This window comes from Cytobacillus sp. NCCP-133 (assembly GCF_026011715.1).
Classification (GTDB): domain Bacteria; phylum Bacillota; class Bacilli; order Bacillales; family Cytobacillaceae; genus Cytobacillus.
In genome coordinates, this window is record NZ_BRVM01000003.1 from 118,639 (window position 1) to 176,309 (window position 57,671).

Sequence of the window (57,671 nt, forward strand, 5' to 3'; positions counted from 1 at the left end):
TTATTGTTGTTGTTTTTAGCCATATTCTTTCATCTCCCTTTTATTTATGTTTTGTTGTTACACTACTATAAATATCCGCTTTTGATAGATTCAAACGCATGAAAAGAAGATGTAAAATGCTTGTTTTAATTGTAATTTAATTTCCACATTCTATAATGATTCTAAGAAAAGCGCAGGGCAGCTGCCTATCGGCGACAAGCATAAGTCGAGCCGGCTGAAAGGTTGCTTTTTACCCTTTGGACAGATTGGCTTAGACCGAAGGGCCATGGCGCCTTGCGCTAGACAGTTATCTAAGTTCAAAGTGATACTCTCTTACTCTTTAAAAAAGAAAAGCCTTGCGTCACAGCAAGGCTTTATCCGAAAATCTTCTCCCATATTTCCACCAAAAAGAATTTTACCTCTACCGGCTCTTCATCCTCAGCCGTATAAACAGGCGTTTTCACTTCTTGAGATTCTTTTTGGCCAGCTTTTTCCTCTGCCTTTACTTCCCCTTTTTTGTCACCCTCTTCAAATCCTTCACTTACAGCCACACCGTTTGAAAAATCAAGGAAACATAAAGGAGGGAATAGTACACACCACCAATTTGCTCCTTTCCCTTCACCCAATGTGATCAAAATTGCTTCATACTCACCGGCAGGGTATAAAAACTGTCCGTATAATTTCGTCGGGAAACTTACTTTGCCAAAGTCCGTGTTTACTTTCTGGTCAGATCCTTCTTCCGCTGCAACACGTTCTGCGATTTCTTGAATTTCAGGCAATCTCGATTTAATCAATTTACGGGCATCCTCAATGGAAGTTAGCTCCGCCACCCACTCTGTGATCTCCTCGTTTACCGCATCTCGTACGTTTCTTTTAATCGCCTGATCTTCCTCATTATCACTATTCGCAAGGATTCGCAGCCTGATGGCCTCATTCGGTATCACCATCGGCTCATCCGCCGTCACTTCTGTTTGCGGTATATATAAACTTAAAATTGTTCCCAAGGATAAAATCAGTACATATAATTTCACAATCGTTTTTGTTTTCATCTCTCCGGCACCATCCCTTCACTATCCTCAGTGTGGACAGGATGCCAGATTCTTAAACTATTAAAATCAAAAAAAATTTTCTGCTTTTTATCCGATTTCTGCAAAGACCATGCGATCCTTGCCATTAATATCATAAACGATGTCTATGTTAGCTTCCGGAAAAGCTTGCTGCAAAAGGATGGAGACAGCTTCACTTTGGCCTGTCCCTACTTCAAAGCCGATTAATGCCTGCGGATTTAGAACCGCTGGCAGCTCCTCCATAAAGCGCCTGTAAAGATCCAGTCCGTCTTCGCCAGCAAACAGGGCACGGTGGGGTTCATGCTCGGTAACGACTTCAGACATCCACTCCACGTCCCTTTCCGGTATATAAGGCGGATTTGATAGGATGATATCAAATTTCTTTCCTTTGGAAATCAGCGGCTGAAGAAGGTCCCCTTGTACAAATTCGATTTTCGCCCCATTTTGCTCTGCATTTTCCTTTGCCAGTTCCAGGGTTGGCCCGTATATGTCTGTTGCGGTTACGTTCAGTTCCGGCATTTCAAGCTTCATCGTAACCGCAATGGCTCCACTTCCGGTGCCGATATCCGCCATTTCAAGGCTTCCGGCATTCCCAAACAGCTGCGGCATTCTCTGCAGAGCATGATACACAAGCTCTTCCGTTTCAGGCCGAGGAATAAGCACATCCTCGTTCACTCGGAACGTTCGCCCGTAAAATTCTTCAGAGCCAATAATATATTGGACAGGCTGGCCGGCTGCGTGCGCCCGAACGGCTTCCTGAAACCTCTCCCAAATCCCGGGCTGCAATTCTTCACGTAAATTCGCTAAGAGGCTAGCCCTGCCCATCTGCATAAAGTGCCGCAATAATAACTCCCCGCCATTTTCGTCGCGATTTGCCTTTTTTAAAAAAGAAGAAGCCCAATTGAGGGCTTCATATACTTTCATGGATGGATTACTCATTGGAAGCACTGTCCAGCTTTGCAGATTGCTCTTCAACGATCAGTGCATCAATGACTTCATCAAGTTTGCCTTGAAGGATCTGGTCAAGCTTTTGGATCGTTAAGCCGATACGATGGTCGGTCACTCGGTTTTGTGGGAAATTGTACGTACGGATGCGTTCAGAACGGTCTCCTGTACCTACCGCAGATTTGCGCTGCTGATCATATTCCGCCTGCGCTTCCTGCTGGAACTTATCGTATATACGGGCACGAAGTACCTTCATCGCTTTTTCCTTATTCTTGATCTGTGATTTTTCGTCCTGGCAGGATACGACCGTACCTGTCGGCAAGTGCGTTAAACGCACGGCTGACATGGTGGTGTTCACACTCTGTCCGCCTGGTCCGCTTGATGCGAATGTATCTACACGGATATCTTTTTCATGTATATCGACTTCGACTTCTTCCGCTTCAGGCATAACGGCAACGGTTGCAGTAGATGTGTGGATACGCCCGCCTGATTCAGTTTCCGGAACACGCTGAACACGGTGTGCGCCATTTTCAAATTTAAGTTTTGAATAAGCGCCATTTCCGTTGATCATAAAGATCATTTCCTTATAACCGCCAACACCGGTGGAGCTTGCTTCAATTACGTCAATCTTCCAGCCTTGAGCCTCAGCGTAACGGCTGTACATGCGGTATAAGTCGCCAGCAAACAAAGCAGCTTCGTCGCCGCCCGCAGCTCCTCGAATTTCCATAATAACGTTCTTATCGTCATTCGGGTCTTTCGGAATAAGAAGGACTTTCAAGCGAGCTTCCAGGTCCTCTTTTCTTTCCTCAAGCTCTTCCAATTCTTCTTTTACCATTTCGCGCATTTCCGCATCAAGCTTTTCTTCCAGCATGGCACGCGCATCCTGATATTGCTCTTTCATTTCTTTATACTCACGGTATGTGTCAACCGTTTCCTGAATATCAGATTGTTCCTTTGAATATTCACGCAGCTTTTTTGGATCATTGACAATTTCCGGATCGCTTAAAAGTTCATTTAATCTTTCATAACGGTCCTCTACAGATTGAAGACGATCAAACATAGCCATTCACCTCAATTTTTTATCCATTAACCGCAGCTTCCGTCCAGCGGGAAATATTTAAAATTCCTTACCTCTTTAACTCCATAACATTCTAATTATAGTATAGGTGATAGTCGCAGTCAAAACCATTCGTGACAGGTGAGAAGAGACCGGGGCTTAAAATTTTCAGAAAAATCATTGCCCTCTATGACAATATCCGATATATTGGCTTTATGAAAAATAAAAACATTACACCCATTAAACGTTTGTCCCTTAGAGAAGAAGTTTACGAAACACTTAAGAAAAGCATTATTCAGCTGGATTTTGAACCCGGAGCGCGCTTGCATGACAAAGAACTTGCTGAAGGCTTCGGCACCAGCCGGACCCCTGTCAGGGAAGCTTTAAAACGGCTGGAAGATGAAGGGCTTGTAGAGTCTACTCCGGGATCCTCGACCCGCGTCACGCCATTAAATGAAAAGGAGGCATACCATGCGTTTACTGTGGCAGCTGCCTTGCATGCCTTAAGTGCCAGGCTCGCAGTGCCCCAATTAACAGAGAGGGATTTTACCCTGCTGGAATCAGCCAACAAAAAACTGGAAAATGCAATGAAACAGCAAGATATTATTGGCGCCATCCATGCCGACGAAGAATTCCATCAGGTCTATCTTCAGGCCGCAAAAAATCCGGAGATCTTTTTGGCTTTGAAAAGGATCATGCCAAAAATCCAGCGTCTGGAAATTGCTCAATTTGGCTCTATTAATGGGCTAAAGTCTGTTGAACATCATAAGAAAATCATTGAAATCAGCAGGGATAGACATGAGAATATGACATCAAGACTGGTTGAGGAAAACTGGCTGAGTCTCGGAGAGCTTTTATCAACGAAAGGAAAATGAGGTGATTTCGCTTGAGGGCAATTTTATTAGGGGTGTGCTCTGCATTCTTTTTTGCGTTTACTTTTGTCTTAAACCGCGCCATGGAGATGGATGGCGGAAGCTGGCTTTGGAGCGCTTCCCTCCGCTATTTTTTCATGGTGCCCCTTCTCGTGGCCATTGTGGCTTTTAGAGGAAATCTGCGTTCTCTCTTTGCAGAAATGAAAAGAGCTTCATTCCAATGGCTTTTATGGAGCTTTGTCGGGTTTGGTTTATTCTATGCTCCTTTATGTTTTGCTGCTGCCTATGGGCCTGGATGGCTGATTGCCGGGACCTGGCAGATTACGATTATTTCCGGCTCCCTGCTTGCTCCGCTATTCTTTGTTTCTTATCAATCCGGAAACAGCAAAGTGAGAGTCAGGGGAAAAGTTCCTTTTCGGGGCCTGATGATGAGCATAATCATTTTGCTCGGCGTTGCGGTCATGCAATGGGAACACGCCTCCTCCATCTCCTGGCGCGATACTCTGCTGGTTGTGATCCCTTTGATCATAGCGTCCTTCGCCTATCCCTTGGGCAACCGCAAAATGATGGATGTCTGTGAAAATCGGCTGGATGCCTACCAGCGGGTGTTGGGCATGACAATTGCCAGCCTTCCCTTTTGGCTGATTATTTCCTTAGTAGGTCTGTCCTCAAGCGGTATTCCAAGCTCAGGCCAGGTGATTCAATCCGGACTGGTTGCCCTCTTTTCAGGCGTTTTTGCCACTGTGCTTTTCTTTGCTGCCACTGACCTCGTCCGGGGCAATATGCAAAAATTAGGGGCAGTCGAAGCTACTCAATCTCTCGAAGTTCTTTTTGCAGTCGCCGGTGAGGTCATACTTCTTTCCAGCCCTCTCCCTTCAGGAATCTCCCTGACAGGAATGGCCCTTGTAATTGCCGGAATGGTACTGCACAGTTATGTAACATCCTCTAACGCCATTTTAAAACGAAAAGCTGCGTAAGAAAATCTTAAGGCGCCTTGCCCGCCCCCGACAACGATGAGCCTTGCGGAAAGACATTCTTTGCCTTTTTAGCTTCGAGGGGACGGGGCTGCTTGGGCTAGACAGTTATCTAAGTTCAAAAAAGGATATAAATGCTGATATTAGAAAAAAATGCCCTGTTAAAGCAGGGCATTTTACGTACGGTCTTCCTGAACTTTTACTTCGATATGGTAGCGAGGAAGAGCTTTTATAAGCAATTTATGCAATTGAGCTTCAGCATCAATTTTTTCCTGATTGGTCATCATGCCTTTTCGATAAGCTGTTACCCACATATCTTCGCCATTTACCCAGACCGCTCCAGGCCGATAGCCTTCATTAGCAGCAATCACTTTGCGGGCTTGGTTGATATCATCCTGATTGTCCAGGCGTTTGCCATCGAAATTAATAAAATTAGGGTTCTGGTCACCACTGAATGTCCGATCCAATGTATCATTGTCCTCTGTACGGTCCAGGTCATTGTTTATAAATGAAGTGCCATCCCTTGTCTCCTGGCTGTAGAGATTTTCATTTCCTTGATTTTGGGCACAGCCAGCCATAAATGTAAGTATTAGAAGGAAAACACTAAATTTTTTCATTGCTAACACCTCCTCTTTATAGCATGTCCGCTATAAAGAGGAATGTGCACACCAAATTAAGGGAAATGGGGCTGTACATTTTTGATATAGGCTTCACTTTATTTTTTCGGAACCAATTGGACTGATTTATGCTTCACTCTTATTTTTTAAGCATTACGTTCCTGCATTTATGCGCCACTTTCTGATTTTATGCATAACTTTCCCAGTCTGATGTGACTTTAGCCATTTTCTCCATCATAAAAAAACTGCCCGGAACATTGCCAGGGCAGAGAGAACGTTAAGTATATTAAATTATGATAAAGACTCAGTTGTCTCGGGATTTTTTATACCATTAGGCGATTTGGGAACTTCATGATGATGGCGGCAGCGCGGTTCGTACGCTTCCGAGGCACCAACCAAAATTACCGGATCATCGTATGAAGCAGGCTTTCCATTGATCAAACGCTGTGTTCGGCTTGCAGGCGATCCGCAGACAGCACAAACCGCTTGCAGCTTTGTTATCAATTCAGCTATAGCCATGATCGCAGGCATTTGGCCGAATGGCTCCCCGCGGAAATCCTGATCAAGTCCAGCAGCAATGACACGGTGTCCGCTGTCTGCCAGATGCTGGATCACCTTGACGATTTCGTCATCAAAAAACTGCACTTCATCAATAGCAATCAAATCGATTTCTGGATTAATATGCTTAAAAATATCGGTAGACTGTTTTATGGGTCTGGCTATGATGGAAGTTCCATTGTGTGAAACGACAGCCTCATCACTGTACCGGTTATCAATTTGCGGCTTAAAAACAGCTATTTGCTGCTTGGCAAACTGCGCTCTTCGCACTCGGCGAATCAGCTCTTCTGATTTGCCCGAAAACATGCTTCCGCAAATGACTTCCACCCATCCGTGATGATTCATAACGTACATGAACGGCCTCTCCTTCCTCGTTCTAACTAATAGAATGGCTTGTGTTAATTATTTTATGAAGAAAGAGTCGAGCTGTTAAATTTTTCTTGCACTCGCGCAATTTTTGGGATCCTAGGTAAAAAGGCCCCGAAAAACGGTTCTTCATATCGGAATGATGCCGGTGTTTGGCCTTCATTCGCAATAAAAAACAGGCAAGAAAGTGAACTTGCCTGTTTTTGTTGTTTATTATTTTTGTTCTGACTTAATGCCGTATTTCTTGTTGAAGCGGTCAACACGTCCGCCAGCTTCAGCGAATTTTTGGCGTCCAGTATAGAATGGGTGGCATTCAGAGCAAGTCTCAACGCGGATCTCTTCTTGAACAGAACCGGTTTCGAACTCATTGCCGCAAGCACATTTCACCATTGCTTTTTTATAGTTAGGATGAATTCCTGATTTCATTCTTTTCATCTCCTTCCGCCCTGAATCATTCGAAACAGAGTTATATATTACGGGCAATCTTGAATTGCCGTAAACTTCAAAAACACACTGTCATCATTATAACAAGTCCTATTGTTTTTTGCAATACGGGAATTATTCTGCCTATATTCCCCAAATAGATCTTTCCTCATTAAAGCATTTGCTTTTTAATGCAGCCCGTTGATTTCCGCTGCGGGCACTCAGAGAACCCGCGGGGAGAAACGAGAGCTCTTGCAGGATATTGAATTTACTTCCTCGAATTAACACCGCACGAAGGAAATACGCATGCATTTTCGAGGATCAAGTGCCTTCCGCTCCAATCAACTCAGTAGAGTAAATTTAGTTTGCTGCAGAAACTAAATTCAACATAAACAGCATCCAAAAGCTGCTATAAAGAATTCAAATGTTATTAAGACCGCTTAGCCTTCATTTCCTCAGCCAATCTAGCAAAGAATTCTTCGTTTGATTTTGTCTGTTTTAGCCTGCGAAGCAGTTTTTCTGCAAAGTCAGGTGCGTCAGACATGGACTTGCGGATTGCCCATAGTTTATCCAGGTGGTCTTTCTGAATAAGCAATTCTTCTTTACGAGTACCAGAACGGAGAATATCGATGGCTGGAAAGATTCTTCTTTCAGCCAATGAACGGTCAAGGTGAAGTTCCATATTACCCGTGCCCTTGAATTCCTCGTAGATTACGTCATCCATACGTGACCCTGTTTCAACTAGCGCAGTCGCCAGGATGGTTAAGCTTCCGCCTTCCTCGATATTGCGGGCTGCACCGAAGAAACGCTTTGGACGGTGGAACGCTGCAGGGTCAATACCGCCGGAAAGTGTTCTTCCGCTTGGAGGAATAACCAGGTTATAAGCTCTTGCCAGCCTTGTAATACTGTCCATAAGAATCACAACATCGCGCTTATGCTCGACTAAACGCATCGCACGTTCAAGAACAAGCTCTGCCACTTTAATATGATTCTCCGGCACTTCATCAAATGTCGAACTGACAACATCGCCAGCAACAGAACGCTCTATGTCTGTTACTTCTTCCGGGCGCTCGTCGATCAATAGGACGATGAGTTCCACTTCTGGCTGGTTGGTTGTAATGCTATTGGCAATTTCCTTTAGAAGCATCGTTTTACCTGCCTTAGGAGGCGCAACGATCAGACCGCGCTGCCCAAACCCTACAGGTGCAAGCAAGTCCATAATTCTTGTGGAAAGCTGTCTTGTACCAGTTTCAAGCTTCATTTGGCGGTCTGGATATAAAGGTGTCAAACCTGGGAAGTGAACACGCTCTTTCGCGGATTCAGGGTCATCTCCATTCACAGCTTCTACTTGAAGCAAACCAAAATAACGTTCATTTTCCTTTGGAGGGCGAACCTTTCCCGAAACCTTGTCACCATTCCTCAGATCGAAACGGCGGATCTGTGAAGCGGAAATATAAATATCTTCAGAGCTTGGCGAATAGTTAATCGGACGCAAGAAGCCAAATCCCTCTGATTGAATGATTTCCAGAACACCTTCCATGAAGAAGTAACCTTCCTGTTCAGCCCTTGCTTTCAGGATGGCAAAAATTAATTCTTTTTTCGATAATTTGCTGTAATAAGAAACTTTATATTCACGGGCAAGTTCATAAAGCTCTTTTAGCTTCATAATTTCTAAACTTGATATATTTAAACCCATTTTTACACCACACTTTTGAAATTTTCAATCATTTCCTTCATATACAGCTGTACAATTATTGAACTTAATAAGAAAGGAAAGAGAAAGATGATTCGAGGTTCCTGAAATAGTTGAAGAATTTTCATTTGTGCTCTTAATTAAAGATTTCGAGGAATGGACCAGTTTGTTGTCCGTTTTCAGTTGAAATATGGAGGTTTCCTCTTCTTCGAAAAGAGCAGGTCGACTTGCCCAGGGACGACAGGCATAAGTCAAGCTCTGTAAGAAGGTGTTCCTTCCTTCTGTAAGGGATTGGCTTATCGGTAAAAAACAATCTCTATTTTACCCCTTAATATGAAATTTAATCAATAATTAAATTTGAAATGGAAAATATGGCAGGAAGGAAATGAAAATGAGCAGGCTGGCACCCAGGCCAGCTCTCATTTTCAATCGATCTGTTTGTCTCTTATTTAATTACAAGATTAGGCTTTTTCTTAAAGCTGTGTCGGCCTTCGATAAAGCGGACAGTTCCGGACTTAGCCCGCATGACTACCGAATGGGTCGATCCATAGGCCCCTTTAAACTGGACGCCTTTTAAAAGTTCTCCATCTGTTACGCCTGTTGCAGCAAAAATGGCGTCATCCCCTTTTACTAGGTCTTCCATAAGCAGGACTTTATTAATATCAAGGCCCATCTTTATGCAGCGTTCTGCCTCTGCGTCATTTTGCGGAAGCAGCTTGCCCTGGATTTCCCCGCCTAAGCTTTTTAGGGCAACTGCCGCCAAGACTCCTTCCGGAGCACCTCCTGAACCAAATAAAATATCAACACCGGTTTCATCGAAAGCAGTATTGATCGCGCCAGCGACATCTCCATCATTAATCAATTTGATTCTGGCACCCGCCTCGCGAAGCTGGCTGACGATATGCTCGTGCCGTTCACGGTTGAGAACTGTCGCCACAACATCTTGTATATCTTTATTTTTTGCTCTTGCGACCGCTTTCAAATTATCTAAAACAGAAGCATTGATATCAATTTGTCCAACCGCTTCCGGACCGACCGCAATTTTATCCATGTACATATCCGGTGCATGAAGCAGGTTTCCATGGTCAGCAACAGCAAGAACAGCAAGAGCATTCCAGCCGCCTGATGCCACAATGCTTGTGCCTTCCAATGGATCGACCGCAACATCGACACGAGGGCCAAAGCCTGTTCCAAGTTTTTCCCCAATGTAAAGCATTGGCGCTTCGTCCATTTCACCTTCTCCGATTACGACTGTTCCCTTCATTGGCACAGTATCGAAGACGTCCCTCATTGCAGAAGTAGCTGCATCATCTGCTTCCTCCTTTAATCCACGTCCCATCCAGCGTGCAGATGCTAAAGCGGCACCTTCTGTTACACGGACTAGCTCCATTGACAAACTTCTTTCCATCGATCTTTCCTCCCCAGGTTGTAAGGCAGATTACATGGCGATTGCAGACAGACTTTATCACCTGTAGCCGCATCGCCTGCCCTTGATTTAATGGTCATGTTTTCTCTATGCTATAAAATCAGAACACTGATCTGACACATGCAGGACCAAACCCGCTTCAGATGATCCGGAGGCAAAGCTCCTGTTATGTTCCGGCATCATTTAAGCGTTTTTCATTTGTTCCAATTCTTCTTTTGTCATTTCTTCACGCCAGATTGTAGCACCAAGTCCATTCAGCTTTTCAACAAGATGGCTGTAGCCTCTGTCAATATGCTCAAGTCCTGTTACCTCTGTGACTCCTTCTGCCATTAGTCCTGCAACAACTAATGCAGCGCCTGCCCGCAAATCACTTGCTTTTACCTTGGCGCCTTGAAGCTGGACAGAGCCATTAATGATTGCAGAACGCCCTTCTACCTTAATGTTGGCATTCATTCTGCGAAGCTCATCAATATGCTTAAAACGGGCACTATAGATCGTATCGGTAACCATGCTGGTCCCTTCTGCCCCTGTCAGCAGCGAAGTCAGCGGCTGCTGAAGATCGGTAGGGAATCCAGGGTAAACAAGCGTTTTGATATCAACGGCTTTCATTTTTTCAGCCGGCCCTACAAAAACTTGATCGTCATTCGTTTCAACTTGGACACCCATTTCTCGAAGCTTTGCAATCAAGGATTCAAGGTGATGGGGAATGACGTTATCAATAAGTACTCCTTCTCCCGCTGCAGCGCCTACAATCATATAGGTTCCGGCTTCAATCCGGTCTGGAATGATCGTATGCTCGCAGCCATGAAGATGATTCACTCCATCGATGCGGATGACATCTGTACCGGCACCTTTAATTTTTGCCCCCATATTGGTCAGCAATGTGGCAACATCAATAATCTCAGGTTCCTTAGCGGCATTCTCGATAATCGTTCTGCCTTCTGCCCGCACTGCTGCAAGCATAATATTAATAGTTGCCCCAACGCTGACAACATCCAGGTAAATACGGGCCCCGCGAAGCTCAGCAGCACGCAGGTAAATGGCTCCCTGCTCATTCGTTACTCGTGCACCAAGCGCTTCAAACCCTTTAATATGCTGGTCAATAGGCCTTGGACCAAGGTGGCATCCGCCTGGCAAACCGATGACCGCTTTTTTAAATCGGCCAAGCATCGCTCCCATCAAGTAATAAGATGCTCTCAATTTTTTAACTTTTCCGTTCGGCAAAGGCATGGAAATCATGGAAGATGGATCAACAGTCATATTATTCTCTCTAAAATCAACTGTTCCCCCTATTTCTTCAAGGAGATCTTTTAAAATTTGAACATCCGAAATATCCGGCAAACCTTCAATTGTTACAGGAGACTCCGCTAAAATAGTTGCCGGAATCAGAGCCACCGCACTATTCTTGGCACCGCTGATCCGGACTGTACCTTTTAAAGGATATCCGCCTGCAATCATAAGCTTTTCCATTTGTAACTCCCTTCTAAGCCGTTGTTAATCGCGCATGCAGTAATCAGCTCCCGTTAGAAAACTTCCAGCCCCAGCGCCTCCGAACAAAGCACTTTCGCTAATCTTAAGAGAGCCCTTACAGCAAAAGCCATACACTACTTTTCTAACCAATTATGAAAGAAAATAGCCATAGCTACTATAAGAAACCAAATAGGCTTGTCCTATTATGAAATATCGGAAAGAATCTTTGGGAAAATATGCACTTTCATATTATCACGTATCTGCCGTTTGCAACATCGTTAGTTCACAAGGAACAATTTTCCACCTGTTTTTTACAGATTCCGACATTATCTATATCATATAGTTTACACGAAAAATCAAATCTCATGTATCGATAGCCAAAAAAGTTAAAATTAAGAAAGAAGCACTAAAAGCCGAGGTTTAAGTTATGGGGCTGGCTTTGTTCCGAAATCAAGAAACAAAGCCAGATACCTAGAGTTATTTTGCCGGAGAAACCGTTATCCTCTTGAATGCCAGTCAGCCAGGAAGGCTTCGATTCCTTTATCTGTCAGCGGGTGGTTGAATAATTGGTTGATTACTTTAAATGGAACAGTCGCAATATGGGCGCCCCTTAACGCTGCATCGGTTACATGCTGAGGATGTCTGATGGAAGCTGCAATGATTTCTGTCTCAATGTCATGAATCGTAAAAATATCAGCGATCGTGGAAATTAAATCAAGTCCATTGTGGCCGATATCATCCAAACGTCCAAGGAAAGGCGACACATAGGTTGCACCAGCCCTAGCTGCGAGCAGCGCCTGGTTTGCACTGAAAATCAAGGTAACATTCGTTTTAATGCCTTCTTTTGAAAAAGCGCTAACCGCCTTTAAACCATCCGGAGTCATTGGAACTTTGATTGTTATGTTTGGCGCAATCGCTGCAAGCTCTTTTCCTTCCTTAATCATCCCTTCGGCATCAAGAGCAATTACTTCTGCACTGACTGAGCCTGGGACCAATTCCGTAATTTCGCGAAGGCGGTCAGGAAAGGATACATTTTTTTCTTTCGCCACCAATGATGGATTTGTTGTTACTCCTGCTACTATGCCAAGGGAATAAGCATCTTTGATTTCTTCCATATTTGCCGTATCGATAAAAAATTTCATAATAATCCCACCTTGTTTAATATTTTGATAATTATCTATGTATTATTAAATAAAGTCTCTATTCTGTAAAGCCTTAAATAACCTTTACTAAACTTTTTATATAGGGAAACCGCCTCTATATCTAGAAGGCGGTTTCTCTAATCACTTGTTTTAATTATGCTTTGTTTGAAGAACCAAACTCACGCATTTTGCCGATTACTGTTTCTTTAATCGCTTCACGTGCAGGTCCTAAGTATTTGCGAGGGTCATACACTTCTGTATCTGCTGCTAATACTTCGCGAACGCGCTTTGCAGAAGCAATTTGGTTCTCTGTGTTAACATTAATTTTAGCTGTTCCTAAAGAAACGGCTTTTTGGATATCTTTTGTTGGGATTCCTGTTCCGCCATGAAGAACTAAAGGAACACCAGTAAGGCTTCCGATTTCTTCCATTTCAACAAAACCAAGGTTAGGCTCGCCCTTGTATGGGCCATGAACAGATCCTAGAGCTGGAGCAAGGCAGTCGATGCCTGTGCGCTTCACTAGCTCTTCACATTCTTTCGCATCAGCATAAATAACGCCATCAGCAACAACGTCGTCTTCCTGTCCGCCGACAGTTCCTAATTCCGCTTCTACTGAAACGCCTTTTGAATGTGCATACTCAACTACTTTGCTGGTAGTTGCAACGTTTTCTTCGAATGGATCGTGAGAAGCATCAATCATAACAGAAGTAAATCCTGCATCGATTGCTTCTTTACATTTATCAAAACTTGAACCGTGGTCTAAGTGGATAGCCACTGGAACTGTGATTTTGTAATCTTCCAGAAGTCCTTCAACCATTTTTACAACCGTTTTAAAGCCGCCCATATAGCGGCCTGCACCTTCGGAAACACCTAGGATGACAGGTGATTTTTCTTCTTCTGCTGCTTGCAGGATAGCTTGAGTGAACTCAAGATTGTTCAAATTAAATTGACCTACTGCATAGCCTTCTGATTTTGCTTTATTCAGCATTTCAGTCATAGAAACTAAAGGCATTATTCTTCCTCCTTTTTGATGATCGTTTTAAGTTTCACAGGGCATGGACTATTAAAGTTTTCCCTTTAACATTACCGAATATGTACCCTATAAAATCCCTGATAAACGAAAGCGATCCTATGGAATTCATTTGTTATGATACCAAAAAGGATGTAGAAATGCCATTAATCCAGAGGGTTTTTTTAAATTGTCATAAAGCAAACGCTATCATTTTATTAACGATGGAATTTCAGGGTAAAAATGGTTTCTTAAATTTTTAATTCGAATTGGGAACCGGCAAATATTTCTTCGCCGCAGCCCGAATGTCATCGATATCAAATGGTTTTGCAAAGTGGGTGAGAGCACCAAGGTCCTTAGCTTCCTGAATCATGTCCAGCTCACCATACGCAGTCATGATGATGACCCGGATATCCTGATCCACCACTCTCATCCTTTTTAAAATTTCAATGCCATCCATTCCCGGAATTTTCATATCGAGAAGGACGAGGTCAGGCGAATGCTTGGAAACAATGTCGAGAGCCTGGACTCCATTGGCAGCCTGGTATGTGTCGTACCCTTCTTTCTGTAACACTTCATTAAGTAAGATACGGATTCCGAACTGATCATCTACGATTAAAATTTTCCCTTTCATCAAGCCACCTCTTCCTGTCGTATTAAAAGCACTTAGGTTACAAAATAATGACTGCAGGTCACTTAACTATACATTCTCCTACAGAATTATTTCTCTCCCAGGCAACCTAATTCCTGCCGGGAATTGCAATTTAACCATGAATATTTTACCTTTCCCGTTTGTTTCACTATAATAGAATCGGGATATCAGTGTCCGAAGGAGTGAAATAATTTTGCTAAAGATGTTTTCTACCCAGCTGACAGGCTTGTTTAAAAGACTTCAGGAAAAAGAAGAGTTTTCCATCGAGGACAGCGCGCGCCTTCTGGCTCAAGCGGCTGCAGGAGAAGGAAAAATATATATATTTGGCACAAAGGAAATGTCAGGGATTGGCTATGAAGCGACCCAAAGCCAGGAACCGCTAAGAGATGCAGCCGTTTTAAAAAATGGCGATGAAGTCACTGAGACGGATCGTGTGATTATTTTTTCAAGAAATTCCAATGATGAAGATGCGATAGAACTGGCAGATATACTCACAGATAAAGGAATTCCATTTGTAGCGGTAAGCACCGGAATAATGAACGAAAACGGCGAAAGCCTTGCTGACTTGGCAGATGTCCATATCGATTTAACACTTACGAAAGGCCTTCTGCCCGATGAAGAAGGCAATCGCTTCGGCTACCCTGCGTCAATGGCTGCTTTGTTTGTTTATTATGGAATTAAATTTACGATTGAAGAGATTATGGCGGAGCATGAATAAAAATGTCTATTAATAGGCTATTTTCGACTAAGTAATATGAGATAACCACGAAGATATCATGTTTATTGGCCTAGACCCGAGAGCCGATGGCGCCTGGGGCTAGACAGTTATCTAAGTTCCAAAGGATATAAATTCTGATATTACGCTTTCAACGACAAAAAAACCCTCCGCACCGGAGGGTTTTTTCATATCTTATAACTTTTCGCTAAACTTCAATGATGCCCCGATAAATGCACGGAATAATGGCTGCGGGCGTGTTGGCCTTGAGATGAATTCCGGATGAAACTGGGACGCGACAAACCAGGGATGGTCCTTCACCTCAATGATTTCCACTAAGCGGCCATCTGGACTTGTACCAGAAAAGACGAATCCGGCTTTCTCCATATTCTGGCGGTAGTGGTTGTTGAACTCGTAGCGATGGCGATGGCGTTCATAGACCACTTCATCCTGGTAAGCTTCAATTGCTTTCGTATCTTCACCCAACTTACAAGCTTGTATTCCCAGTCTTAACGTTCCGCCCAAATCTTCAATATCCTTTTGCTCAGGCAGCAGGTCAATGATGGGATGCTTCGTTGCAGGGTCAATTTCTGCAGAATGTGCATCTTTAAGACCTAATACATTTCTTGCGAATTCAATAGAAGCCAGTTGCATGCCAAGGCAAATACCCAAGAATGGCTTTTTATTTTCACGTGCAAATTGGATCGCAAGGATTTTCCCTTCAATGCCTCGGTCGCCAAATCCGCCTGGCACCAGAATTCCATCAGCATCTTCAAGCAGTTCTGTTACGTTACCTTTATTTACTTCTTCGGAGTTGATCCATTTGATTTCAATATCAGCGTCATAAGCATATCCAGCATGCTTCAATGCTTCAACGACAGAAATATAAGCATCCTGCAATTCTACATATTTACCCACAAGGGCAATCTTCGTTTTCTTGGAAAGGTTAAGAACCTTATCAACAAGCTGCTTCCATTCCGTCATATCTGCTTTTCCGGAATTAAGCTTCAAGTGCTTGCAGACGATTTCGTCAAGATGCTGCTCTTGAAGAGATAAAGGAACAGAATATAAAGTTTCTGCATCTGTCGCTTCAATAACAGCCTCTTTATCGATATCGCAAAATAGAGCAATTTTATCCTTCATGTCCTGTGATATCGGCATTTCCGTTCGAAGGACAATTACATTCGGCTGAATGCCAAGGCTCCTTAGCTCTTTAACACTGTGCTGAGTCGGCTTCGTTTTCATTTCACCAGCTGCTTTGATATAAGGAACTAATGTACAGTGAATATACATAACATTGTCACGTCCGATATCGCTCTTAATCTGGCGGATCGCTTCAAGAAATGGAAGGGATTCAATGTCTCCTACTGTTCCGCCGATTTCTGTAATAACAACATCCGAGTTGGTCTCATGTCCCGCACGGAAAACCTTATCTTTAATTTCGTTCGTAATATGCGGAATTACCTGTACAGTTCCTCCGTTATAATCGCCGCGGCGCTCTTTTCTAAGCACCGTGGAGTAGATTTTCCCGGTAGTGACACTGCTGTATTTGGTCAGATTGATATCAACAAAGCGCTCATAGTGACCCAAGTCAAGGTCTGTCTCTGCACCGTCGCCCGTTACGAATACCTCACCATGCTGATACGGGCTCATCGTTCCCGGATCGACATTTATGTAAGGATCAAATTTTTGAATTGTTACCTTTAAACCTCTGTTTTTCAAAAGGCGGCCAAGGGATGCAGCTGTAATCCCTTTTCCTAATGACGAAACAACTCCGCCTGTTACAAAAATATACTTTGTCATGAAAAATTCCCCCTTAATATCAGTTTGTGCATATTCGTCTTGGTTTAAAGACTTCATTATAAAAATTCTATCTTCCAAGTACCGTGTTGCTCCGGTACTAACCACGGCTAGGGGAGGAAACGCATTTTATCCTAACACCCCGGAAAAGAACCATAAGGCTTTTCCATATAAAAAATAAAAAGCGCTCCGCTTACTTATAAAGTAAGGGAGCGCTATTAGCGTCTAAACGAATCGTTCCTTTTTTAAGGAGCCCAAAAAGTATTCTACAAGCCCTGAAACGAAAAGTCAAGATTATAAATCTTCTTCGTCCTCATCCACGTCGAGGTCATCTTCCTCAAGCTCTTCATCATCATCACCAAGGTCGTACTCTTCCTCTTTATCGATAACGTCATCATCATCCTCAAAATCATCATCGTCATCAAGAAGATCGTCATCCTCACCATCTTCTGTCAGATCGTCATCCTCGAATCCATCGATATCGTCATAATCGATATCCTCTTCATCCAGCTCATCATAATCTTCAAGATCGAGATCATCATCGTCCGCTTTCTTCTTGCCTTTTTTCTTCTTAGGTTTGATAACGGTAACGATTTCTTCTTCATACTGATCTACAGGATACCATGAACGAAGGCCCCAGCGATTGTCGCCCAATCCGATAAAATGTCCATCTATATTTAAGTCAGTGTAGAACTGTGCAATTTTAGATTTGACTTGCTTTTCTGAAAGGTTCAGAATTTTAGCCACTTCACTCATAATATGATTAAAAGCCATTGGTTCTTTTTTACCTTTTAAAAGTTCGTAAGCCACTTCGATTAATGACATTTCTTGCAATTCTTCTTTTGAGAACTGTTCCAAACTCAATATCAGCACTTCCTTTCCCTATGTAACGCTATTCACAAGCGTAAATAACCATAACACGCACATACTTAAACGAAGCATGAAAGCTTCATTTCTTGAGAGCGCCCGAAAAATATGGACAGCCCGCAAGAAGGCATATTCTTCATTATAAACAAATTTTTACGGTTTATGCCAGCTATATCTGCTGTTATGGCATTTTTTCTGCAGATTCTTTCTACAGGTCAATTAAAATAATAAATTTAATCTGCTCTTTTCCTCGCCCGGCTTTTCATAGGCCGATCCATTTGTTTATAGGCCAGCCAGGTAAAATAAAAGGATAAAAAAAAGAATGGAATGGCTCCAAGCTGTCTTTCATATAGGAAGTATACGCCTGCAATTGCTCCCACTAAAGCTGCATACAGCAATATTTTCTTCACAATTTCACATCCTCAAACCCTGAAGTGCACCGCTATGTATAGTGATTCCATTATATAGGATACGGATGTATTTTGTATTCATTCATTGTAAAAAAATCGTTCGTATCTTACAGATAAATGAGGGCCTGCAGCGAATGGCTGCAAGCCCTCATTTCAATTGTGGCATCCACTTGTTGTTTACATATTTCGGCGATACTGGCCTCCAACCTCATATAATGCACGAGTGATTTGGCCGAGGCTAGCTACTTTGACAGTCTCCATCAGTTCAGCAAAAATGTTGCCGCCGCTGACAGCCGCATCCTTCAGGCGTTTCAGAGCCTCTTCCGCATTATCTTTATTTCGCTCCTGGAAGCTGCGCAGATTGCGGATTTGGGTTTCCTTTTCTTCCTTCGTCGCTCTTGCAAGCTCCATATTATCCATCTCTTCTTCTGATGGAGGATTTGGATTCAAGTATGTGTTTACGCCAATAATTGGAAGATCGCCTGTATGCTTTTTCATTTCATAGTACATGGATTCATCCTGGATTTTGCCGCGCTGATATTGCGTTTCCATGGCACCAAGCACGCCGCCGCGGTCATTGATACGTTCGAATTCTTTCAATACCTGGTCTTCAACGAGGTCTGTCAATTCATCCACGATAAACGCACCCTGCAGCGGATTTTCATTTTTGGATAAGCCATGCTCTTTTGTAATGATCATCTGGATGGCCATGGCACGGCGGACAGATTCTTCCGTCGGAGTTGTAATGGCTTCATCATAAGCATTTGTATGCAGGGAGTTACAGTTATCCTGAAGAGCCATTAATGCCTGGAGCGTCGTACGGATATCGTTAAAATCGATTTCCTGTGCATGCAGGGAGCGGCCGGAAGTCTGGATATGGTACTTCAGCTTCTGGCTTCTTTCATTCGCGCCATATTTATCTCTCATAACGGTAGACCAGATGCGGCGTGCCACACGGCCGAGCACCGTATATTCCGGATCCAGCCCGTTTGAGAAGAAGAATGAAAGATTGGGTGCAAAGTCATTGATGTTCATGCCCCTGCTCAAATAGTACTCGACATATGTGAAGCCATTTGCCAGTGTAAACGCCAGCTGCGAAATTGGATTCGCACCCGCTTCGGCAATATGGTAGCCGGAAATGGATACAGAGTAATAGTTCCGGACTTTATGGTCAATAAAGTACTGCTGGATATCCCCCATCATCCTTAAAGCAAACTCTGTAGAGAAGATGCACGTATTTTGTCCCTGGTCTTCTTTTAATATGTCAGCCTGAACCGTTCCGCGTACAGTCTGCAGCGTTTTCGCCCTTACTTCAGTAAATTCTTCCGGCGACAGCACACGGCCCAGTTCCTGCTCTTTTGCTTCAATTTGCTGCTCAATGGCCGTATTCATAAACATAGCCAAAATAATCGGTGCCGGTCCATTAATTGTCATTGATACAGATGTAGATGGGTGGCATAGATCAAATCCGGCATACAATTTTTTCATATCATCCAGGGTACAAACGCTGACTCCGCTTTCCCCTACTTTTCCGTAGATGTCCGGACGGTAATCCGGATCTTCACCGTAAAGTGTAACAGAATCAAACGCAGTGCTCAGACGCTTTGCTGTATCATCCTTAGATAGATAATGGAAGCGGCGATTCGTCCGTTCAGGCGTTCCTTCACCGGCAAACTGACGCTTCGGATCTTCTCCCTCGCGTTTGAACGGGAAAACGCCTGCTGTATACGGGAATGAACCGGGTACATTTTCTCTGTACACCCAGCGGATAATTTCTCCGTAGTCCTTGTACTTAGGCAGTGCCACCTTCGGGATAGACAGGCCGGATAAGCTCTTTGTTTTTAATACCGTTACGATTTCCTTATCGCGGATTTTGATTACAAATTGGTCGCCAGAGTACTTTTCCTTCAGATCTTCCCAGCCTTCAAGAATTTTTTTTGTTTCAGCAGTCAGTTTATCTTCTGTTGCCGCTTTAATAGCTTCAAGGTAAGCAGCCACTCCGTCATTTGCTTCTTGCTCTTTTAATGCAAGCAAAGCTCCTTCAAGCTGGAACAGTTTGCGGGCAAGATCCGCCTGTTCTTCTGCTTTTTTATGATAACCTTTGACTGTTTCAGAAACCTCGCGAAGATAATAGCGCTGCTCGTTTGGAATAATGACATTCTGCTTTTCAACTTTTGCGCTTTTTGTAAAACTTGTCTTCCAATCTGTGCCTGCTTTTTCATTAATCGTTTCAACAAGTGCAGCAAATACGGCATTTGTGCCCGGATCATTGAATTGGCTTGCAATCGTACCGTAAACCGGCATCTCTTCAAGCTCTTTTTCAAAGAGCATCCGGCTTCGCTGGTACTGCTTTTGCACCTGGCGCATTGCATCTTCTGAACCTTTGCGCTCAAATTTATTAATGACAATCAAGTCTGCATAATCGATCATATCAATTTTTTCAAGCTGGGAAGGTGCACCGAATTCACTCGTCATGACATACATAGAGGCATCGCAAATGTCGGTAATGCCGGCATCCCCCTGCCCGATTCCGCTCGTTTCCACAATGATCAGGTCAAAGCCTGCTGCTTTTACAACCGAAATTGCATCCTGAATGGCAAGTGAAAGTTCGCTGCGGGAATTTCTTGTTGCCAAGCTTCGCATATAGACGCGCGGGTTAAAGATGGCATTCATGCGAATGCGGTCACCAAGCAATGCTCCGCCCGTTTTTTGCTTAGTCGGGTCAACAGACAGGATCGCCACTTTCTTTTCTGGAATTTCATTAATAAAACGGCGGATTAATTCATCCGTTAGTGAACTCTTTCCAGCACCGCCCGTTCCCGTAATCCCTACTACAGGAACCTGTTTTTCCAGAGATTTCACCTTCTCCATTACTGGCTCAAGTGCTGCAGCGGCTTCTTTGCCCCCGGTAACCTGGTGTTCAGCCAGCGTAATCAGCTTCGCAACCGCATTTATTTCCCCTTCCTGCAGCTTTTCAATCTGCTCGGAAGCTTCGGCTGTGAAAGTCGGGAAATCACATTCTTCAATCATCTGATTGATCATGCCCTGGAGGCCATGCTTGCGGCCATCTTCAGGCGAGAAAATCCTTGCGATTCCATAGTCATGGAGCTCCTTAATTTCCTTCGGGATGATTACACCGCCGCCGCCGCCATAAATACGGATATGGGATGCGCCTCTTTCTTTTAAAAGGTCATACATATACTTAAAGTATTCAACATGTCCTCCCTGATAAGAGGAAATGGCGATTCCCTGTACATCTTCCTGGATTGCCGCGTTCACGACTTCTTCAACAGAGCGGTTATGTCCCAGATGGATAACTTCGGCACCGCTCGCCTGAATGATTCGGCGCATAATATTGATGGAAGCATCATGTCCGTCAAAAAGACTGGAAGCCGTTACAAAGCGAATATGATTTTTCGGTTTATACACTTCTGGATTACTCATCCTTCTCCCCCTTGTCCGTAAACGCAGGCCCCAGGGCTGCTGATGCCTGCGCACATGAAATTTTTGTTAAGCTTTTTCAGATACCTTGCTTGAATGATTAATTCCCTGAAACAAAAGATCGGTCTGGAGCTTGATATAATCATCAATCGTGTACATTTTTTGCAGTGACCAGCGCCTGAATGCCCACATTTGCCCCTGGACAAAGATGTTATGGGCAATCATCTTGATTTTTTCTTCCGGCAAATCAAGTTCTCCATTTCCTACACAAAGAGTGATCACATATTCGAACATGCCGACCATTTCGATTTCCTTTTTCAAAACATAAGGAAGCGCGTCCTTGGTCAGGGCCTTCACCTCCTGATACATAACAAGCACTTCATCCTGCATCTCATCCACGACCTTGAAGTAATCGGCTATTCCCTGCTTCAGACTTTCAAGGGTGCCCTGCTCTGTATCAAGGCCTTTTTGAAGCCGTTCCGCAACCTGGTCATAGATGCTGTCACAAACCAGATATAGCACGTCTTCCTTTGTTCGAATGTACTCATAAAGCGTTCCGATACTAAAGCCAGATGCCTTGGCGATCTCTCTGGTTGTTGTACGATGGAACCCTTTTTGGATAAAAAGGGTGACGGCACCTTTAATCATCTGATCGCGTCTTTTTTTGACAAGACGCTCATCTTTAACAGAAGCCTGCACTTCCCGTTTTTTCATTTTTTACCTACCGCCTCCCGCGAATTATCCCCCGTTTTGACGAATTATCTTTTCAGGGTTAAAAAAGTCCAAAGCACGGCCGTCTATTTTTTTGAAGCCAGCTATATTATTTCGTCACCATTCGCGAGATTACGAGACGCTGGATTTCCTGCGTGCCTTCATAAATCTGCGTAATTTTCGCGTCACGCATAAAGCGTTCTACAGGATAATCTTTTGTATATCCATATCCGCCGAAGATTTGAACGGCATCTGTTGTTACCTTCATGGCCGTGTCGCCTGCTAGAAGTTTCGACATTGCCGACTCTTTCCCATATGGAAGTCCTTCAGACTCAAGCCATGCTGCCTGATAAGTTAAGAGTCTTGAAGCTTCAATGCTTGTAGCCATGTCCGCAAGCTTGAATCCGATTCCCTGCTGGGCTGCAATCGGCTTGCCGAACTGTACTCGCTCTTTTGCATAATCGACGGAGGCATCCAATGCACCCTGTGCAATTCCAACAGCTTGTGCAGCAATTCCGTTGCGGCCGCCATCCAAAGTCATCATCGCGATTTTGAAGCCTTCCCCTACCTCTCCCAGCACATTTTCAACTGGAACCTTGCATTCTTCGAAAATGATTTCAGTTGTAGGCGATGAACGGATTCCCAATTTCTTTTCCTTTTTGCCCACAGAGAAGCCTTCAAAGCCGGATTCCACGATAAAGGCCGTTGTTCCTTTATGTTTTGAAGCTGGATCTGTCAAGGCAAATACGACATAGATCTCTGCTTCTCCGCCATTTGTGATGAAAATTTTGCTGCCGTTTAATACGTAATGATCGCCTTCCAAACGTGCAGTCGTTCTCATTCCGCCGGCATCCGAACCGCTTCCTGGCTCAGTAAGGCCATATGCACCGATTTTTTCACCTTGTGCCATTGGCTTTAAGTACTTTTGCTTTTGCTCTTCACTTCCGAACTTGAAGATTGGCCAGCCTGCAAGGGATGTATGCGCTGATAGCATTACACCTGTAGAAGCACAAACTCTTGAAAGCTCTTCAACTGCGATGCAGTATGCAAGATAGTCACTGCCAATGCCGCCATACTCCTCTGGCCAAGGAATCCCGGTTAGGCCAAGTTCAGCCATTTTGTCGAATATTTCACGGTCAAAGCGTTCTTCCTCATCACGCTCTGCAGCAGTTGGCGCCACTTCATTTTTGGCGAAATCGCGCACCATTTTTCTGATCATTTCATGCTCTTCACTCAATTGAAAGTTCATTGTCAGTCCCTCGCTTTGTATGAATTCGTTGATCTATTAGAAAGGCCTTTTAGTTCTGCCCGCTGATTTCCGCTGCAGGTACTTGCTTTCCGCGTGGAGGCCCTCAGCTTCGCCTGTTGGGTCTCACTCTCTCTCCTCCCGCAGGACATTGAATAATCTTCCTCCAATCAACACCGCACGACGAAAATGCTGATGCATTGATCAAGTACCCTCCGCTTCAATTAACTCAGCGTTTATACGTAGTTAGGCAATAGAATGCAAACGTCTGAAAAATATATTTTACAGCTGTTTGCTGATGACAATCCGCTGAATTTCACTTGTTCCTTCATAGATTTCTGTAATTTTCGCGTCACGGAAGTAGCGCTCAACCGGATAATCTTCTGTGTAGCCATATCCGCCAAATACCTGGATGGCTTCTGTTGTTACTTCGACCGCTGTTTTGGATGCAAAAAGCTTTGCCATTGAAGCTTCCAGTCTGCATTTCATGCCGCGCTGGCGGAGATTTGCAGCCCGATAGATTAATAGCTTTGCAGCTTCAACGCTTGTTGCCATGTCTGCAAGCTTGAATCCTACACCCTGCTGAGCCGCGATTGGCTTGCCGAATTGAACACGTTCTTTCGCATAACCAGCCGCCTCCTCAAATGCAGCTTCTGCAATTCCCAGTGCCTGCGCAGCGATGCCGATCCGTCCTGCATCGAGATTAGCCATGGCAATATTAAAGCCCTCTCCTTCATTGCCAAGAAGGTTTTCCGCCGGAACATGCATATCTTCAAATATCAGCTGCAGCGTTCTGGAACCGTGCAGGCCCATTTTGTGTTCATCTTTTCCGAACACAAGGCCTGGCGTGCCTTTCTCTACGATGAAAGCAGAGATGCCTTTGCTGCCAAGCTTCGGATTGGTTGAAGCAAATACAATATATACATCCGCTTCACCGCCATTCGTGATAAACACTTTTGATCCGTTAATCACGTAATGATCTCCGTCCTTAACGGCACGGGACTTTAAGCTTCCCGCATCTGAGCCTGCGCTCGGTTCAGTGAGGCAAAAAGCGCCAAGATACTCGCCTGAAGCAAGCTTCGATACATATTTCTGCTTTTGCTCTTCTGTGCCGAAGTAAAGAATTGGATTCGTTCCCACAGATGTATGAACCGATAAAATGACACCCACCGTCGCGCTTACCCTGGACAGTTCATTAATGGCGATAATATAAGAAGTAAAATCCATTTCAGAACCGCCGTATTTTTCAGGAATCGGGATCCCCATAAGGCCCAACTCGCCCATCTTACGCAGAATAGCTTTTGGAAACTCCCCCGCCTCCATTTTCTCCACAAAAGGTGCAATTTCCGTCTGGGCAAAATCCCGCACCATTTTTCTCATCATTTCCTGTTCTTCTGTAAATCTCAGGTTCATTTGTATTCCCCCCGATGCTGATCTGGCCCGATTTGCCAAGCTCCTATTATGGTGAAATTTATTCGTAAACGTAGAAGCCTCTTCCTGTCTTCTTGCCTAGCCAGCCTGCTTTTACATATTTCCTTAATAACGGGCATGGGCGGTACTTATCATCGCCAAAGCCTTCATGCAGCGTTTCCATTATATACAGGCAGGTATCAAGTCCAATGAAATCAGCCAATGTCAATGGGCCCATTGGGTGGTTCATGCCAAGCTTCATCACTTCATCAATGGCCTCTTTCGCTGCAACCCCTTCATAAAGTGTGTATACCGCTTCATTGATCATGGGCATCAAAATCCGGTTGGAAACAAAGCCGGGGAAGTCATTTACTTCGACAGGCACTTTTTTAAGCGTCTTTGTGATGTCTTCGATTGTTTGATATACTTCGTCTGTGGTTGCGAGTCCGCGGATAATTTCAACCAGCTTCATTACAGGCACTGGATTCATGAAGTGCATGCCAATAACTTTTTCTGGTCGATTTGTCGTTGCTGCAATCTCTGTAATAGGAAGGGACGACGTATTGCTCGCTAATATTGCATGTTCAGGTGCAATTTCATCGAGCTGGCTGAAGATCTTTGTTTTAATCTCCATATTTTCAACAGCTGCTTCGATTACTAGGTCAATATTTTTGGCATCCTGCAGATTTGTTGAAGCGGTTACATTTCTGAGTACAGATTCCATCTCCTCCGCTGTTATGCGTTCTTTTTCCACCTGGCGGGAAAGATTCTTTTTAATCACACCTTGGCCACGTTCCACAAACTCAGGCTTTAGGTCATTTAAGATCACGCTGTATCCCGCCTGGGCACATACCTGTGCAATTCCTGAACCCATTTGTCCAGCACCGATTACCATAATGTTTTTTACGTTCATTTTTGTACATCCTCCGTTCTTGAGCTTTGGCCGGTATTTCGATTGATTTAGCCGGTAAATCCTCATTTTGGGCCGGTATTTATTTAATATCGGCCGGTAAAAGCCGAAAATTGGCCGGTAAAAATGTTTCTATATAAGTCTGCTGATTGTTTAAGCTTCCGATTATTGGTTTGGCCGATAAAAGTTCGAGTTTGGCCGATAAATTGCTGCTTTCGGCCGTTAAATCTATAAAACTGGCCGATCAACTGTCGAGAGTGGCGTATTTTTTTGATATTTCCAGCAAAATGCTGCTGATTTATGCCAATCCCCCTGCAATTTATTGCTTCGGCACCTCAATCATCACGGCATCGCCCTGTCCGCCGCCGCTGCAGATGGCTGCAATGCCAATGCCGCCGCCACGGCGCTTTAATTCATGCATGAGTGTTAAAATAATTCTCGCTCCGCTGGCCCCGATTGGATGCCCAAGTGCGACTGCTCCACCGTTTACATTCACTTTTTCTTCATCCAGGCCTGCAATTTTCCCACTTGTTAAAGCAACAGCAGCGAATGCTTCGTTAATTTCAAATAGATCAACTTCTTCAAGCGTTCTTCCTGTCTTTTTCAAAAGTGCATTGATGACAAGCCCGGGTGTCTGCGGAAAGTCCTTCGCTTCCACCGCAAGCGCAGTATGGCCGAGAATATAAGCTTCCGGCTTCTTGCCTTCGCGTTCCGCGCGCTCTTCGCTCATCAATACCAGTGCTGCCGCTCCATCATTAACGCCCGGTGCATTTCCGGCAGTGATCGTTCCGTCTGAATTAAATACAGAGCCAAGCTTAGCCAGCTTTTCTAAAGATGTATCTTTGCGAGGCGACTCATCCTGGGAAACAATGACTGGCTCCCCTTTTCGCTGCGGAACTTCCACTGGCACGATTTCCTCTGCCAATTTGCCGGATTCAATTGCCGCCACCGCACGTTCATGGCTTCTTAGCGCCCATTTGTCCTGCTCTTCACGGCTGATTTCAAATTCTTCTGCTGTTGAGTTTCCGTACGTTCCCATATGGACGCCTGTGAAGCTGCAGCTCAAACCATCATGAACCATTAAGTCCCTAACCGCTGAATCACCCATGCGCAAGCCCCAGCGTGCTTTCGGCAAAATGTAGGGCGCGTTGCTCATGGATTCCATGCCGCCAGCCACGATGACTTCCTCGTCACCTGCCCGGATGATCTGATCACCTAAAGTGATGCTTCGCATACCGGAAGCACAAACCTTATTGATCGTTTCCGTTTTGACTTCCCATGGCAATCCTGCCTTTTTCGCAGCCTGGCGTGAAGGGATTTGTCCCTGTCCGCCCTGTAGAACGGTTCCAAGAATCACTTCGTCTACAACTTCAGGATTGACGCCGGCACGGTTCAAAGCTTCCTTCACAGCAAATCCGCCTAGGTCAGACGCGGTAAAGCTGCTAAGCGTTCCTGCGAATTTTCCAAAAGGTGTTCTTACCCCGCTAAGAATTACGGTTTTCCCCATAAAGAATCGCTCCTTTGTACGATTAATTTAAAATGTTCGAAAAATTTTTTAGAAAATAATTGAGTGTCTGCAGTCGTTCTTGTTGAAGTAAAATGTTTGCGGATGTGCATTTATTGACTGAACGCTCGCTCGAAAAGACAGCGAAATAAAAGGACTTCATCGTTTTTCAGCCAGCAAATAAAATTGTAAGCGCTTTATCATATTCTATATTACTAGAAAAATAGCAGAAATTGAAACACTTTACCCAAAATTCTGTTAAAACATTTACCGTCACATACATATATGCTTGATCATGACTTAAAATACTTCAAGTGAATTTGGTTCTGTGTTTCAATCCCCACTTTCATTATTTTAGGAAGCTAAATTCTGACTCTCGCCCACTACGGACTTTTCAAGAATTTCAGCCACATCGTACGTATGAACTTGTTCTTCCACTTCTTTTGCCTTTGTACCATCAGATAGCATTGTTAAGCAGTATGGACATCCTGAGCTGATCACGGATGGATTAACCGACAGTGCCTGCTCTGTACGGGATACGTTGATGCGGTGTCCTGTTTCTTCTTCCATCCACATCAAGCCGCCGCCCGCTCCGCAGCACATGCCAGTTTCGCGGTTTCTTTCCATTTCCACAAGCTTGACGCCTGGGATGCTCTTAAGGATTTCACGCGGAGGATCATACACCTCGTTGTAGCGTCCAAGATAGCAGGAGTCATGGAATGTGATTGTTTCTTCGACAGCATATTGCGGCTTCAGCCTGCCTTCTTCCACAAGCTTGTGAAGAACCTCAGTATGGTGATAGACCTCTGCCTGCAATCCAAAATCCGGATACTCATTTTTGAAAATATTGTAGGCGTGCGGGTCAATCGTAACAATCTTCTTCACTTCATTTTTCTCAAATTCCTCGATATTCTTTGTGGCAAGCTCCTGGAATAAAAACTCGTTTCCAAGACGCCTTGGCGTGTCACCAGAGTTCTTTTCTTTGTTTCCAAGGATGGCGAACTTAACGCCTGCCTCATTTAATAATTTCGCAAAGGAAAGGGCAATCTTTTGGCTGCGGTTATCATAAGATCCCATTGAGCCAACCCAGAATAAGTATTCGAACTCTTCTCCTGCCTTCTTCATTTCCTTCACTGTCGGCACATGAACATCTTCGCGTGCCTCTCTCCAGTCTTCGCGCTCCTTGCGGTTAAGCCCCCAAGGATTGCCCTGGCGTTCAATATTCGTCATCGCGCGCTGCGCATCTGCATCCATTTTACCTTCTGTAAGAACAAGGTAACGGCGAAGGTCGATGATTTTATCAACATGCTCATTCATAACCGGACATTGGTCTTCACAGTTGCGGCAAGTCGTACAAGCCCAGATTTCTTCTTCTGTGATAACTTCACCGATCAGGCTTGGGCTGTATGCAAGGCCAGCTGCAGCTTCTTCAGCACCCTGGCTGGCAGCTGCAAGCGCAATCTGATTGCCTTTCGTGTTTGAAAAAGCAAAAGTTGGCACCCACGGCTGCTTTGAAGTAACAGAAGCACCGTGATTGGTTAAATGGTCACGTAATTTGATAATCAAATCCATTGGCGACAGCATTTTACCTGTGCCTGTAGCCGGACACATATTTGTACAGCGCCCGCATTCTACACATGCATAGAAATCAATCATCTGGTGCTGTGTAAAGTCTTCTATTTTGCCAACACCGAAGCTTTCCTGGGTTTCATCTTCAAAGTCGATTGCCTTCAATTTCCCCGGGTTATCCATACGGTTGAAATAAACATTGACCGGTCCTGCGATTAAGTGAGCATGCTTGGATTGCGGCACGTATACAAGGAATGCCAATAGGAATAGTAAATGAATCCACCAGGCGATATAGAAGACAACAATCGCGGCGGTTTCACCCATCCATGAGAATGCTCCTGCAAACAGTGATGCAACAGGCTCAGACCATGTTCCTTCATGGCCATGCCAGATCATGCTCATTCCATTTCCAAGAAGGACCGAGAGCATAAGTCCTCCGATGAAAATAAGTACGAGACCTGCTTTAAATCCTCTTTTTAAGCGTACAAGCTTTTCAACGTAACGGCGGTAAAAGGCCCAGATGACCGCAACAAGGATCATCAGTGTCACAAGTTCCTGGAAAAACGTGAAACCAGGATATAAAGGGCCAAGCGGCAAATGGGCACCAGGCTTGATTCCCTTGATAATAAAGTCAATGGCACCGAATTGGACGAGAAGGAATCCGTAGAAAAACATGACGTGCATCATCCCGCTCTTTTTATCCTTTAAAAGCTTTTTCTGGCCAAACACATTAACCCAGATTTTTTCGAGGCGCTCTTTTACTTTGCCGTCAAATTCAACCTTTTTGCCAAGCTTGATATATTCAATCCTCGTCTTAACAACATAGACAAACAAGCTGACAGCGTAAGCGGTTACAAGAAGGAATGCAATTAAGTTGATCCATAATAAACCGTTCATGGGCAGAACTCCTTTCAGTATGGTTCCTTTCCTTAGAAAATTTTAAATACAATAAAATTTTCTGAATTTATCTCTTACTCCCATTATATTATGAATGAGCATTCAGTCAACCATTTTTTGAATAAACTTGTTCAAAAAGTTAAGTTGTCTTTGTAATTCACATTGTTAGAACCTTCTCTTTGCATGGGAAAAAGTCCTGCATGAATGGATGATTCCATTATAGAAATAGCAGCACTGGAAATACTAACAGGAAATCTTGTCGAGAGGAAGATGGCATTGACAGTCTGGAATATCTTCATGATCATTTTGCTCGTAATCTTTTTATGGCTGTATATCGATTTTACATTGGGCAGGAAAAGCCATATGAAAAAGCTTGAGCGGACGACCCTTCCTATGCGAAAATCCGACATGGACATGTTTACAGATGGTCCTGCTTTATTTAAAGATCTTTTTTCTGAATTAAGGAACGCGCAAAAGCATATCCATATTTTATTTTATATTGTGAAGGATGATAAAATCAGCGAGGAGTTTTTATCCATTCTAAAGGGTAAAGCAAAAGAAGGAGTCGAAGTTCGCCTCCTTCTGGATTGGGCCGGCAGTTTTCCTGTTAAAAGCAAAACAATAAAGGAGCTCAAAAGCAGCGGCATTAAGTTCTCCTTTGCACATGTGCCAAAGCCGCCTTTCCTTTTCTATTCTTTCCAAGCCCGGAACCATCGAAAAATTACTGTCATTGATGGAACAATCGGGTTTAGCGGCGGTTTTAATATTGGAAAAGAGTACATTAATCAAGATAAAAAGCTGACCCCCTGGCGGGATTACCATTTGAAATTCCAGGGTGAAGGCGTCCACGATCTGCAAAGAGAGTTTTTAGCAGATTGGTACAAAGCAACGAAGACTGACCTGCTGGCAAACTGCATCTATTTTCCTGAACTTCGTGCCGGGAAGTATCGGCACCAGTTTTCCGCTTATAAAGGAGCTTATTTGGAAGAAAATTTTTCCTCTTTAATCCGTAAGGCAAAGCAATCCATTACAATTGGCACGCCTTACTTTATTCCGAGCAAAAGGCTTTTCAAAGATTTAAGCCATGCCTTGGAGCGGGGAATCACTGTAAGACTCCTGATCCCCTGTGTTACAGACCATATCCTTGTAAAAGAGGCCTCTTATCTTTATTTGAGAAAGCTGCTGAAGCAAGGTGCATATGTATACCAATACTTAAATGGGTTTTATCATGCCAAAGCGATTATGATTGATAATGAAATTGCAGATGTCGGCACAGCCAACTTTGATAAACGCAGCCTGTTTTTAAACTATGAAATCAATTGCTTTATTTATGACAAGGATTTTATCCAAAAAGTTCAAACTATTGTAGATACCGACATTCGAAACTCAAAGAGATTAACCTTAAAAGAATTAAACCGCCTGGATCCTTTTCGGACATTTAAGGAAATGCTTGCCCGGACGGTGGCCAGCTTCCTTTAAGAGTATCCGGGGAAAAGTAGGTGCAGCAAAATGAAGATCCGCTTTGGTTATGTTTCCCACGCGATCAGTCTTTGGGAAGCTTCTCCTGCGAGGACATTAACTTTTACACGCTATGAACAAATGCCTTCTGAAGAAAGGCTTGAGAAACTGAAAGCCGTTACGACTCAAAACCTGCAGAACACGTTAAGGATGCTGCATTATAATATTGCTCATGAAATTCAGCTGTACAGGCTCTCCAGCTCCATTGTTCCTCTCGCCACCCATCCGGAGGTATTATGGGACTTCGTCTCACCATTTAAGGAAAAATGGCTGGAAATTGGAGAGCTGATTAGAAAACATAACCTCCGGGTCAGCTTCCATCCCAATCAGTTTACACTGTTTACTTCTCCAAGGGAGGAAGTAACCATGAACGCCGTTAAAGATATGGAATACCATTACCGGATGTTTGAAGCCATGGGTGCCGAAAAGAAGAGCGTCACCAATATCCATATCGGCGGAGCTTACGGTGACAAGTTCACAACCATTGAACGGTTCCACGAAAACCTGAAAATGCTTCCTTCCCACATAAAGGAACAAATGACGCTCGAGAATGACGACAAAACGTACAATACCGATGAAACGCTCCTGGCCTGCCAGCAGGAAAACATACCGCTTGTGTTCGATTATCATCACCATATGGCAAATCTCGGCACGCGGCCACTGGAAGAATTGCTTCCTGAAATTTTTCAGACATGGGAGAAAACCAGCATGAAGCCAAAAATCCATATTTCTTCGCCTAAATCGGAAAAAGCATTCAGGTCCCACGCTGACTATGTCGATCCAGAATTTATCAGGCCGCTTCTTGATTTGCTGAAATTCTTTAACAGAGACATCGATTTTATGATCGAGGCAAAAGCAAAGGACAAGGCAGCACTAAAACTGACAGAAGAGATCAGCAGCATTCGCGGCGTAAAAAGGATTGGCGGGGCTGAAATAGAGTGGAAATAACGAAGGCGTCCCTCCCCTAAAGAGGAACGCCTTTTGTTCGATTTGCTCGCTAGTTTTTAAATTTATTGGCTAATTTTCATCGTTACTTCGATAAAATCCGCGATTTATTTGCTAAGTTCACAATTAGACGCAAAAAAAGGACGCCCAGTCATTTGTGGGCACCCCCTTTCTCGTCATCCTACGATATTCCGCAGCCAAGGCAAAAGTACTTCATACGCTTTAAACCCAAGGTAAATGCCGACGATGCCCATGATTCCAGGCAGTGCTGGCGGTGCAGGAATCGGGAGTTTCATAAAAGCAAATATAAATCCAACCAGAAATCCTGTAAGTATGGATAAGAGAACGATTTTCATGATATCCTCCTTAATCTTGAATCTTGTTTACTTTGTTTTGCCCGTACAGCCCGCAGCCTAACGGGCAGTAGTCCCTTTAAATTAAAGGACTGGATAACTGCCCGTATGTGCCCATTTGTTCGACTAACACTCAGAAGATCACTGAGTGATGTTTCACTCTACTTTAAACGTAAACATATGCTCATAGCTTCCCCTTTTTCGGCAAAAACATTAGCGTTTCCCCAGTTTTTCGGCGAATGCCCAGGTTTCTATATTTTATTTACACCGGAACAAGGGTGTATAACCCTCCCTCAATATACTTTAAATATCTCCCGAATACTCAAGTATTCTTAAAATTTCATAGCTCTTAGCTGAAAAAAGCCAGCACTTTTTATGTGCCAGCTTTGTCTTTTTGTATTACATTTTCTCCGGAGCAGATACCCCAATCAATGCAAGTGCGTTTTTCAATGTTGTTTGGACCGCTTGGATCAATGCCAAACGTGCTTTTGTTCTTTCTTCATTTTCCGCATCCAATACTTTTTCAGCATTATAGAAGCTATGGAAAGCAGAAGCCAGTTCAAAGATATAGTTTGTGATTCTGTGCGGCATGCGCTTTTGTGCTGCTTCAGCCACAGCCTGCGGGAATTCGCCGATTTTCTTCAGAACGTCCATTTCCTTCTCCGCCTGGATAAGAGAGAAGTCTGCGCTATTATCTGCAGTCATGCCCTGCTCTTCGCCCTGGCGCAGGATGCTGGAAATGCGTGCATGTGCATATTGTGCATAGTACACAGGGTTTTCGTTAGATTGGGATACTGCAAGATCAAGGTCGAAATCAAGATGCGTATCCGCGCTTCTCATGGCGAAGAAATAGCGTGTTGCGTCCAAGCCTACCTCTTCAACAAGATCGCGCATCGTTACCGCTTTCCCGGTACGTTTGCTCATCTTCATTTTTTCGCCGTCTTTATACAAATGAACAAGCTGGATGATTTCCACTTCAAGTGCTTCACGGTCATAGCCAAGTGCCTGAATCGCTGCTTTCATTCGAGGAATGTAGCCATGATGGTCAGCGCCCCAAATGTTGATCAGCTTTTCAAAGCCTCTTTCAAGCTTATCCTTATGGTAAGCGATATCCGGAGTCAAATACGTATAAGAGCCGTCATTTTTAATTAGAACTCGATCTTTATCATCTCCGAAAGCCGTGGAGCGGAACCATGTGGCCCCATCTTCTTCGTATATGTGCCCGTTATCATTTAACGCCTTTAGAGCCGTATCGATTTTCCCATTGTTATAAAGAGATGTCTCAGAATACCACACATCAAATGGCACACGGAAATCTTCAAGATCCTGCTTAAGCTTCGCCATTTCATACTTCAGGCCATACTCGCGGAAAAAGTCAAAGCGCTCTTTTTCATCCACATTCACATATTGATCACCGTATTCTAAAGCAAGCTTCTTTCCAATCCCAATGATATCTTCACCATGATAGCCGTCTGCCGGCATTTCTTTCTCCATGCCAAGCGCCTGGAAATAACGCGCTTCAACAGATAGAGCCAAGTTGTTAATCTGGTTTCCTGCATCGTTAATATAGTACTCCCGGGATACATCATAGCCAGCTTTATCTAAAATATTGCATAGGGAATCACCAACTGCCGCACCGCGGGCATGGCCCAGGTGGAGGTCGCCAGTCGGGTTCGCGGAAACAAACTCGACCTGGATTTTTTGATTGTTTCCAACAGCTGTTTCACCGTACTTATCCCCGGCTTCAAGTACCGCCGGGATCAGGTCAGTCAAATAAGAATTATTCATATAAAAATTGATAAAGCCGGGACCTGCTATTTCAATTTTTTCAATAGAAGCCTTTGAGCTGTCAAAATTCGCGATCAGTTCCTCGGCAATCATTCTTGGCGCCTTTTTAGCCACACGCGCCAATTGCATCGCCATATTCGTAGAATAATCGCCATGCGCCTTTTCCTTCGGGATTTCTAAAACTACATCCGGGATTTGCTCTTCAGATGCCAGGCCGGCTTTTACAACCGCATCATTAATTTCCTGCTTTAACTTGCTTTGCACCTGCTCAACTATGTTCATTGTTCTCCTCCTCAAACGTAATCGCCAAATGATATGTACCTGCCTGCGACCCCTGCATTTTTAAATCGTATAAAATATCGATGGAACCTTCACCTGATTGATCATTATATTGATGTTCCATCCTTTTCGTCACGGTGCCCATCTCAAACACTCCATATGGAGTTTGGTAGCTGCCCCGGAGCTTTTTATTCATCTTGAACGGCAGCCTCATCTTCACGGCCCCGCTGCGTAAAATCAGCCCATCTGTGCCGGACATCTTTATAATTGTTTTTACTTTTCCCTCTTCCATCTTTTCATCATACTGAAGGAAACGGGAAGCATCTTTTCTATAGTATCGGCCAAAAGCAGTCAATTCAAATGTCTCTTTGCTGCCAAGCTTGCGAATATCCGTCTTCACTTTAATCTTCACAGGCATTTGTTCCGCTGAGTGACTGGACAACGGCAACACATCCTTTTCATCTTGTCTATAACTATATAAGTATAAATACTCCCAAGGGAAAGTGCAAGGGTACAGGGACGGTGCCAGACACTAGCCGGATTTTTGTCAAAAAAAGGATGAAGCCTTATGTTTCATCCTTTTTAAAATGTTCAAGCTGACGGGAAATGTCCCTCAGTATTTGATTTTTTTCCTTCAGTATTTTAATCAGGCTTACCGCAAACCAAATTCCGAAAACCAGAACGGCCATATAAAATAAAAAAGGAATCATTGCGAATAGCGGAAAGAATGATCCTGCTTCCATCATTTTAAGAATCTCCCTTCTTAATCAACCTTTTGTTTAAAAATCTGCTCATAAAAAGCAGGTGTGCCATAGCCCCTAATCCCTGGAGCGAAAGTTTGCACGAGCTCCCAGCCGTCTTTTTCGTGCTCCCGGACAATTTCGTGATAATCCTCTGTTGGCTTAAGCTTAAATGAAGATAATTCAACTTTAACAAATTTATGCTCGTACATTGGAAATCCCCCTTTTTCCATATCTACGGAAATTAGAGGAAAAGGTTTCAGGCATAGAAAAACGGAGACACAAGGTCCCCGTTCCACTATTATTTTTTAACCCATCCAAGAATCATCTCACGGATCATCTTGCTCGCCGTATTGGCTGTTTGCTCAGAAGGGTCATAGATTGGCGCAACCTCCACAAGGTCTGCTCCGACAACTTGTACATCTGAATGCGCAATTTCATGAATCGAAGCAAGAAGCTCTCTTGATGTAATGCCGCCTGCATCTACTGTGCCTGTTCCCGGCGCATTTGAAGGATCTAAAACATCAATATCGATGGTTACATAAACAGGACGTCCTGCAAGCTTAGGAAGAATATCCTTTAGCGGCTTATGCACTTCAAATTTTGACATGTGCAAACCCACTTCTTTTGCCCACTCGAACTCCTCTTTCATACCGGAACGGATTCCAAAAGAATACACATTGCCTGGCCCGATTAGGTCAGCTGCTTTACGGATCGGCGTAGAGTGGGATAAAGGCTCCCCTTCATAATGCTCACGCAGGTCCGCATGGGCATCGATATGAACAATCGCCAAATCCGGATATTTTTTGTACATTGCTTTTATGACAGGCCAGGAAACCAAATGCTCTCCGCCCATGCCAAGCGGGAACTTATCTTCAGCCAGAAGCTGATCGATAAACTCTTCAATTATATCAATGCTTTTTTGCGGATTTCCAAATGGTAGCGGAATATCCCCCGCATCATAATACTTTACCTCTTCCAGCTCGCGGTCCAGATAAGGGCTGTATTCTTCCAGTCCGATGGACACTTCACGAATGCGAGCAGGGCCGAAACGCGAGCCTGGACGATAGCTGACTGTCCAGTCCATCGGCATGCCATAAATAACCGCTTCACTTTCTTCATAGCTAGGATGGCTTTTAATAAAAACATTGCCTGAGTAGGCTTCATCGAAACGGATCACGGTCATCCCCCTCTTCTTATTATTAGATAAGGCTGCTTCTAATAAACAGCCTGAAATGAAATTACTTCACTAAATCCTGAACAAACTTAGGCAATACAAATGCCGCTTTATGCAATTCTTTTGTATAGTACTTTGTTTCAATGTCATGGAAACGGTCTTCACTCACTTCCAGCGGATCATATTTCTTCGATCCGATTGTGAATGCCCACATTCCGCTTGGGTACGTTGGAATATTCGCTGTGTATAAGCGAGTGATTGGGAAAATCTCTTTTACATCGCGCTGAACGTTGCGGATTAGGTCCGCTTTGAACCAAGGATTGTCAGACTGCGCAACGAAGATGCCGTCTTCTTTAAGCGCTTTGGAGATTCCAGCATAGAATCCTTTTGTGAAAAGATTCACCGCAGGCCCAACCGGCTCAGTCGAGTCAACCATGATGACGTCATATTCATTCTCGCTTTCTGCAATGTGCAAGAAGCCATCGCCCACCTTCACGTCAACGCGAGGGTCATCAAGCTTGCCTGCAATCTCAGGAAGATACTTTTTAGAGTACTCGATTACCTTTCCGTCAATATCAACAAGAGTCGCTTTTTTCACGCTCGGGTGCTTAAGCACTTCGCGAATTACGCCGCCGTCACCACCGCCAACGACAAGAACGTTTTCAGGGTTTGGATGCGTGAATAAAGGAATATGTGCAACCATCTCATGATAAACAAACTCATCCTTGATTGAAGTCATAACCATATCGTCAAGAAGAAGCATATTGCCCCATTCTTCTGTTTCCACCATATCAAGCTTTTGGAAGTCTGTCTGTTCTGTATGTAAACTACGCTTCACCTTCATCGTAATGCCAAAGTTCTCCGTTTGTTTCTCTGTAAACCAAAGTCCCATTCCTCAATCATTCCTTCCATAAAAAAAATGAATTATCACAAAAGAGCAGCAAAAAGCATTTTCATCTTTTATACTTCCCTAACATGCAAATAACAAACACAGAAAAAGTATAGTTGAATCTAGCAAAATTGCAAGAAAAACTTCGCTAATTAGTAGAGAAAGATGTTTAAAATAGCCCTGTTTTTTCAATACTGAATATATAAAGCACTTATTAAAGATTTTATTTGGAAAAATCATTACGTCGCCCTGCTTATTGGTCAGTTTTGCGTTTTATCGGTCACTTTGAACCTTTTACCGGTCAGTTTTGCATTTTATCGGTCACTTTTGCATTTTATCGGTCACTTTGAACCTTTTATCGGTCACTTGGCGTTGTATCAACTTTTCACTATATAAAAATGATAAAAGCCTTCGAAAACAGAAGAATTGGGGGTGCTTGATATGGAATTAATGACAGATCAGCGTTTTAGAAAAACGATGAAATATTTACGTGCTATACTCATTATTAGCTTCATAGGAATGGCTCTTACAGTCATTATGATCGGAGGCATTTTGGTTTATGCAAAAATATTAGGTCCGCCGCCGCTCGCCGTTCCGCAATCAACTTTATTTTTCTCAGAAGATGGTACAGTGATTGGCGAGAGCCATAACGGACAAAAGCGCTATTGGGCACCTCTTGAAGATATCAGTCCCCATCTCATTGATGCGACTATTTCAATTGAGGACAAAAACTTTTTCGAACACAGCGGATTTGATTATAAGCGGATCGCTGGAGCCGCTATGGCCGATATTAAAGCAATGGCCAAGGTTCAGGGCGCCAGCACCATCAGCCAGCAGTACGCCAGGAATCTTTTCCTTGAACATGAAAAAACATGGAAGCGGAAAATACTTGAGGCTTTATATACAATCAGGCTTGAGATGAATTACACAAAAAAAGAAATCCTTGAAGGCTATTTAAATACGATTTATTACGGAAATGGTGCCTACGGTGCTCAGGCAGCCAGCCACTTTTATTTTGGAAAAAATGCAAGTGACCTGACTTTATCTGAAGCCGCCATTCTATCCGGAATCCCAAAGGGGCCTGGCATATACTCGCCCTTTGCATCAGCAAAAAAAGCTAACCAGCGGCAAAAGGTGATTCTGCAGACAATGGTGAAGAACGGGATGATCACTCAAAAGGAAGCGGACCTGGCTGCTTCAGAAGATCTTGAGCTGGTTGGCGAGCACATGCATACCAGTGTTAAAATAGCCCCTTATTTTCAGGACGCTGTCCGCAATGCCCTTAAAACACAGCTGAAATTGGATGACCGAACCATTGAATTAGGCGGATTGAAGGTTTACACGACTTTAAATCTCAAGGAACAGGAAATCGCAGAAGAAACAGTAGATAAGCTTATTTCTAAAGACTCTGAGATTCAAGTCGGGGTCGTTGCCATGAATCCGAAAAACGGATACGTCAAAGCGATGATTGGTGGACGAAACTATGAAGAAAGCCCATTCAACAGGGCAGTCCAGGCTGTCAGGCAGCCTGGTTCGACAATCAAGCCGCTCTTGTATTATGCGGCATTGGAGCAAGGGTTTACCCCTTCCACTCCGATTCGAAGCGAACAGACTACGTTCCGCTTTGAAGACGGGACACCAGATTATACGCCGCATAACTTTAACAGCAAATATGCGGATGATGATATTACAATGGCACAGGCGCTTGCCTTATCCGACAACGTTTATGCCGTAAAGACCCATTTGTTTTTGGGAGAGGAGACCCTCGTCAATACAGCCAAGAAATTTGGCATTCATTCAAAAATGGCAAAGGTTCCTTCCCTGGCACTTGGTACATCGGGAATGAGAGTCATCGAGCTCGCGAATGCCTACAGCATGTTTGCCAATGGCGGAAAAAAGGTATCACCTGTATTGATTAAGCGAATAGAAAACCATAAAGGCGAAGTCATCTACCAGCAGGAACCATTCGAAATGAAAGTCCTGCGGCCCGATCTTGCCTTTGTGATGGCCCATATGATGACTGGAATTTTCGATCCAAAACTGAATGGATATGCCCGTGTAACAGGAAGCACAGTAATCAATGATATGACACGCCCTTACGCCGGAAAATCTGGATCAACCGAAACAGACAGCTGGATGGCCGGCTTTACCCCGCAGCTCGTAACGGCCGTATGGACGGGGTATGACAAAGGAATTATGATTACAAACACCGCCGAAAAAACATATGCCAAAAATATATGGATTCGTTTTATGGAGGAAGCCCATAAAGGAAAGCCCGCAAAAGCATTCAAAGCGCCAAAGGGCACAGTTGGCGTCTATGTTGATCCAGCCAACGGCCAAATTGCAGCTGAGAACTGTCCTGTCAAACGCCTCACCTATTTTGCGGAAGGAACTGAACCCACAGCATACTGCACAGACCATCTGAGCCGCGAAAAAGAGATAACACCGGAACAACCAGAACAAAAGCCGAAGACACCTTGGTATAAGAAATTGTTTCAGTGGGCTTCTTGATATTAAATATTCTTGCTGCCTGATCTTGGGAAAAAGATCAGGCACTTTATTTTTCAGGAGACCTCGCTGGCCTTTCCTTTCCGGTTATTAATCGCTCTTGTTCCGTTCTACGTCATTATTAACCCCGGTTAGTTCCTTTTCTCCTGTTCCTAAGGAAAGGCACTCGATTATTTCCCTTCAGCCGGCGCTCTCATTTCTTTCAAAGGCACTATTTACCCGGATTATTTCCTTTTAGCCGTCTCCCGTTCCTAAGAAAGTCACTATTGACCTCTGCCAACTTCTTCCCCAGATCCACACCCTAGTCCCTCATAAAATGGAAAAAACCCCGGGGTCCGAATCCCGGGGTTTTTCGTGTCCTAGTTTTTATCGTGCCTTCACACTGTTAAATAGTTTACTTTTTTTATGTGAATTGTACAAGTGGTTAGAAAACTACGTCAACAAAATGTCACAAATTCGCCACAAATTCAGACTTATTTTCTAATTTACTTGTAAATCTGATTTTAGTTGGTCTCCAGAACGTTCCCACATGCCCGCGTCATGATTTTTCAAAAATTCTGTAAGCACTGCTTTTGACTTTTCATCCATATGGCCAACGATTATATGTCTTTTAATGGATTTATCCATCCGGTTCACATGCTCAGGCAGTGACTTATATCCTCTGCGGATTTCCCGGTCTACCGTCATTTCACATGCTGTCACACCAGCATAGTAAGGCCCGCCTTCTGTGCGGTCGATTGTAATCCATATCAGCCAGTATGGCTTTCCGTTTGGAACTTCATCTTTGTTTGGCAGAAACTTGATTCCTTTTTCCACCGGGCTTCTGGCGTGCATGGCACCCACTTCAATTGAAGCCTCGCCGGCATCTACATCAATAATGACAGGCGTCACATGATCGAGGCTGAGGGTCCCTGCTCCAAAGCCTCCATGGCCGTCAGTCGGATCACTTTTGATAATATTAAAGTCAACCTTCTTTTTCTTTTTTTCTTCCATGTTCATGTCCTCCTAAGCAATCTTCGTTTTCACTTATTATTTCATAAATAGTTCGTAGAAAAAATCATTTAGGCCGCTCGCCAGCACCGGCAAGACGATGTTGAAAATCGGCTGAATCGTGTATTGGTCCAGCGGCGTAATAACAAGAATGAGAAATATGACAGAGCCGTACGCTTCAAATTGGGTCATCTTAGGACGAATATGGGCTGGTGCCAGATCCTCAATAATCCTGTACCCATCAAGCGGCGGAAACGGCAGCAGATTAAACACGAAGAGCACCAGGTTTAACTGGATAAAAATATCTAAAAAATCCGCTATAAAAGGCGGAAACGATGCCGCTAATCCTGTTCCGGCCAGCGCATACCAGATAAAAAAACCCAGAACCGCCATCACCAGGTTGGACAAAGGGCCTGCAATCGAAACAGATATGCCTGCCAGCTTCGGTTTCTTAAAAAAGAACCGATTAACCGGAACAGGCCTTGCCCATCCGAAACCTGCTATAAAAATCAGAATGGTCCCAATCGGGTCCAAATGCTGCATGGGATTCAGCGTCAATCTGCCCTGTTTCTGTGCAGTCGAATCTCCAAATTTGTAAGCAACGTACGCATGGGCAAATTCATGAACCGTAAAGGCAATCATCAACGTTACAGCAACATAAGGAATCTCCCTGAGAGAAAACGCTAAAAATTGTTCCAAATGCCAAAACTCCCTCTCCTGCCGGCAAAGAACGAGTACCATCTGCCAGGCCGATTATACTTTTTCATCTTTTGCCAGGTTTTCATACATCCTATGTACGAAAATCCTCCACTATTTACCTAAAAGTATACATGAACACCATATGAAAGGGAAAGAACGGGCCGCTCAGGCTTGCACATTGTAAAAATTTATGGAAAACTACAATCAGTAAAATAAGAGGAGGAAAACAAATGCCATACATAACAGTCAAAATGCTGGAGGGCCGTACAGAAGAGCAGAAAAAAGCTCTTGTAGAAAAAGTAACCGATGCCGTAAACGAAACAACTGGGGCATCAAAAGATAAAATTGTTGTATTTATCGAAGAAATGTCTAAAAATCACTATGCAACGGGCGGTAAGCGTTTAAGCGACGAGTAATACCATGTAAAAGGGGCAGATTTTCAGTTGAGTCTGCCCTTTTCTATTGGATTTTTTTATCAGAAAAGGATTCTCTGAGTTTTGCACCTTTTTAATTACGGATAGAATTTTTTATTTGCACGCAGCACTGATTTATTGCAGATAGAATTTTTTATGTACGATACCGATTTATGTGCGGATTGAAAGTTCGATCACTTTTTCAGCAGCAATTAGAAAAGCCGGGCATCTTAATGCAGCCCGGCTTTTTCTCTTAAGCTTTCAATATATTGATAGGCCAGTTCCACTTCTTCATCCGTGTAGCGCTGCTTGCTTTTCAATGTAAAGACCTTTTCCTTCACACCTTCTTTCGAAAGGTCATTAAAATAAAGAACCGTAGACACAAGTTCAAGGAATCTTGCATTTTGGCTGTTCATATCCATTAAACAATCCTGCAGGCTTGGCATCTCCACTGCATTTACGTCTAAAAATTCCTTACCGGTTTCTGTAAGTGTATAGCGGTACTGATGGTAACCGCCCTTCTTCTCTTTCACTTCGTTCAAAAATCCCATATTGCTAAGCTCTTCGACTCTTAAAGTCAATTCTTCCGAATAAGGCCCGTAAAAGTGAAATTGAAATCTTTCCTGAAAAGGAAATGCAATATTTTTGGCGATGTAAATCATCTTCTGCAGCTTTTTCCGTCCCACGATTTCTTCAGAGACTGCAATGGCGTGCATTAATTTGGCGTGATCCTTTAACAAAGCTTTTCATCTCCTACTCCGTTTTTTCCCGTATCTATAAGAACTTGCTCACCCCCGTCTTGTGACCTCGAGAGGGCAGGCTGCTTGCGCTAGACAGTTATCTAGGTTCAAAATTTATATTTTCTTATCTTTTAAGAAGACCAATTATGCAGACTTAGTCGATTTCCAGCAGTGTTCTGATTTGTTTTTTTATGTTCGGCTTTTTGCTGTCGTCTGAAAGAAAATCATCCGGAAAGTACAGCTTATGATCTGTCCTGCGTTTTCCTGAAATGGCATCCACGATTTCTGATTCACGCGACAGCTCGCGGATATCCCCGTTTTTCAGCAGCAGGTGAATCGGCAATCGTTCTTCTTCCTCACCAGGGCGGTAAAAATCATAAGGCAAGTCGGAAGAGGAGTCGACTACCAGGTAATATTCCGGGTCTATGCCTGCTTTTTTAAATAAAGCGGACAGCTCTGCCAGCTTTTTGTATTCCCCGGCAGGGTCAAATTCAACATATTTATATAAATTCCGGTCCATAAAACGGCAGCAAAGATCACTTAAAACCGGATCTTCTTCCTCCTGCCACATTTGGAAATAATAAAGAATAATTGCTTCATCAAGTTTAATATAATCTTCAAGTGTAATTTTGCCGCTGAATAGCGAATAAAAGTGGATGGGATCATATTTGAACGTATAATTTTGCTTATGCAATTCCTTCGCCCGATGCAGGATTTTTGTCAGGATGACCTCTGCACTTCGGGTAACTGGGTGAAAATACACCTGCCAATACATCTGGTACCGGCTCATAATATAGTCTTCTACTGCATGCATCCCGCTCTGCTTGATCACCACCTGATCTTCCCGCGGCCTCATGACACGCAGAATTCTTTCCATATCAAAATGGCCGTAGCTGACACCCGTAAAATAAGCATCTCTCTGCAGATAATCCATGCGGTCGGCATCAATCTGGCTTGAGATCAAACTGACTACAAGCTTATTTTGGGAGGTTTTTGCAATGACCTCTGCTACCTTTTCAGGGAACCCATCACATACTCTTGTAAGCACCTTATTTACCTCTGTAGCCCCTAGAATGATCGCTCTTGTAAAATGTTCATGGTCGAGGTCGAACACTTTTTCGAAGGAATGTGAAAACGGGCCGTGCCCCAAATCGTGGAGAAGTGCCGCACATAATGAGAGGAGGCGTTCTTCTTCATTCCATTCCGGCCTGCCGATAAATACATCATCAGCAATCCGGCGGACAATCTCGTAAACTCCAAGCGAGTGGTTAAAGCGGCTATGCTCAGCACCATGAAAGGTTAAGTAGGTAGTTCCGAGCTGTTTAATTCTTCTAAGGCGCTGAAACTCTTTTGTCCCTATTAAATCCCAGATCACTCTGTCCCTGACGTGTATATAACGATGGACCGGATCCTTAAATACCTTTTCCTCACTTAACTTTTCCTCCGAATATGCCATCTTACAACCTCCGCTTTTCTCTGTCTGTCCAGCTCCGAGCGCCATCGGCTCGAGGTCTTTCTTCGTACACCTATTATATCCCGATTTCCAGCCTGATTCACCATAATATTCCCAATTTATCATGGCAATTCGACAGGAACCGCAGTGCAGCAATCATCTGTCCCTATAAATATTTTTCGACTTTTCTATAAATAATTCTCCAAAGCTTTGATTGCCCATTCTGTCTATTTACCAAGTCGGAGAGAATACTCAACTTAGGAGAAAAATAAAAATCACCTCAGGACAAAAGTCAAAAGGCGATTATTTTTTCACTTTCTTATTAATCTTCTCCATCAATTCCTCTTCTGTTAATGCGGCAAGGGGACGGTTATTGACGAATGCAAATGTCTTTTTTCGGCCTGGTCCGCAGTAGGACTGGCAGCCGACCTCAATTTTAGCGTCCGGATCGATCTCTTTCAGACGCGGTATTAGTGTTTTTAAGTTTACAGCCTGACAATCGTCGCAAACACGGAATTCGTTTGCCATTTTATTTACAATCCTTTCTGCGGTCTAACATTTATTTAAAATAAAGAATAGAAAAGTTTCTTATTAAGCATGTCTCGTGCACGGCATTCCAATTCAGAACAGGATTTGCCCTGCCTGACTGCTACACGCTATTTTAAAACTTATCCGGCTTCATTGCAAGCTGTAAACTTTGGTGGCGGATCTTACTAATCTCCATAAAACCGCCATACCTATCTAGCGAAAAAAAAATACTTTAAAAAATCTACTATCCTTTTAAACACTTTTGTATAAAATCTCCCAAGTTTGTCCATCCTTTAACTAACGCAACAGCAAAACAGTTAATGAAAATAGGGAGTTGAGGATGTATGAAAGTAAGACAGGATGCATGGACAGATGAAAATGATTTACTGCTTGCTGAAACTGTATTAAGGCATGTAAGGGAAGGAAGCACTCAATTAAATGCTTTTGAAGAAGTTGGGGATAAGCTGAACCGCACTTCTGCAGCATGTGGATTCCGCTGGAACGCAGTAGTAAGGCACCGCTATGAAAAAGCCCTGCAGCTTGCGAAAAAGCAGCGCAAACAGAGACAAAGAATGCTAGGAAAAGACCAGGGAGGCAAGAAGAAACTCTTATACTCTCCGCCGGTTCCGACTATGCAGGAAGTGGAAGCAGTACCTGTTTCGGCTAAACCATCTGCACCGCCATCACCGGCAGACTTCTATGAAGAGCGTATGGAGAAGGATTCGGACGATCAGAAAGAAGCTGTCTCAGCTTACACCTCCAATTATTCGGAAAAAACCTCCAGTTATTCGGAAACGGCTTACACAGCGCCTGCACAATTGGATTTGGATAGCGTCATTTCTTACTTGCAAACATTGAATCACTCAGGCATTCAGCTTGATATACTAAAAATTGAGAATGAAAGATTGAAACGCGAAAATGCTGATCTTAGAGGCCGAAATGAAGAACTTGAAAGCAGAATCAGCGAGCTCGAGGAAAATACGGTAACCATTCAGGAAGATTACGAGACATTGATGAAAATCATGAACAGAGCACGCAATTTTGTCCTATTCGATGAAGAAGACAGACCGGCATCCAAATTCAAAATGGATCGCAACGGCAATTTGGAGCGAGTTGCCGAGTAATAGAAAAAACACTTCCGGAAGCGGGAGCAGGAGAAAATGGCAGCAATATCTTATTAGAAAAGCCGCAAACCACAAAGGTTTACGGCTTTTCTTCATTACCTGCCGAGCACCTTCTCATTGCGCTCTGTAACCCGGTGATAATAGGCTTCAAACAAACCTGCCTCTTCTTCTGTCAGCTGACCAGCGTAAAGGCGCCCAGCCTTCTTGTTTAGTGTCTGCAAGAAGCGGAGCATCACATCCTGAACAGTCAATTCTGCATTAAAAAGCTCAGATAGAGATGCCATTACGTCTGGCTGTATCTCCGGGTACTCAAATTTGGTTTGTTCCCCTTTTCTTGAAAGGGAGTAGAAGTTCCCAATCAAGTCTGCCCGCTCACCTCCGCTGCCATTTATACAAAGGTAGATCTGCACGGCCACACCATTTCGGAGACGCCTTTGCGATATACCTGCAAACTTTTGCCCGCCTATGCTCAGATCATAGCTGCCAGGACAATAGGACCCAATAATTTCTCTCGCTTCTATTTTTTTATTAAAATCAGAAAACATCTCTTTAATAATCATCCACATGGCATCATACCCGCGGTTTATATCAATGCCTTTTTCACTTTCCGGGAAAATCAGCGATATATTCAGGACTCCTTCATCAAGGACAACTGCCAGGCCGCCTGAATTTCGGACGATTACTTTATAACTTTTGCTTTTTAAATAATCGATGCCTTCTTTTAAGAAAGGAAGCTTGGTATCCTGAATCCCGAGCACAATCGTGTTATGGTGGACCCATGTTCGTGCAGTAGCGGGTGCTGCACCCGACCCGACAGAAGCACAAAGCGTATCGTCCATACCAAATGAATGCAGGGCATTTAGATGAATGCCTCCTGCCGATTGATCGATGACTCTCCATTCCTCCTGCAGCAGTAAATCTTGCGCCAAACTCATCTTTTTGATCCCCTTTTGCCGATATCCCGAGTCAAACTGCGTTAATCGGCTAAAATTATCTATTGCCAGGCCGGCCTTTTATCATTGACGGCCTATTTTTTTATTTTAACGGCCATTTCAGCCATATTAACGGCATATGGCTATAGCAAATTTATTATAGCAAAAAAGCCAGTCACAAGGGACCGGCTTCTAGTTCACAATTATTGGTTTAAAGCCTGAGCTGCAGTAATTAATGCAAGTTTATACACATCTTCCTCGTTGCAGCCGCGGGATAGGTCATTGACCGGACGGTTTAAGCCCTGCAGGATTGGTCCAACCGCTTCGAAGTTTCCAAGCCGCTGGGCAATTTTGTAGCCAATGTTTCCAGCTTCCAGGCTAGGGAAGATAAATACATTTGCATCTCCCTGGATTGGTGAATCCGGAGCTTTTTTCTCTGCTACAGATGGAACAAATGCTGCATCAAATTGGAACTCCCCATCAATGATCAATAATGGGTCACGAACTTTTGCTGCTTCAAGTGCTGCAGAAACTTTTTCTGTTTCCGAAGACTTGGCAGATCCTTTTGTTGAAAAGCTTAGCATTGCAACACGAGGTTCAATGTCAAACATTCTGGCTGTCTTTGCACTTTCAATTGCAATTTCAGCCAAGTCCTGGCTATCAGGCAATATGTTAATCGCGCAATCTGCGAAAACATATTTCTCCCCCTCACGCACCATGATGAACACACCAGATGTTTTGCTGACGCCTTCTTTTGTTTTGATAATTTGAAGAGCCGGTCGCACAGTGTCTGCCGTAGAATGTGCAGCACCGCTCACAAGCCCGTCTGCTTTGTTGGCATAAACAAGCATTGTACCGAAATAGTTTTCATCCAGAAGAATTTGGCGGGCATCCTCTTCAGTCGCTTTCCCTTTGCGTCTTTCCACAAATGCTGCCACTAGCTCATCCATCATCACAAAGTTGTTGGGATCATAAATCTCAGCTGATTCAAGGGAAACATCCATATCCTTGGCTTTCGCTTCGATTTCTGCAATGTTTCCGACAAGGATCGGTGTGATAATCTTTTCAGCAGCCAATCTTCCAGCTGCTGCTAAAATGCGCTCGTCCTGTCCTTCCGGAAAAACAATTCGCAAATTTTGCCCTGATACTTTTTCTTTTAAAACCGAGAATAAATCACTCATGCAAATTCCTCCTAGGCCTCTGATTTCCGTTCAATTAATAGAACTTACCCTATATACTTCCTTAGAATACTCTTCATACCCAGAATTTCAAGAAGTTCGGCTGCTGTTAACGCTTTCAGCTAAAATGTTTTTGTTTTCGGTAAATTACCAATAATTAAGTAACCTTTTGATGCGGTTTATGGATATCTTGTTTTAAGATAACCATAATGGCCTTTTTGTAAACGGCTTTTTAAAGTACAAAGCACCTATACCCGTTCACCCAAGTGGCATAGGAGCCTGACACTCGATTAATTCTAACATTTCAAGTTTTGTACACATGTTAATTGGAGAAACTATGTTATAGTAGTGATGAGAATTTTTAGTACATATTAGGAGTGATTGCAATGAGTGAAGCAGCAGTAACGCTCGACGGCTGGTATTGTTTACATGATTTCCGTACAGTTGATTGGACAACGTGGAAAATGCTTCCCAATGAAGAGCGCCAGACAGCCATCCAGGAATTTACGGCTCTTGTAGACAAGTGGAATACTACACAAAGCGAGAAAAACGGCAGCCATGCCCTTTATACAATTGTCGGCCAAAAAGCTGATTTTATGATGATGATCTTAAGGCCTACAATGGAAGAGCTAAATGAAATTGAAAACGAATTCAATAAATCAAAACTAGCTGAATATACAATTCCGGCTCATTCTTATGTTTCTGTAGTTGAATTGAGCAATTACCTGCCGGCAGGTGAAGATCCTTACCAGAATCCGCAAATATTGGCACGGCTTTACCCTGAACTGCCTAATGCCAAGCACGTTTGCTTCTATCCGATGGACAAGCGCCGCCAGGGTAATGACAACTGGTACATGCTTCCGATGGAAGAGCGCCGCAACATGATGCGCAGCCACGGCATGATTGGCCGCCAATATGCCGGCAAGGTAAAACAAATCATCACCGGCTCTGTCGGCTTTGATGATTACGAATGGGGCGTTACTCTATTCTCCGATGATGTTCTTCAATTCAAAAAGCTTGTTTATGAAATGCGTTTTGATGAAGTAAGTGCCCGCTACGGCGAATTTGGCTCTTTTTTCGTTGGGAACATCCTTGAAGAAGACAAGGTAGAAAAATTCCTGCACGTAAATTAATTTTATTTTTAAACTCCCAGGCCATCTGGGAGTTTTTTCTTTTTCCGAGGCATAAAAAAACATGCCTATACATACTAATGGAATAGTGAGTTTCTATTATAAATTCATATGCAGTTCTCTTTCCCGCAGCAGCAAGGCTCAGCATAAAGAGAGGTGAAGAGATGGGAGTGATCCCTTACACCGAAGAAGATGTTAAGCTTCTGGCCCGGCTTATGCGCGCTGAAGCTGAGGAAGACGGAAAACAAGGCATGCTGATGGTCGGGAATGTGGGGGTTAACCGTGTGCGGGGTAATTGTATAGACTTCAAGGATATCCGATCGATTAGAAGGATAGTCTTTCAAAGCCCAGGCGGGTTTGAAGCCACGCAGAAAGGCTACTTCTATCAAGGTGCACGGCAAAGTGAATTGGATTTGGCCCGCCAAGTCATAAAGGGACAGCCGCATCATCCTGCAAGCAATGCGCATTATGGGTTTTCCGGCCACAGGGAAACTGCCCTGCACAGTGTTTAACCAATGGAACTCCGGCCGGTTCAAGGCTCATTGCTTTTATAAGCCCACCCCGGAGGACTGTCCGACTGTTTACTAACTGCGATCGTCTCTTTTTTGCTTCAATACTTAGCTTAAGATGGCTGATAATATTTATTAGGAGGGAAAAAATTGAGTCAATCAAATTATGGTCAATACCCTTATTATGGTTACCAGCATCCCTACACAGGAACAGCAGGTCAAAAGGCACCAGGCTATCAGGCCCAGCCGGGAATGGCGGGAATGGCGGGAATGGGAACAATGCCGCCCGCTGGAACAGTCGCAGGTGTGAGCGCATCTGCACCAGGCCAGCAAATCCCTGGCATGCTGCCGCTGGAACAGTCCTACATTGAAAATATTCTGCGTTTAAACAGAGGAAAGCTTGCTACAGTCTATGCAACCTTTGAAAACAACACGGAGTGGAATGCAAAGGTTTTTAAAGGCATCATTGAAGCAGCCGGCCGCGACCATTTAATTCTAAGTGATCCGCAAACCGGCATGCGCTTTCTGATCCCGATGATTTATCTCGATTATGTAACCTTTGAGGAAGAGATTGAATATGAATATCCTTTCAACGGAGGGCCAGGTATGACCCAGTACTCTCCACGTTAGATAAAAAAAGCGCAAGGCCCTTGCCCACGAAGGAAAGCAGACTAAGAACGCCAGGTCCTGTGGCAACGTCTGCATGACCCACATCCTGTGGGCCTCGAGCACAAGCCGGACCTCGTTGAAAGGCATTCTTTGCCTTTTTGGGAGGCTTTCCTGAAATGTGGAGGGACTGTCCAGGGACTCGAGGGGCAGGCTGCTGGCGCTAGACCGTTATCTAAGTTAAAAGTTACTTTCTTACTCTATGAAAAAGGAGCTTTGACTTCCATGTCAAAGCTCCTTTTTCTTTATAGATATTTAACTGTTGCAATAATCAGCAAAACCCAAGCCGCTAAAAATGACAATCCGCCAAGCGGTGTAATGGCCCCGAGCACACTGATTTTTGTCAGCGTTAATACATATAAGCTTCCTGAGAATAGAATAATCCCAATTAGCATCAGCCAACCCGACCACGAGAGCAAAGAAGTGGCAGGCAGTTTCCCAAGCAGGACACCAATGATCAATAACCCGGCTGCATGGAACATTTGATAGGTAACGCCTGTTTTCCATGTTTCCAAATACTTGGGCTCCACTCTTCCTTCCAGTCCATGGGCTCCAAATGCCCCTAAAGCGACAGATAAAAAAGCATTGATTGCTCCGATGATAATAAATAGCTTCATATTCTCCTACACCTCTTATTCCGTTTTTTAAAAGTCGAATAATGAATCACCGTTTGCTTCATCATCCATTTTCATTTTCTTTGGCTGCAAATTCGCAGGCTCTGCAGCCGGTGCGCTGTATGTACGGCTACTAGAGGCTGCAGCAGGAGTGCTAATAACGGTATCTGATTCTTCCAAAACCAGCTCGCACAACGCTTTAATCGCCTGTACCCTTTCCCTGATCCGGGCTTCTGACTGACCAGTTTTTGCCTCCAGCAGTTCTTTTTCCATTTTTCCCAACAGTTTTTGAACAGAGATATTCAAACGCTTCACCTCTTTCTATGAAAAGCGACATCATTTTTTAGACTTGAAACCTTTAGACCAACTTAAAGTTTATCAGGTTTTCTTTTCGAAACGCAAACAGGGATGGCCAGATGCCCGAAAAACTTCCATGGAAGGCATGCGTCTCGTTTTAAATTGAAAAGCTTTGCATCCCTTGGGATAATTACGGTCCCAAGTCACATAGAAATACTTGCATTTGAAACAATCAATCCGCTGTAAACTCATCTTTCTCCCGTTCCTCTGCTCTGAACAGCCCTGATCCCCACGGGGAGGCTGAAACATGTTTCGAGTCCTTTCTCGTAATCCAAAGCATTTCCTGTATGTTTCACGTGAAACATGACGAAAGGTTTCATCGGTCTGGAATCTTCCAGTCGATGGGTGCTTGTTCCTGCTCCTCTAGCCTATCATTCACCATTGAAAATGGCCTGCTGCCAAAAAAACCTTTTCGGGCGGAAAACGGGCTAGGATGTGGGGCAAGGAGGATGGAATGTTTAGACGGATCAATGAGCTTTCCCTTTTCTTGTGCAGGTCTTCCCCATAGGATAAAAATAATGGGCTTTTTCCTTTCATTGAGTTTTTTGATTATGGTATCCGTAAAGGTTTCCCACCCTTTCCCTTTATGGGAATGCGCCTGTCCTTTGCGGACGGTCAAAACAGTATTTAAGAGAAGGACCCCTTCTTTCGCCCATTTTACAAGGCAGCCATTATTGGGAATCTCATAGCCCAGATCCGCCTGCATTTCTTTCAATATATTTTTCAAAGATGGCGGGATTTTGACCTCTGGTTTCACGGAGAAGCTTAGCCCATGGGCCTGTCCTGGACCATGGTAGGGATCCTGCCCGAGTATGACCACTTTTACATCCTTATAGGGTGTATAATGCAGCGCATTAAAAATATCCTCCTGCTTGGGAAAAACCGTATGCTCCTCATATTCTTTCTTTAAAAACTCCCGCAGCTCCAAATAATAGGGCTTTTGAAACTCCGCTCCCAGTATCTCCTGCCAATCATTTCTTACAATCATTTTTCCCATGAGGAACTCCTTTCCTTTCCTTTTGAAGGGCCCGTGCCTTACCTTTGTTATATACCCGTTCTTATCCCCCTTCAATAGCAACCTATCAATTTTACAAAATCTATCATTCTTTTGCACATGTTTAAAAAATGGCGGAGCGGATAAATATAAACATATAACGGGCAGCAAACATTGCCCTTTAGCTTTATAAACAAAAATCTTTCAAGGAGGCTGTTATAAATGTATAAAATTGAAATCGCAGAAAACGGTGTACAAGCAACAGACACAATCAGAATGCTTCAAAGCCAAGGTTTTAATAAAGAGGCTATTTACATTTTCGCGCATGATAAGGATCGTTCCGAGCACCTTTCTGATGCTACTGATACGGGTGATGTCGGCATGAAGGAACAAGGCTTCTTTGATTCCGTCGGCAACGTATTCAAAAAACGAGGAGACGAGCTTCGTTCTAAGTTTGAGTCTGTCGGTTTAACCAAAACAGAAGCTGAACAATATGAAAAGGTATTGGACGAAGGGAAACTAGTGATTGTTGGTACAGACGAAGTAAAATAATAAGCAGATAGCTAGGCCGCTTTTAATATAAAACGAGCCCGGATGATCCTTCGATCGTCCGGGCTCGTTCTTTTTGCATCAAAATGAAGCATTACAGGAAGGAGGGGTTTTACTTGGTTTTCCATGGATTAACCCATCAATCGCTGATAAATCGATTTTGCCTGCATTAAATCTTTTGTTCCGTGGATAAGGGCCCGGCCGTCTTTAAAGATAACCAGACGCTGCTCTCCCATATCGACTGACAGCAAATAGGGATTGCCTTTCACCTGATAGCCAAGCGATTTCAGCTGCTGCGCAAGCTCTCCAAATTCGATTTCCCGCTCTTTAGGGGGCCGAATTTGTACCGTATCCCTTCCGCAAAGAATGGTGGACTTCATCATGTTTTCTGTCTGCAGGTATGGGTAGGTTCTTTTCTCCCCGCATGATAAGCAGCCTTCATCCTTCGCTTTCGATACCTTCATGCTTGAATACTGATTTTGCCACAAATCAAAGCTCACCATGGCGGTCCGGACCGCATCCCAATCTTCTGCCAAAATCTTCAGTGCCTCTGCAGCTTGATGAGCAATCACCATTTGGACTGCTGGTGCGATAATCCCGCCTGTATCGCAAGTCATCCCTTGAATCGGTATTTTTTTCAATAGGCAATTCAGGCATGGGGTTCTGCCTGGAATAATTGTCAGGCTCATTCCAAAGCTGCCTACACAGGCTCCATATATCCAGGGAATCTCATATTTTTGCGAGATATCATTAATGGCCATCCTGGTTTCAAAGTTATCAGTGGAATCGAGGATAAGATCGGCTCCCTCGATAAGCTCCTCCAGTTTTTCCGGCGTAGCATCCCCAATCACTGAGTGTATCTCCACATCGGAGTTAATCTGTTTTAACCGTTTTTCTGCTGCTGCCGCTTTTGGGAGCTTTTCAGCCACATCACTTTCTGTGTAAAGCTGCTGCCTCTGCAGGTTGCTCGCTTCCACATAATCCCGGTCAATGATCGTTAGTTTGCCGACACCTGCCCGTATCATTACTTCCGCATTTCCCGACCCAAGGGCCCCTGCTCCAACGACTAATACTTGTTTGGAGCTGATTTTCCCCTGTCCTTCGTTTCCGATTGGCGGAAACAATGTCTGCCGTGAATACCTTTCAGACATAGGTAACACCTCCTAATTAAAAGGTTTGGCCCGGCTTATAATGAAAGCTGATTATAAACGCACCTCTTTGGCTATAAACCCTGCGAGCCTCCAGCTTAGTACAAACTAAATTGGACTGAAGCAACGTGAAGCTTAACCGCTGTCCTCTTCAAACTGGGGATCTCACCCTCCGCTTACTGGCGGTATAAAAGCAACTGTGTCTCCGTCCTTAATCACTTCATCATCTGAAGCAAACTCTTCATTCAAAGCCGCCATGACACTGTCCAGCTTTAATGCGTATTCTTCTGATAGCAGTTGCTTCAGCTCGGCAATGGTCTTGCCGCCCGCATCCTTTGTCACTGACTCTTCACCAACACGGTCCCTTAAATGGGCAAAAAATATAATTTTATTCATTTAACTCCTTCGCCTCCGGTTTCCCTTTTGGATAAGCCACTGTCTCAAGCTGGTTGCCGATCCATTCTTCACCGTCTTCCCAATGTTCCTTTTTCCAAATCGGCACAATCTCTTTAATTCTCTCAATGGCATATCGGTTTGCTTCATAAGCATCTGCACGATGCGGGGTAGAAACCGCTATTACCACTGCAACGTCTGTAATGTCCAGCTTGCCTGTACGATGTGTAATCGCCACTTCTGCACCGTCCCAGCGCTCCTTTATTTCTTTTCCGATTTGCTCAAGTTTTTTGACAGCCATCGACTCATACGCCTCGTAAATTAAGTAAAGCGTTTTTTTGCCCTGCGTGAGCTCACGGACAGTTCCAATAAAGGTTGTGATGGCTCCCGCTTCCCGCTGCACCACTTTATCTATAACACTTTGAATATCAATTGGATCTTTTGAAATCTCAAAATTCATGGGATCACCTCATTTATAAAAAAAAAAAAAAACTCTTCTAGCCTTATTTGTTTCATTTTGACATAACCTGTGCCGAAAGTGAAATGGCTGATTGCTTAATTTGATTTTCCTTCCTCTTCAGCTGCCATTTTTAGTGCCTGCTGGTACTCATCCGGATAATTCATATTAAAAAAATAGGCATCATCGGCTATAAAACCTCTTTTCTTCAGCTCTTCATCCCTTAATATGGCGGTGTCTATTTTATTTAAAAACTCACGGATTCTTAATTGATTATTCCTCAAAGCATGTTCAGCCGCTCCTTTCGCATCCTTTCGGTATGCTGCAAAAAGGGGGTGAAGACGGCCTTGCATTTCGGGTACCGCAGCCTGATGGCTATTCAGAGCTTCAAGAAGGATTTCCCCTAATTCCACAGATATGAAAGGCATATCACAGGCAACAATCAGATTTTTTTTGGTTGATGATGCTGACAGCCCTGATTGGATTCCTGCAAGCGGGCCTTTTTCTTTCCATTGATCGCTGACTACTGGAAGCCCAAGAAACCGGTATTCTTCCTGCTTATTTGCAACAACTATCACCTGTGCTGTATAAGAAGCCAATGAATCTGCAATGCGTTCAATCACCGTTTTGCCGTCAATTTTTAGAAGGGCCTTATTCCTGCCCATTCGGCTGGAATGCCCTCCTGCCAAAATAATGCCTGTTGTACCCATATTCTTCACCTGACTTTGTGTGATGTGGAACAGCGACATTCTATCCTGATCGTTTTATTTTACCATCTAATCCATTGTGTTTCTTTGATAAAGACTTGCCGGCTTCAACGGGTATGGCAGAATTGTGTCGAGACAAATTGTCCAAACTGCCAGAGGTAGCACTCAAATTACCCCTTCATCCAAACAGTCAGGGGAATCGGGTATAAATTTGCCGTTTCCTGAAGAAACTTTACATATGCCTTTGCAGATTGTCTGCAGAAAGCCGGCTCAGCCCTTTTTTGAGCCGGCTTTTCTGTTTTTCTGCTTAGAATAAAGCTTAATTGAGCGTGTTTCTCTCATTTTAGACTGTATTTTTCCGGCCAGAAATTTTTTTATGTGCGTTCACATGCATTTATGTGCGGATTGCCCTAATATGTGTGCCGATAACATTTTTTCTGAGGATAGCCATTATTTATATGCGGACAACTTAATGCCAGAAATCATCTAATCGGTCCGTTTTAGTTTTTACCTTTTGCCATTATTGATATAATTAGAAAAACATATCCAGCAGAACTTCAAGGAGGAATTTGGACATGACTATGAAAAAAGTTCTAACAATCGCAGGTTCAGATACGAGCGGCGGCGCCGGGATTCAGGCTGACCTTAAGACATTCCAGGAGCTTGGCGTTTATGGAATGACTGCTTTGACAACGATTGTTACAATGGATCCTAAAAATAACTGGAGCCACAATGTTTTTCCGATTGCCAATGAAACATTGGAGACACAGCTTGAGACCATCCTATCAGTCGGCATTGATGCCATGAAAACAGGAATGCTCGGTTCAGAAGAAGTAATCAAGATTGCGGCTAATACAATCAAAGAAAATAACCTGGACCGTGTAGTTATTGACCCGGTAATGGTATGCAAAGGCGAAGACGAACCGATCCATCCTGAACTGAATGAAGCATTGAGAGACCTGCTTGTACCTCTTGCCACTGTGGTAACACCTAACCTGTTTGAAGCATGGCAGCTGGCTAAAACAGGTCCAATCCGAACCGTTGAGGACATGAAGGAAGCAGCGGTTAAAATCCATGAACTTGGTGCGAAGTACGTCCTAATCAAAGGCGGAAGCAAACTAAACCACGAAAAAGCAGTTGACCTGCTTTATGATGGACAAGAGTTCACTTTATACGAAAGCGAGCGCGTTGAAACTACTTATACACATGGCGCAGGCTGCACATACTCTTCAGCCATTACTGCAGAACTCGCAAAAGGCAAGCCTGTAAAAGAAGCTGTTCAAACAGCCAAGTATTTCATCACAGCAGCCATTAACCATGGCTTCCAATTAAACGAGTATGTCGGCCCTACAATGCCAGGTGCATACCGCAAATACGGAGCCGGACGTTTGGAATCAGAATAAGATTTGAAACAGAGTCCATGGGCTCTGTTTTTTTGCATAGATTGGTATAAGTTTTATTCATCCACTTCCATTTTCTTTAAGCTCCTTTTTCGCTTTTCAATCTCTTTTTTAGTAAGATAAAATTACTATCTGCCACTTTCAGGCTGAGAAGATTTTAAACATGAAAAGAACTATATATGAACATACGGTGAAAGGGGGATTATGGAGTGGAACCAGCAGTGAAAGAAACCGTACAAAAAGAAATTGACCGTTTGGCCAATAAAGAGGTCTATATTCATTTGGAAACAACCAATGGGGCATATGCATCCCATTTTGATGAAAGCTTCTTTTCTTCAGGAGCCTATATCCGCAATGCAAAATTGATCTATGAACATGGCAAATTCACAGGAAAAGGTCCTTATCGGGTCGGACTAAAAATGAACTTTGGCTGGGTTTATGCTGAAGGAATTACACATTTTGAAGTGGATGAAACAGGAAGGCTCCTTTTAGCTGGACATGATTTTAGCGGGAAGCTTGCCGTTGCACTGCAGATCAGTGAAACGCCTTTTGAATAGAGAAGCGGCAGGAACCTTATCAGGAACAGCTGCGGCTTAATAGCAAGAACAAGAATGCTTGAACAATTTGAAAGGAGCAAAACCAAAATGGAAAAGGAAAGACATGTACTCGTGATCTTCCCCCACCCGGATGATGAAGCATTTGGGGTTTCAGGAACGATTTCCTTACATATTGATAACGGAACACCTGTCACCTATGCTTGCCT

At 43.7% G+C, this 57,671-nt stretch carries 58 protein-coding genes and 1 pseudogene (2 of these 59 only partly in view); 15 read left to right on the forward strand and 44 right to left on the reverse strand.

The genetic code is table 11. The features are described from left to right. The 4 genes from NCCP133_RS06260 to prfA all read right to left on the reverse strand — a co-directional run. Positions 1–23, reverse strand: partial view of a KGG domain-containing protein gene (locus tag NCCP133_RS06260; protein WP_442874242.1) — the 5' portion only. Its footprint begins 361 nt before the window's first position; 23 of the gene's 384 nt are visible here — the first part of the coding sequence; its start codon is at positions 21–23; its stop codon lies beyond the left edge, outside the window. 330 nt (positions 24–353) lie between these two features. Then, a complete protein-coding gene (spoIIR, locus tag NCCP133_RS06265) occupies positions 354–1,028 on the reverse strand; it encodes a stage II sporulation protein R (RefSeq protein WP_264804079.1) in 675 nt (224 codons plus the stop codon). Positions 1,029–1,115: 87 nt separating this feature from the next. Continuing rightward, on the reverse strand, positions 1,116–1,970 hold the full coding sequence (prmC, locus tag NCCP133_RS06270; RefSeq protein ID WP_264804080.1) for a peptide chain release factor N(5)-glutamine methyltransferase: 855 nt from the start codon (positions 1,968–1,970) through the stop codon (positions 1,116–1,118). 7 nt (positions 1,971–1,977) lie between these two features. Next, positions 1,978–3,051, reverse strand: a complete 1,074-nt coding sequence (prfA, locus tag NCCP133_RS06275; RefSeq protein ID WP_264804081.1) for a peptide chain release factor 1 — start codon at positions 3,049–3,051, stop codon at positions 1,978–1,980. A 212-nt stretch (positions 3,052–3,263) separates the two neighbouring features. Here prfA and NCCP133_RS06280 point away from each other — a divergent pair, with 212 nt between their 5' ends. Together NCCP133_RS06280 and NCCP133_RS06285 are read left to right on the forward strand one after the other, a co-directional pair. After that, positions 3,264–3,923, forward strand: a complete 660-nt coding sequence (locus tag NCCP133_RS06280) for a GntR family transcriptional regulator (protein ID WP_264804225.1) — start codon at positions 3,264–3,266, stop codon at positions 3,921–3,923. 11 nt (positions 3,924–3,934) lie between these two features. After that, complete coding sequence (locus tag NCCP133_RS06285; protein WP_264804082.1) at positions 3,935–4,897, forward strand: DMT family transporter; 963 nt, start codon at positions 3,935–3,937, stop codon at positions 4,895–4,897. 173 nt (positions 4,898–5,070) lie between these two features. Here NCCP133_RS06285 and NCCP133_RS06290 read toward each other — a convergent pair whose 3' ends face one another. The 9 genes from NCCP133_RS06290 to NCCP133_RS06330 form a co-directional block, all read right to left on the reverse strand. Next, positions 5,071–5,511: a hypothetical protein gene (locus NCCP133_RS06290; protein WP_264804083.1), complete on the reverse strand. Its 441-nt coding sequence runs from the start codon at positions 5,509–5,511 to the stop codon at positions 5,071–5,073. Between the two features lie 291 nt (positions 5,512–5,802). Next, positions 5,803–6,423, reverse strand: coding sequence for a thymidine kinase (locus NCCP133_RS06295; protein ID WP_264804084.1), 621 nt, complete (start codon positions 6,421–6,423; stop codon positions 5,803–5,805). A gap of 225 nt (positions 6,424–6,648) precedes the next feature. After that, entirely contained in the window at positions 6,649–6,861 is a 213-nt protein-coding gene (gene rpmE, locus NCCP133_RS06300; protein WP_009332279.1) for a 50S ribosomal protein L31, read from the reverse strand. A gap of 427 nt (positions 6,862–7,288) precedes the next feature. Continuing rightward, positions 7,289–8,554, reverse strand: a complete 1,266-nt coding sequence (rho, locus tag NCCP133_RS06305; RefSeq protein WP_264804085.1) for a transcription termination factor Rho — start codon at positions 8,552–8,554, stop codon at positions 7,289–7,291. Between the two features lie 442 nt (positions 8,555–8,996). After that, a complete protein-coding gene (glpX, locus tag NCCP133_RS06310) occupies positions 8,997–9,959 on the reverse strand; it encodes a class II fructose-bisphosphatase (RefSeq protein WP_264804086.1) in 963 nt (320 codons plus the stop codon). 201 nt (positions 9,960–10,160) lie between these two features. Next, a complete protein-coding gene (locus NCCP133_RS06315; protein WP_264804087.1) occupies positions 10,161–11,447 on the reverse strand; it encodes a UDP-N-acetylglucosamine 1-carboxyvinyltransferase in 1,287 nt (428 codons plus the stop codon). Between the two features lie 497 nt (positions 11,448–11,944). Continuing rightward, the gene (gene fsa, locus NCCP133_RS06320; protein ID WP_264804088.1) at positions 11,945–12,589 is read right to left on the reverse strand and encodes a fructose-6-phosphate aldolase; all 645 of its coding nucleotides are present in this window, start codon (positions 12,587–12,589) and stop codon (positions 11,945–11,947) included. 154 nt (positions 12,590–12,743) lie between these two features. Further along, positions 12,744–13,601 carry a class II fructose-bisphosphate aldolase gene (locus NCCP133_RS06325; RefSeq protein ID WP_264804089.1) on the reverse strand — a complete coding sequence of 286 codons (858 nt, stop codon included), beginning with the start codon at positions 13,599–13,601 and terminating at the stop codon, positions 12,744–12,746. A 256-nt stretch (positions 13,602–13,857) separates the two neighbouring features. Beyond that, a complete protein-coding gene (locus NCCP133_RS06330; protein WP_264804090.1) occupies positions 13,858–14,235 on the reverse strand; it encodes a response regulator in 378 nt (125 codons plus the stop codon). Between the two features lie 208 nt (positions 14,236–14,443). Here NCCP133_RS06330 and NCCP133_RS06335 point away from each other — a divergent pair, with 208 nt between their 5' ends. After that, on the forward strand, positions 14,444–14,968 hold the full coding sequence (locus NCCP133_RS06335) for a DUF2529 domain-containing protein (protein ID WP_264804091.1): 525 nt from the start codon (positions 14,444–14,446) through the stop codon (positions 14,966–14,968). A gap of 192 nt (positions 14,969–15,160) precedes the next feature. On the opposite strand, the gene NCCP133_RS06340 is transcribed toward NCCP133_RS06335, so the two are convergent. From NCCP133_RS06340 to NCCP133_RS06385, 10 genes are all read right to left on the reverse strand, one after another. Then, the gene (locus NCCP133_RS06340) at positions 15,161–16,768 is read right to left on the reverse strand and encodes a CTP synthase (protein WP_264804092.1); all 1,608 of its coding nucleotides are present in this window, start codon (positions 16,766–16,768) and stop codon (positions 15,161–15,163) included. Between the two features lie 291 nt (positions 16,769–17,059). Continuing rightward, positions 17,060–17,629 (reverse strand): DNA-directed RNA polymerase subunit delta, encoded by a 570-nt coding sequence (gene rpoE, locus NCCP133_RS06345; RefSeq protein WP_264804093.1) that lies wholly within the window; start codon positions 17,627–17,629, stop codon positions 17,060–17,062. Between the two features lie 236 nt (positions 17,630–17,865). Further along, positions 17,866–18,042 (reverse strand): hypothetical protein, encoded by a 177-nt coding sequence (locus NCCP133_RS06350; protein WP_264804094.1) that lies wholly within the window; start codon positions 18,040–18,042, stop codon positions 17,866–17,868. A 177-nt stretch (positions 18,043–18,219) separates the two neighbouring features. Continuing rightward, a complete protein-coding gene (icmF, locus tag NCCP133_RS06355; RefSeq protein ID WP_264804095.1) occupies positions 18,220–21,486 on the reverse strand; it encodes a fused isobutyryl-CoA mutase/GTPase IcmF in 3,267 nt (1,088 codons plus the stop codon). A gap of 66 nt (positions 21,487–21,552) precedes the next feature. Next, positions 21,553–22,197 (reverse strand): TetR/AcrR family transcriptional regulator, encoded by a 645-nt coding sequence (locus NCCP133_RS06360; protein ID WP_264804096.1) that lies wholly within the window; start codon positions 22,195–22,197, stop codon positions 21,553–21,555. 106 nt (positions 22,198–22,303) lie between these two features. Beyond that, positions 22,304–23,443: an acyl-CoA dehydrogenase gene (locus tag NCCP133_RS06365; protein ID WP_264804097.1), complete on the reverse strand. Its 1,140-nt coding sequence runs from the start codon at positions 23,441–23,443 to the stop codon at positions 22,304–22,306. A 279-nt stretch (positions 23,444–23,722) separates the two neighbouring features. Further along, positions 23,723–24,853, reverse strand: a complete 1,131-nt coding sequence (locus tag NCCP133_RS06370) for an acyl-CoA dehydrogenase (protein ID WP_264804098.1) — start codon at positions 24,851–24,853, stop codon at positions 23,723–23,725. 58 nt (positions 24,854–24,911) lie between these two features. Further along, positions 24,912–25,763: a 3-hydroxybutyryl-CoA dehydrogenase gene (locus NCCP133_RS06375; protein WP_264804099.1), complete on the reverse strand. Its 852-nt coding sequence runs from the start codon at positions 25,761–25,763 to the stop codon at positions 24,912–24,914. Between the two features lie 316 nt (positions 25,764–26,079). After that, entirely contained in the window at positions 26,080–27,267 is a 1,188-nt protein-coding gene (locus NCCP133_RS06380) for an acetyl-CoA C-acetyltransferase (RefSeq protein ID WP_264804100.1), read from the reverse strand. Positions 27,268–27,618: 351 nt separating this feature from the next. Next, positions 27,619–29,730 (reverse strand): heterodisulfide reductase-related iron-sulfur binding cluster, encoded by a 2,112-nt coding sequence (locus NCCP133_RS06385; RefSeq protein WP_264804101.1) that lies wholly within the window; start codon positions 29,728–29,730, stop codon positions 27,619–27,621. 297 nt (positions 29,731–30,027) lie between these two features. Here NCCP133_RS06385 and cls point away from each other — a divergent pair, with 297 nt between their 5' ends. Together cls and uvsE are read left to right on the forward strand one after the other, a co-directional pair. Beyond that, positions 30,028–31,209, forward strand: coding sequence for a cardiolipin synthase (gene cls, locus NCCP133_RS06390; RefSeq protein ID WP_264804226.1), 1,182 nt, complete (start codon positions 30,028–30,030; stop codon positions 31,207–31,209). 30 nt (positions 31,210–31,239) lie between these two features. Further along, the gene (uvsE, locus tag NCCP133_RS06395; RefSeq protein ID WP_264804102.1) at positions 31,240–32,196 is read left to right on the forward strand and encodes a UV DNA damage repair endonuclease UvsE; all 957 of its coding nucleotides are present in this window, start codon (positions 31,240–31,242) and stop codon (positions 32,194–32,196) included. Positions 32,197–32,369: 173 nt separating this feature from the next. Here the strand turns inward: uvsE and NCCP133_RS06400 are convergent, their stop codons facing one another. The 7 genes from NCCP133_RS06400 to speE form a co-directional block, all read right to left on the reverse strand. Then, complete coding sequence (locus tag NCCP133_RS06400) at positions 32,370–32,549, reverse strand: XapX domain-containing protein (protein WP_264804103.1); 180 nt, start codon at positions 32,547–32,549, stop codon at positions 32,370–32,372. Positions 32,550–32,945: 396 nt separating this feature from the next. Beyond that, a complete protein-coding gene (gene argS / locus NCCP133_RS06405) occupies positions 32,946–34,616 on the reverse strand; it encodes an arginine--tRNA ligase (protein ID WP_264804104.1) in 1,671 nt (556 codons plus the stop codon). After that, the gene (locus tag NCCP133_RS06410; protein WP_264804105.1) at positions 34,603–35,055 is read right to left on the reverse strand and encodes a DUF1934 domain-containing protein; all 453 of its coding nucleotides are present in this window, start codon (positions 35,053–35,055) and stop codon (positions 34,603–34,605) included. The genes argS and NCCP133_RS06410 overlap by 14 nt, the downstream gene beginning before the upstream one ends. Positions 35,056–35,179: 124 nt before the next feature. Continuing rightward, on the reverse strand, positions 35,180–35,359 hold the full coding sequence (locus NCCP133_RS06415; RefSeq protein ID WP_264804106.1) for a hypothetical protein: 180 nt from the start codon (positions 35,357–35,359) through the stop codon (positions 35,180–35,182). A 17-nt stretch (positions 35,360–35,376) separates the two neighbouring features. After that, entirely contained in the window at positions 35,377–35,565 is a 189-nt protein-coding gene (locus tag NCCP133_RS06420) for a DUF4177 domain-containing protein (protein ID WP_264804107.1), read from the reverse strand. 89 nt (positions 35,566–35,654) lie between these two features. Beyond that, entirely contained in the window at positions 35,655–36,530 is an 876-nt protein-coding gene (gene speB, locus NCCP133_RS06425; protein ID WP_264804227.1) for an agmatinase, read from the reverse strand. 64 nt (positions 36,531–36,594) lie between these two features. Further along, positions 36,595–37,422, reverse strand: a complete 828-nt coding sequence (gene speE / locus NCCP133_RS06430; RefSeq protein ID WP_264804108.1) for a spermidine synthase — start codon at positions 37,420–37,422, stop codon at positions 36,595–36,597. A gap of 438 nt (positions 37,423–37,860) precedes the next feature. Here speE and NCCP133_RS06435 point away from each other — a divergent pair, with 438 nt between their 5' ends. Then, positions 37,861–39,930, forward strand: coding sequence for a transglycosylase domain-containing protein (locus tag NCCP133_RS06435; RefSeq protein ID WP_264804109.1), 2,070 nt, complete (start codon positions 37,861–37,863; stop codon positions 39,928–39,930). A 477-nt stretch (positions 39,931–40,407) separates the two neighbouring features. On the opposite strand, the gene NCCP133_RS06440 is transcribed toward NCCP133_RS06435, so the two are convergent. Beyond that, positions 40,408–40,920 (reverse strand): YwhD family protein, encoded by a 513-nt coding sequence (locus NCCP133_RS06440; protein ID WP_264804110.1) that lies wholly within the window; start codon positions 40,918–40,920, stop codon positions 40,408–40,410. 36 nt (positions 40,921–40,956) lie between these two features. Continuing rightward, positions 40,957–41,616: a site-2 protease family protein gene (locus NCCP133_RS06445; protein WP_264804111.1), complete on the reverse strand. Its 660-nt coding sequence runs from the start codon at positions 41,614–41,616 to the stop codon at positions 40,957–40,959. 230 nt (positions 41,617–41,846) lie between these two features. On the opposite strand from NCCP133_RS06445, the gene NCCP133_RS06450 reads away from it, so the two are divergent. After that, positions 41,847–42,032, forward strand: coding sequence for a 2-hydroxymuconate tautomerase (locus NCCP133_RS06450; protein WP_264804112.1), 186 nt, complete (start codon positions 41,847–41,849; stop codon positions 42,030–42,032). A gap of 227 nt (positions 42,033–42,259) precedes the next feature. On the opposite strand, the gene NCCP133_RS06455 is transcribed toward NCCP133_RS06450, so the two are convergent. The 3 genes from NCCP133_RS06455 to NCCP133_RS06465 form a co-directional block, all read right to left on the reverse strand. Continuing rightward, entirely contained in the window at positions 42,260–42,769 is a 510-nt protein-coding gene (locus tag NCCP133_RS06455; protein ID WP_264804113.1) for a YwgA family protein, read from the reverse strand. Positions 42,770–42,923: 154 nt separating this feature from the next. After that, the gene (locus NCCP133_RS06460; protein WP_264804114.1) at positions 42,924–44,225 is read right to left on the reverse strand and encodes an HD domain-containing protein; all 1,302 of its coding nucleotides are present in this window, start codon (positions 44,223–44,225) and stop codon (positions 42,924–42,926) included. 300 nt (positions 44,226–44,525) lie between these two features. Next, positions 44,526–44,750: a YuzB family protein gene (locus tag NCCP133_RS06465; RefSeq protein ID WP_264804115.1), complete on the reverse strand. Its 225-nt coding sequence runs from the start codon at positions 44,748–44,750 to the stop codon at positions 44,526–44,528. A gap of 344 nt (positions 44,751–45,094) precedes the next feature. Between NCCP133_RS06465 and NCCP133_RS06470 the strand changes: the two genes are divergently transcribed. After that, the gene (locus NCCP133_RS06470; protein WP_264804116.1) at positions 45,095–45,874 is read left to right on the forward strand and encodes an RsfA family transcriptional regulator; all 780 of its coding nucleotides are present in this window, start codon (positions 45,095–45,097) and stop codon (positions 45,872–45,874) included. Positions 45,875–45,969: 95 nt separating this feature from the next. On the opposite strand, the gene NCCP133_RS06475 is transcribed toward NCCP133_RS06470, so the two are convergent. Next, the gene (locus NCCP133_RS06475; protein ID WP_264804117.1) at positions 45,970–46,809 is read right to left on the reverse strand and encodes a lipoate--protein ligase family protein; all 840 of its coding nucleotides are present in this window, start codon (positions 46,807–46,809) and stop codon (positions 45,970–45,972) included. A gap of 200 nt (positions 46,810–47,009) precedes the next feature. Further along, positions 47,010–47,987, reverse strand: a complete 978-nt coding sequence (pta, locus tag NCCP133_RS06480; RefSeq protein WP_264804118.1) for a phosphate acetyltransferase — start codon at positions 47,985–47,987, stop codon at positions 47,010–47,012. 383 nt (positions 47,988–48,370) lie between these two features. Between pta and hemQ the strand changes: the two genes are divergently transcribed. The 3 genes and pseudogenes from hemQ to gerQ all read left to right on the forward strand — a co-directional run bounded on the left by hemQ (position 48,371) and on the right by gerQ (position 50,253). Beyond that, positions 48,371–49,117 (forward strand): hydrogen peroxide-dependent heme synthase, encoded by a 747-nt coding sequence (hemQ, locus tag NCCP133_RS06485; RefSeq protein ID WP_264804119.1) that lies wholly within the window; start codon positions 48,371–48,373, stop codon positions 49,115–49,117. Positions 49,118–49,278: 161 nt separating this feature from the next. Further along, a pseudogene (locus tag NCCP133_RS06490) lies at positions 49,279–49,702 on the forward strand (cell wall hydrolase). A gap of 71 nt (positions 49,703–49,773) precedes the next feature. Continuing rightward, positions 49,774–50,253: a spore coat protein GerQ gene (gene gerQ, locus NCCP133_RS06495; protein ID WP_264804120.1), complete on the forward strand. Its 480-nt coding sequence runs from the start codon at positions 49,774–49,776 to the stop codon at positions 50,251–50,253. Between the two features lie 281 nt (positions 50,254–50,534). On the opposite strand, the gene NCCP133_RS06500 is transcribed toward gerQ, so the two are convergent. From NCCP133_RS06500 to NCCP133_RS06515, 3 genes are all read right to left on the reverse strand, one after another. Further along, on the reverse strand, positions 50,535–50,906 hold the full coding sequence (locus tag NCCP133_RS06500; protein ID WP_264804121.1) for a DUF423 domain-containing protein: 372 nt from the start codon (positions 50,904–50,906) through the stop codon (positions 50,535–50,537). Positions 50,907–50,933: 27 nt separating this feature from the next. Beyond that, positions 50,934–51,209 carry a YwdI family protein gene (locus tag NCCP133_RS06505; protein ID WP_264804122.1) on the reverse strand — a complete coding sequence of 92 codons (276 nt, stop codon included), beginning with the start codon at positions 51,207–51,209 and terminating at the stop codon, positions 50,934–50,936. A gap of 367 nt (positions 51,210–51,576) precedes the next feature. Then, positions 51,577–52,257 (reverse strand): uracil-DNA glycosylase, encoded by a 681-nt coding sequence (locus NCCP133_RS06515; protein WP_264804124.1) that lies wholly within the window; start codon positions 52,255–52,257, stop codon positions 51,577–51,579. Between the two features lie 219 nt (positions 52,258–52,476). On the opposite strand from NCCP133_RS06515, the gene NCCP133_RS06520 reads away from it, so the two are divergent. Then, a complete protein-coding gene (locus tag NCCP133_RS06520) occupies positions 52,477–52,806 on the forward strand; it encodes a general stress protein (protein WP_264804125.1) in 330 nt (109 codons plus the stop codon). 128 nt (positions 52,807–52,934) lie between these two features. On the opposite strand, the gene NCCP133_RS06525 is transcribed toward NCCP133_RS06520, so the two are convergent. From NCCP133_RS06525 to mobA, 4 genes are all read right to left on the reverse strand, one after another. After that, on the reverse strand, positions 52,935–53,954 hold the full coding sequence (locus NCCP133_RS06525; RefSeq protein WP_264804126.1) for a thiazole biosynthesis adenylyltransferase ThiF: 1,020 nt from the start codon (positions 53,952–53,954) through the stop codon (positions 52,935–52,937). A 162-nt stretch (positions 53,955–54,116) separates the two neighbouring features. After that, on the reverse strand, positions 54,117–54,347 hold the full coding sequence (gene moaD, locus NCCP133_RS06530) for a molybdopterin converting factor subunit 1 (RefSeq protein ID WP_264804127.1): 231 nt from the start codon (positions 54,345–54,347) through the stop codon (positions 54,117–54,119). Then, positions 54,340–54,804 (reverse strand): molybdenum cofactor biosynthesis protein MoaE, encoded by a 465-nt coding sequence (locus tag NCCP133_RS06535; RefSeq protein ID WP_264804128.1) that lies wholly within the window; start codon positions 54,802–54,804, stop codon positions 54,340–54,342. The genes moaD and NCCP133_RS06535 overlap by 8 nt, the downstream gene beginning before the upstream one ends. 95 nt (positions 54,805–54,899) lie before the next feature. Continuing rightward, entirely contained in the window at positions 54,900–55,511 is a 612-nt protein-coding gene (gene mobA, locus NCCP133_RS06540) for a molybdenum cofactor guanylyltransferase (protein ID WP_264804129.1), read from the reverse strand. Between the two features lie 572 nt (positions 55,512–56,083). Here mobA and pdxK point away from each other — a divergent pair. The 3 genes from pdxK to bshB2 form a co-directional block, all read left to right on the forward strand. After that, on the forward strand, positions 56,084–56,911 hold the full coding sequence (gene pdxK, locus NCCP133_RS06545) for a pyridoxine/pyridoxal/pyridoxamine kinase (RefSeq protein ID WP_264804130.1): 828 nt from the start codon (positions 56,084–56,086) through the stop codon (positions 56,909–56,911). A 206-nt stretch (positions 56,912–57,117) separates the two neighbouring features. Further along, positions 57,118–57,465 (forward strand): YojF family protein, encoded by a 348-nt coding sequence (locus NCCP133_RS06550; protein WP_264804131.1) that lies wholly within the window; start codon positions 57,118–57,120, stop codon positions 57,463–57,465. 87 nt (positions 57,466–57,552) lie between these two features. Further along, a protein-coding gene (bshB2, locus tag NCCP133_RS06555) for a bacillithiol biosynthesis deacetylase BshB2 (RefSeq protein ID WP_264804132.1) crosses the window boundary here: on the forward strand, positions 57,553–57,671 show its 5' end (the start). The gene runs 547 nt beyond the window's last position; the window shows 119 of its 666 coding nt (coding positions 1–119); the start codon lies at positions 57,553–57,555; its stop codon lies beyond the right edge, outside the window.

Bases quoted from the DNA above. Each gene is read 5' to 3' on its own strand.
- NCCP133_RS06315 (WP_264804087.1), bottom strand. From the start codon at position 11,447: ATGGAAAAGCTTATGATTGCAGGCGGATATCCTTTAAAAGGTACAGTC.
- NCCP133_RS06365 (WP_264804097.1), bottom strand. From the start codon at position 23,443: ATGAACTTTCAATTGAGTGAAGAGCATGAAATGATCAGAAAAATGGTG.
- NCCP133_RS06535 (WP_264804128.1), bottom strand. From the start codon at position 54,804: ATGAATTTTGAGATTTCAAAAGATCCAATTGATATTCAAAGTGTTATA.
- icmF (WP_264804095.1), bottom strand. From the start codon at position 21,486: ATGAGTAATCCAGAAGTGTATAAACCGAAAAATCATATTCGCTTTGTA.
- NCCP133_RS06460 (WP_264804114.1), bottom strand. From the start codon at position 44,225: ATGGCATATTCGGAGGAAAAGTTAAGTGAGGAAAAGGTATTTAAGGAT.
- moaD (WP_264804127.1), bottom strand. From the start codon at position 54,347: ATGAATAAAATTATATTTTTTGCCCATTTAAGGGACCGTGTTGGTGAA.
- NCCP133_RS06290 (WP_264804083.1), bottom strand. From the start codon at position 5,511: ATGAAAAAATTTAGTGTTTTCCTTCTAATACTTACATTTATGGCTGGC.
- NCCP133_RS06420 (WP_264804107.1), bottom strand. From the start codon at position 35,565: ATGTACGAGCATAAATTTGTTAAAGTTGAATTATCTTCATTTAAGCTT.
- fsa (WP_264804088.1), bottom strand. From the start codon at position 12,589: ATGAAATTTTTTATCGATACGGCAAATATGGAAGAAATCAAAGATGCT.
- mobA (WP_264804129.1), bottom strand. From the start codon at position 55,511: ATGGGTACAACAGGCATTATTTTGGCAGGAGGGCATTCCAGCCGAATG.
- NCCP133_RS06520 (WP_264804125.1), top strand. From the start codon at position 52,477: ATGTATAAAATTGAAATCGCAGAAAACGGTGTACAAGCAACAGACACA.
- speE (WP_264804108.1), bottom strand. From the start codon at position 37,422: ATGGGACTTTGGTTTACAGAGAAACAAACGGAGAACTTTGGCATTACG.
- NCCP133_RS06475 (WP_264804117.1), bottom strand. From the start codon at position 46,809: ATGAGTTTGGCGCAAGATTTACTGCTGCAGGAGGAATGGAGAGTCATC.
- NCCP133_RS06515 (WP_264804124.1), bottom strand. From the start codon at position 52,257: ATGGGAAAAATGATTGTAAGAAATGATTGGCAGGAGATACTGGGAGCG.
- argS (WP_264804104.1), bottom strand. From the start codon at position 34,616: ATGAACATAGTTGAGCAGGTGCAAAGCAAGTTAAAGCAGGAAATTAAT.
- NCCP133_RS06450 (WP_264804112.1), top strand. From the start codon at position 41,847: ATGCCATACATAACAGTCAAAATGCTGGAGGGCCGTACAGAAGAGCAG.
- prmC (WP_264804080.1), bottom strand. From the start codon at position 1,970: ATGAAAGTATATGAAGCCCTCAATTGGGCTTCTTCTTTTTTAAAAAAG.
- pta (WP_264804118.1), bottom strand. From the start codon at position 47,987: ATGAGTGATTTATTCTCGGTTTTAAAAGAAAAAGTATCAGGGCAAAAT.
- rho (WP_264804085.1), bottom strand. From the start codon at position 8,554: ATGGGTTTAAATATATCAAGTTTAGAAATTATGAAGCTAAAAGAGCTT.
- NCCP133_RS06325 (WP_264804089.1), bottom strand. From the start codon at position 13,601: ATGCCTTTAGTTTCTATGACTGAAATGCTGAATAAAGCAAAATCAGAA.
- NCCP133_RS06360 (WP_264804096.1), bottom strand. From the start codon at position 22,197: ATGAAAAAACGGGAAGTGCAGGCTTCTGTTAAAGATGAGCGTCTTGTC.
- NCCP133_RS06280 (WP_264804225.1), top strand. From the start codon at position 3,264: ATGAAAAATAAAAACATTACACCCATTAAACGTTTGTCCCTTAGAGAA.
- NCCP133_RS06340 (WP_264804092.1), bottom strand. From the start codon at position 16,768: ATGACAAAGTATATTTTTGTAACAGGCGGAGTTGTTTCGTCATTAGGA.
- rpmE (WP_009332279.1), bottom strand. From the start codon at position 6,861: ATGAAATCAGGAATTCATCCTAACTATAAAAAAGCAATGGTGAAATGT.
- NCCP133_RS06385 (WP_264804101.1), bottom strand. From the start codon at position 29,730: ATGAACGGTTTATTATGGATCAACTTAATTGCATTCCTTCTTGTAACC.
- NCCP133_RS06380 (WP_264804100.1), bottom strand. From the start codon at position 27,267: ATGGGGAAAACCGTAATTCTTAGCGGGGTAAGAACACCTTTTGGAAAA.
- cls (WP_264804226.1), top strand. From the start codon at position 30,028: ATGATCATTTTGCTCGTAATCTTTTTATGGCTGTATATCGATTTTACA.
- NCCP133_RS06440 (WP_264804110.1), bottom strand. From the start codon at position 40,920: ATGGAAGAAAAAAAGAAAAAGAAGGTTGACTTTAATATTATCAAAAGT.
- NCCP133_RS06465 (WP_264804115.1), bottom strand. From the start codon at position 44,750: ATGGCAAACGAATTCCGTGTTTGCGACGATTGTCAGGCTGTAAACTTA.
- NCCP133_RS06525 (WP_264804126.1), bottom strand. From the start codon at position 53,954: ATGTCTGAAAGGTATTCACGGCAGACATTGTTTCCGCCAATCGGAAAC.
- NCCP133_RS06470 (WP_264804116.1), top strand. From the start codon at position 45,095: ATGAAAGTAAGACAGGATGCATGGACAGATGAAAATGATTTACTGCTT.
- NCCP133_RS06295 (WP_264804084.1), bottom strand. From the start codon at position 6,423: ATGTACGTTATGAATCATCACGGATGGGTGGAAGTCATTTGCGGAAGC.
- glpX (WP_264804086.1), bottom strand. From the start codon at position 9,959: ATGGAAAGAAGTTTGTCAATGGAGCTAGTCCGTGTAACAGAAGGTGCC.
- NCCP133_RS06500 (WP_264804121.1), bottom strand. From the start codon at position 50,906: ATGAAGCTATTTATTATCATCGGAGCAATCAATGCTTTTTTATCTGTC.
- spoIIR (WP_264804079.1), bottom strand. From the start codon at position 1,028: ATGAAAACAAAAACGATTGTGAAATTATATGTACTGATTTTATCCTTG.
- NCCP133_RS06375 (WP_264804099.1), bottom strand. From the start codon at position 25,763: ATGAACGTAAAAAACATTATGGTAATCGGTGCTGGACAAATGGGTTCA.
- pdxK (WP_264804130.1), top strand. From the start codon at position 56,084: ATGACTATGAAAAAAGTTCTAACAATCGCAGGTTCAGATACGAGCGGC.
- NCCP133_RS06400 (WP_264804103.1), bottom strand. From the start codon at position 32,549: ATGAAAATCGTTCTCTTATCCATACTTACAGGATTTCTGGTTGGATTT.
- hemQ (WP_264804119.1), top strand. From the start codon at position 48,371: ATGAGTGAAGCAGCAGTAACGCTCGACGGCTGGTATTGTTTACATGAT.
- NCCP133_RS06415 (WP_264804106.1), bottom strand. From the start codon at position 35,359: ATGATGGAAGCAGGATCATTCTTTCCGCTATTCGCAATGATTCCTTTT.
- uvsE (WP_264804102.1), top strand. From the start codon at position 31,240: ATGAAGATCCGCTTTGGTTATGTTTCCCACGCGATCAGTCTTTGGGAA.
- prfA (WP_264804081.1), bottom strand. From the start codon at position 3,051: ATGTTTGATCGTCTTCAATCTGTAGAGGACCGTTATGAAAGATTAAAT.
- NCCP133_RS06370 (WP_264804098.1), bottom strand. From the start codon at position 24,853: ATGAACCTGAGATTTACAGAAGAACAGGAAATGATGAGAAAAATGGTG.
- NCCP133_RS06435 (WP_264804109.1), top strand. From the start codon at position 37,861: ATGGAATTAATGACAGATCAGCGTTTTAGAAAAACGATGAAATATTTA.